This window comes from Klebsiella sp. C239 (assembly GCF_048822715.1).
Lineage (GTDB): Bacteria > Pseudomonadota > Gammaproteobacteria > Enterobacterales > Enterobacteriaceae > Klebsiella > Klebsiella quasipneumoniae.
This window is the reverse complement of the sequence record NZ_JBMEZK010000002.1, coordinates 223,761-281,213: the sequence shown is the minus strand read 5'-3', so window position 1 is coordinate 281,213 and position 57,453 is coordinate 223,761. Positions and strand designations below refer to the sequence as shown.

The following is a 57,453-nucleotide window of genomic DNA, read 5'->3' as shown; positions in this document are numbered from 1 at the left end:
GCCTGCCAGCGCTGCCCGGCCCGCGTGGTGCTGGTGACCAACGAGGTAGGGATGGGGATTGTGCCGGAAAACCGTCTTGCCCGTCATTTCCGCGATATCGCCGGGCGCGTCAACCAGCGCCTGGCGGCGGCGGCGGACGAGGTGTGGCTGGTGGTGTCGGGCATTGGCGTAAAAATCAAATAGGCCAGGCGCGCCGTACCGGGCGTTATTCTTCCTGCTGGCTCTGCCATGAGCCAGCCAACAAGACGAGAACCTCTATGCAAAGCTTAACCTCTCTACTGGGCGCGATCCCGGCGCCTGATGAAAACGCGATGGCGCGCGCCCGGCTTCATATTGATGGTCTGCTGAAACCGCCCGGCAGCCTTGGACGCCTTGAAGATCTTGCCGTGCAGCTGGCGGGCATGCCCGGTCTTGACGGCGTGCCGCAGGTGAAAAAAAAGGCGCTGCTGGTGATGTGCGCCGACCACGGCGTGTGGGACGAAGGGGTCGCCATTTCGCCAAAAGCGGTGACCGCGATTCAGGCGGCGAATATGACGCTGGGCAAAACCGGCGTTTGCGTACTGGCGGCGCAGGCGGGCGCGAAGGTGCACGTGATTGATGTTGGAATCGATGCCGAGCTGATACCGGGCGTCATCAACATGCGCGTGGCGCGCGGCTGCGGCAATATCGCCGTTGGTCCGGCAATGCGCCGCAGCCAGGCGGAAGAGCTGCTGCTGGAGGTGATGCGCTATACCCGGGGGCTGGCGGAGGATGGCGTCACGCTGTTTGGCGTCGGGGAGCTCGGAATGGCCAATACCACCCCGGCGGCGGCAATCGTCAGCGTCCTGACCGGCAGCGATGCCCAGGAGGTGGTGGGCATTGGCGCTAATCTGCCGTTGGCGAAGGTCGGCAATAAAGTTGAGGTGGTACGACGAGCCATCGCCGTTAACCGCCCTGATCCGCGTGATGGTCTGGACGTGCTGGCGAAAGTGGGCGGTTTTGATTTATTGGGGATGACGGGGGTGATGCTGGGCGCGGCCTCCTGCGGTCTGCCGGTGGTGCTCGATGGCTTCCTCTCCTACGCCGCGGCGCTGGCGGCGTGCCGAATGGCGCCGCAGGTGAAACCCTATCTTATCCCGTCGCACTATTCGGCGGAGAAGGGGGCGCGTATCGCGCTGGCGCACCTGGAGCTGGAGCCGTATCTCAACATGGGGATGCGCCTGGGCGAAGGCAGCGGCGCGGCGCTGGCGATGCCGATCGTGGAAGCGGCCTGCGCGATGTATCACGAAATGGGGATGCTGGCGGCGAGCAATATTGTGTTGCCGAAGGGCTGAGAAGGTGGGGGAGCGGCGCTGCGCCGTTCCCGGAATTCTGTAGCAGATTCGCGGAGCGCAGAAACAAAAAAACACCCTGGAGGGTGTTTGTAATGTTGGTTGCGGGGGCCGGATTTGAACCGACGACCTTCGGGTTATGAGCCCGACGAGCTACCAGGCTGCTCCACCCCGCGTCACCGTACTGCTTCACATTGTCAAATTTGATTGGTTGCGGGGGCCGGATTTGAACCGACGACCTTCGGGTTATGAGCCCGACGAGCTACCAGGCTGCTCCACCCCGCGTCACCGTACTGCTTTACTTCATCAAATTTTAATTGGTTGCGGGGGCCGGATTTGAACCGACGACCTTCGGGTTATGAGCCCGACGAGCTACCAGGCTGCTCCACCCCGCGTCCGTGGAAGCGCACTATACTCCGCTAGCGAGATGATGCAACCTTTTTTCGACCAAATCGACATTTTTGTAAGAATTGGCTTATAAAACGCCACGTTGTGGTGTTTTTTTACACAAATCTGTGCCATCGATGAGATCGCGCATTTCAATAGCCCCGGCGCTTTGTTATCTTCAACACGCACTAAGGCTTCGCAGCAAAAGATGAGACACCATGAAAGGACGTTGGGCAAAATATGTAGCGACGGGGGCGATGCTGGCTATGCTCGCCGCCTGTTCCTCAAAACCGACCGACCGCGGTCAGCAATATAGCGATGGCAAGTTCACCCAGCCGTTTTCACTGGTAAACCAGCCGGATGCCGTCGGGGCGCCGATCAATGCCGGCGACTTCTCCGAGCAGGTTAATCAAATTCGTAACGCTTCGCCGCGCCTCTATAACAGCCAAAGCAACGTCTATAACGCGCTGCAGGAGTGGCTGCGCGCCGGCGGCGACACCCGTACGCTGCGCCAGTTTGGCATCGACGCCTGGCAGATGCAGGGCACCGACAACTATGGCAACGTCCAGTTTACCGGCTACTACACGCCGGTGGTGCAGGCGCGCCACACCCGCCAGGGCGAATTCCAGTACCCCATTTACCGGATGCCGCCGAAGCGCGGCAAGCTGCCGTCCCGCGCCAGCATTTATGCCGGCGCGCTGAGCGATAACTATGTGCTGGCGTACAGCAACTCCCTGATGGATAACTTCATCATGGACGTGCAGGGCAGCGGTTATATCGACTTTGGCGATGGTTCGCCGCTCAACTTCTTTAGCTATGCCGGGAAAAACGGCTGGCCCTATCGCAGCATCGGCAAAGTGCTGATCGACCGCGGGGAAGTGAAGAAAGAAGATATGTCGATGCAGGCGATCCGCGAGTGGGGTGAAAAGCACAGCGAAGCGGAAGTGCGTGAGCTGCTGGAGCAGAACCCGTCGTTCGTGTTCTTTAAACCGCAGTCTTTCGCGCCGGTGAAAGGGGCCAGCGCCGTGCCGTTGATCGGCCGCGCCTCGGTGGCCTCCGACCGGTCGATTATTCCGCCGGGAACCACCTTGCTGGCCGAGGTGCCTCTGCTGGATAATAACGGCAAGTTTAACGGCCAGTACGAACTGCGACTGATGGTCGCCCTCGATGTCGGCGGGGCCATCAAAGGCCAGCATTTCGACATCTATCAGGGCATTGGGCCTGACGCAGGCCACCGTGCCGGCTGGTATAACCACTACGGCCGCGTATGGGTGCTGAAAAACGCCCCGGGCGCGGGCAACGTCTTTAGCGGGTAGTACTCACATTTTCCCCGGTCGCGCTGCGCTTACCGGGGCTACGGTAGCCCGGGTAAGGCGATTGCGCCGCGACCCGGGAATGTCCACTAATTCTGAGGTTATATGTCTGTTGTAATCAGCGATGCCTGGCGCCAGCGTTTTGGCGGTACGGCACGTTTATATGGTGAAAAAGCGCTGCAATGTTTTGCCGACGCCCACGTCTGCGTGGTCGGCATCGGCGGGGTCGGCTCGTGGGCGGCGGAAGCGCTGGCGCGAACCGGCATCGGGGCGATCACCCTTATCGATATGGACGATGTCTGCGTCACCAATACCAACCGGCAGATCCACGCCCTCAGCGGCAACGTCGGGCTGGCGAAAGCCGAAGTGATGGCGGAGCGTATTCGCCTGATCAACCCGGAGTGTCGGGTGACGGTAGTGGATGATTTCGTGACCCCGGAAAACGTGGCGGAATACCTGGGCGCCGGCTTCAGCTACGTCATCGACGCCATCGATAGCGTCCGGCCGAAAGCGGCGTTAATCGCTTACTGTCGTCGCCATAAGGTGCCGCTGGTCACCACCGGCGGCGCGGGCGGACAAATCGATCCGACGCAAATCCAGGTCGCCGATCTGGCGAAAACCATCCAGGATCCGCTGGCGGCCAAACTGCGCGAGCGGCTGAAAAGCCAGTTTGGGGTGGTGAAAAACAGCAAAGGCAAGCTCGGCGTGGACTGCGTCTTCTCTACCGAAGCGCTGGTCTACCCGCAGGCGGACGGCAGCGTCTGCGCGATGAAGAGCACGGCGGAAGGGCCGAAGCGGATGGACTGCGCATCCGGGTTTGGCGCGGCGACGATGGTGACCGCGACCTTTGGCTTTGTCGCGGTATCCCATGCGCTGAAGAAAATGCTGGCGAAGGCGCAGCGGCAGACGGCGTAAATTCCCGGGTCGCGGCGCAGGCGCCTTACCCGGGCTACAAGACAATTCCCCGGAGGCACCTGTCCGGGCGACAAAACCGCACGAACCCGTAGCCCGGGCAAGGCGCGTCAAGCGCCGCCCCCGGGATGAGCTTAAACCTCAACCTCGCGGGCGGCGGCGAGCACCGCTTCGCTCAGGGCGCTGAGCCCCTGGCTGCGCGAGGCGCTCAGCTGGCCGCGCAGCCCCAGCGCATCAAATAGCGCCAGCGGATCCTGCGCCAGCAGATCAGCGGCGCTTTTGCCTTCAATGGCGGTCAACAGCACCGCCAGCATGCCGCGCACAATCCGTCCTTCGCTGTCGCCAAAGAAGTGCAGCCTGCCTTCGGTATCCTCCTCATAGCCCAGCCAGACGCGGTTTTCACACCCGGCAATCTCCCGGGCCTGCGCTTTGAGCTCATCGGTCAGCGTCGGCAGCTTTTTGCCCAATAAAATCAGCTGCCGATATTTATCCTCCCACTGGTTCAGCGGGGCAAAGGTCTGGCGCAGCGTGGCGTCGGTAATGGTCGTGCCGAAGGGATGCAGAGTTGTCATTAATCCACCAGAATTTCCAGAGCGCGATCCACCGCGTGGACCAGCGCCGCAACATCGTCTTGGGTATTGTAGGGGGCGAAAGAGGCCCGCAGCGTGCCGCTGACCCCTAAGGCCGCCAGCAGCGGCTGGGCGCAGTGTTGCCCGGCGCGCAGGGCAATGCCGGACTCCGCCAGCAGCGTCACCAGATCGCTGTGATGAATACCGTCGAACTCAAAGGCGAGCAGGCTTGACTGCTGGCAGCGGAAAGAGCGGAAGCCCGGCCGTTTCGCCAGCGCCTCTTCCGCCAGGCTCGCCAGACTGCGGCTCCAGTTTTCCGCCTGGCCGATATCGCTCTGCGCCAGCCACTCCAGCGCGGCGCTCAGGCCGATCACCCCGGCGACATTGGGCGTACCGGCCTCAAGGCCATAGGGTGCCGGCTGCGGCGTAAAGCCGTCAAAGCTGACCTCGGCGATCATCTTCCCGCCGCCGAGCCAGGGCGACATCGCCGCCAGCAGTTCGCTTTTACCGTACAGGGCGCCGATCCCGGTCGGGCCATACAGCTTATGGCCGGAAAAGGCGTAAAAATCGATATCCAGCGCCTGCACGTCCGCGGGGAAATGCACTGCCCCCTGGGCGCCATCGACCATCACCACCATTCCGGCGGCGTGAGCAAGGCGGATGGCCTGCGCCAGGTCCGGGCAGCCGCCGGTGACGTTGGACATCTGCCCGATGGCCAGCACCCGGCTGCGCGGGGTGATGAGCGCGCCGAGGCTGGCGATATCCGGCAGCCGGTCGGCGCCAAGCGGCAGCTTGACCACTCTGGCGCCGGTCTGCCCGGCCACCATCAGCCAGGGCACGAGGTTGGCATGATGCTCGGCTTCGCTGACGATAATTTCATCGCCAGGCTGCAGGCGCGGCCGGACGTAGCTCTGCGCCACCATATTGATGGCCTCCGTGGTCCCCCGCGTCCAGACGATATCTTTGCCGGAGGGGGCGTTCAGCCACGCCGCCACGCGCTCGCGGGCCGCCTCATAGCGCTCGGTCAGCCGCTGGGCGGCGGCGAATTGACTGCGGTGGACGTTGCCGGCGCTCAGGCGATAAAACTGGTCGCTGGCGTCGATCACCGCCAGCGGTTTGAGCGCCGTCGCCGCGCTGTCGAGATAGACGCCGGCGTCGGCCAGAGCCGGAAACTGCGCGCGAAAGTGCGCAGGGTTGAATGCGTTCATGGAATTCCTCGTATCAATACCGCGATCGTCGCGCAATTTGCCGGGCGTGACAAGGCCTCTGCGTCCTGTGGAATTGTCCGAATGTGACTCCACATGGGGCAAAGAGGGTTATGCTGAAAAGTGTTGGGTTTGTGTTTTAACCTATTACTTAACGAGTCACGAATAGTATAAATAGCCGTAAGGAGAGAAAAATGAAAATGACTAAGGCCGCTGCGATTATCTCTGCCTGTATGCTGACTCTGGGCCTGAGCGCCTGTTCCTCTAACTATGTGATGCATACCAATGATGGGCGGACCATCGTCACCGACGGGAAACCGCAAACCGATAATGATACTGGCATGATCTCGTATAAGGACGCGTGGGGCAACAAACAGCAGATCAATCGCTCTGACGTGAAACAGCTGGGTGAGCTGGACGAGTAAGGCAGTAAAAAGGCAAAAAAAAGCACCGCGCGTTGCGGTGCTACATTAAATCACTATGGACAGACAGGGTAAATGTACAGGAAGTGAAAAGGGGTAGCCTTGCTACCAGGGTCTGCAAAGACAGACCAATTGCAAACACAACAACACAACATCACAACCGTAAGCCAAAAGCTTGATGGAACACGCATTCCAAAAAAAGCTTCTCGTTCCGGCTCAGGAAGTGCCGCCACTATAGGTATTTGCTGGTAGAACCTCAACGGACAATTTATAATGGCTCAGATAAAAAAAACTAATAGGTTAACCGTTGTTTCCTATTTGTTAAATTGAGTTAACATCTAAGCCAGAATAACCATGTCGAAGCGATTACCTCCTCTGAATGCATTACGTGTTTTTGATGCAGCCGCACGCCATCTCAGCTTCACTCGGGCAGCCGATGAGCTTTTTGTGACGCAGGCCGCAGTCAGCCACCAAATCAAGTCTCTCGAGGATTTTCTGGGCCTTAAGCTGTTCCGTCGGCGCAATCGTTCGCTGCTGTTAACGGAAGAAGGGCAAAGCTATTTTCAGGATATTAAAGAGATTTTTTCGCAACTGACGGAAGCGACGCGTAAACTGCAGGCGCGCAGCGCCAAAGGGGCCTTAACGGTCAGTTTATTGCCAAGTTTCGCCATCCAGTGGCTGGTGCCGAGACTCACAAGCTTTAACTCAGCTTATCCGGGAATCGACGTCAGGATCCAGGCGGTGGACCGTCAGGAGGATAAGCTGGCGGACGATGTCGACGTGGCGATTTTTTACGGTCGCGGCAACTGGCCGGGCCTGCGAGTGGAAAAACTGTACGCCGAGTATCTGCTGCCGGTCTGTTCCCCGCTGCTGCTCACCGGCGACAAGGCATTGAAAACGCCTGCCGATCTGGCGCAACATACGCTGCTTCACGATGCGTCCCGCCGCGACTGGCAAACTTATACCCGCCAGCTGGGTCTAAGCCATATTAATGTGCAGCAGGGACCGATTTTCAGCCACAGCGCGATGGTGCTGCAGGCGGCCATTCATGGGCAGGGCGTGGCGCTGGCCAATAACGTCATGGCGCAGTCCGAAATTGAGGCAGGTCGCCTGGTGTGTCCGTTTAATGATGTTCTGGTCAGTAAGAATGCGTTTTACCTTGTTTGCCATGACAGTCAGGCAGAACTGGGTAAAATAGCCGCTTTCCGGCAGTGGATTCTGGCGAAAGCGGCAAGTGAACAAGAAAAATTCCGCTTTCGTTATGAACAATAATTACTTGTAGGGTACCAACATGACCAGCCGTTTTATGCTGATATTCGCCGCGATTAGCGGCTTTATCTTTGTGGCTCTGGGTGCCTTCGGCGCGCATGTCTTAAGTCAATCGCTCGGCGCGGCGGAGATGGCCTGGATCCATACCGGCCTGGAGTATCAGGCCTTCCATACCCTGGCGATTTTTGGTCTGGCGGTGGCGATGCAGCGTCGGATCAGTATCTGGTTCTACTGGAGCAGCGTGTTTCTGGCGTTAGGGACCGTGCTGTTCAGCGGCAGCCTCTACTGCCTGGCGCTCTCTCATTTACGCCTGTGGGCGTTCGTGACCCCGGTGGGCGGCGTGAGCTTCCTCGCCGGCTGGGTGTTAATGTTAATTGGTGCAATTCGTCTGAAACGTAAGGGCGTTGTTCATGAATAAGGTTGTCCTCTATTGTCGCCCTGGGTTTGAGAAAGAGTGCGCAGCAGAAATTACCGATAAGGCAGCCCGCCTTGAGGTGTTTGGTTTTGCCCGGGTCAAAGAAGACTCTGGCTATGTGATTTTTGAAGGCTATCAGCAGGATGATGGCGAGAAGCTGGTGCGCGATCTGCCGTTCAGCTCGCTGATCTTCGCCCGCCAGATGTTTGTGGTCGGCGAACTGCTGCGCGACCTGCCGCCGGAGGATCGCATCACGCCGATCGTCGGCATGCTGCAGGGCGTGGTGGAGAAGGGCGGCGATCTGCGCGTCGAGGTGGCGGACACTAACGAAAGCAAAGAGCTGATGAAGTTCTGCCGCAAGTTTACCGTGCCGCTGCGCGCGGCGCTGCGCGAAGCGGGCGTCCTGACCCGCTATGAAACGCCGAAGCGTCCGGTGGTGCATGTGTTCTTTATCGCCCCGGGCTGCTGCTATACCGGCTACTCGTACAGCAACAACAACTCGCCGTTCTATATGGGCATTCCGCGGCTGAAGTTTCCGTCCGACGCCCCGAGCCGCTCCACCCTCAAGCTGGAAGAGGCGTTCCACGTCTTTATTCCGGCGGACGAGTGGGACGAGCGCCTGGCGAACGGCATGTATGCCGTCGACCTTGGCGCCTGCCCGGGCGGCTGGACCTATCAGCTGGTGAAGCGCAACATGTGGGTCTCTTCGGTCGATAACGGTCCGATGGCCCAGAGCCTGATGGATACCGGCCAGGTGACCTGGCTGCGCGAAGACGGTTTCCGCTATCGTCCGAACCGCAACAACATCTCGTGGATGGTCTGCGATATGGTGGAGAAGCCGGCGAAAGTGGCGGCGCTGATGGCGCAGTGGCTGGTCAACGGCTGGTGCCGGGAGACCATCTTCAACCTCAAGCTGCCGATGAAAAAGCGCTATGAAGAGGTGTCGCAGAATCTGGCCTACATTCAGGCCCAGCTGGACGAGCACGGGATTAACGCCCAGATCCAGGCGCGTCAGCTGTATCACGATCGTGAAGAGGTGACCGTTCACGTGCGTCGCCTGTGGGCCGCCGTCGGCGGACGTCGCGACGAGCGTTAATCTCTCACCCTCAGGCCGGAGACGCGTGCTTGTCCTCCGGCCTTCGCCGCATGCTTAAGGCTGCGGCGCATCCGACACAATATGCGTCACGTCATCCAGATGACCAATTCTCGCCTCGCCGGAACGGTTGAACTTACTTTTATCGATCAGCAGCAGCGACTGCGCCGCCCGCTTAAGCAGGATCGATTTGAAGTCGGCATTGAACGCATTGGAGTCCCACAGCGCGCCCTGCGGGTCGATGCCTTCGCAGGAAAAAATAAACAGATCGATCTCCAGCGATTTCAGCTGGGAAATCAGCGCCGGGTTAACGTAGCAGCCATATTTCCGCTGCAGGGTGCCGCCGGAGCAGGTGAGGGCGATCTGGTCGCGTTTGGCCAGCTCCTGGCAGATGGGCTGGCTGTTGGTAAAAACGTGCAGCGGGCGGTCCGGCAGCTGGCGGGCGAGGTACCAGCAGGTGGAGCTGGCATCGAGGGCGATGACCATGCCTTCGTCAATCCAGGCCAGCGCTTCGCGGGCGATGTCGGCTTTATGCGCGTAATGGCTTTTCAGGCGCATGTGGAAAGGGTCGCCGCTGTCCTGGCTGCGCTGGTGGATCACTTTGGCCCGGCCGTGGTTGCGCAGCACTTTGCCCTGCGCCTGCAGCTCGCTGAGATCGCGGCGAATGGTTTCCCTGCTGACGTTGAGCTGTTTTGACAACGTTTCGGTGGTCAGGCTGCTGTGGTTGATCAGGAGATCGACGATCGCCTGCTGGCGGGCCGCTTTCATTTATTCTCACCCCATCATTGATTGAGCGTCTGCATCAGGCAGACGCTCCGGCATGAGATTACGGCGTGACTCCTTTTTTTAAAAGGATATTTCCGTACTTAGCGCACTCTCCTGTGATAACGATCGCAAAGGCTTTTTGCGCCCGCTCGTAGAAGGCGAAGCGGTCAATCCGCACGATGTCCGGGCAGGGGGCCTGCGCCGAGAGCGCCTGCCGATAGCGCTGTTCCACCGTCGGGTCGAGGGCATCGCCTTCGACGGCAGCCATCATCACCAGCGGCGGCGCGTAGCTGTCTAACTCGAACAGCGGGATAATCGCCTGCAGCAGGTCGCTGACCCGCAGGCCGTCGGCGCGGATCACCTGCGGACCCATGCTGTGCGCCGGGAAGTGGGCATCGGAAAAAATAATTTCATCCCCATGGCCCATTTCGGCCAGCACTTTCAGCAGTTCCGGCGATATCAGCGGGGAAATGGTTTTGAGCATCTCAGGCTTCCTCTGTGAATTCAGGTTCAGTTTGCGGCCAAAAATAGCGGTAGCGGTACGCGACCTGCGCTCTGGCCTGCTCCGGCGAAGAGAACTCGCCCACGCCATACCAGCCAAACATCGCCGCGCCGGCCACCGTGGTTTCGGCATCGTCGAGCACTTTGATCGGTATTCCCAGCCGGTCGGCCTTGATCTGGTTCCACAGCGCGTTGCGGCTGCCGCCGCCGACCAGCAGCAGCTCTTTCGCCCGGAAGCGGCCGATGTTTTCCAGGGTTTGCAGATGCTGCGCCAGCTGGTCGCTTAACCCCTCCAGCGCGGCACGGTAAAAATGGCCGCGGGTGGTGTTGAGCGTGACGCCTTGCCAGCCGGCGTGCTGGCTGGCGAGCAGGTCGCACTGCATCCTGACGCCCTCGGCGCCGGGCGGGATCGCCTGGGCTTCGTCAATCAGAGTTTGCCACGGCGTGTCGGCGCTCCACAGCAGCTTACGCACCCATTCGAGCACGCCGGAGGCCAGCCACTGCATCCCCGGGTTATAGCGCCCCGGCTGGCTGTCCAGTTCGCAGGTGGAGCCGCTGTAGTCGCCGAGCAGCGAGGTGTCGACCTGCGCGCTGCGCACCATCAGGATCTCCCAGGTCCCGGAGGAGAGCACCGGCTCATCCTGCCCGGCGCCGGCGCCAAACAGGGCGAACTGGGTGTCGTGCCCGGCCGAGATAACCGGGATCCCGACGGGAAGGCCCAACAGCGCAGCGGCCTCCGGCAGCAGGGCGCCGATCGGCTGGCCCGCTTCTACCAGCCGTGGGAACAGGCGGCGCGGCAGGCCGGTCGCCTGCAGGATCGGCGCGCTGAAATCGCGCTGCCGGAGATCGAGCATCTGGCTGGTGCCCGCCATGGTGAGGTCGGTGGTGAACTCCCCTGTCAGCCGATGGTTGATCAGCGACGAAATGAACAGCCAGGCATGGGCCTGCGCCAGCAGCTGCGGGTGGTTCTCTTTCAGCCAGATCAGCTTATACAGGGTGTTGAACGCAAAGGCGCCGACGCCGGCGATTTGCTGCAGCTGGCGCGCGGGCATATACCGGCTGATGGTGTCCATCACCGCCGCGGTGCGCGGGCATTTCCAGCTGATGATCGGATACAGCAGCGCACCCTGCTCATCCACCAGCGCGCCATCGACGCCAAAGGTCGTGACGGCGATGCCGCGCACCGTGCAGGAGGCCAGCGGGTCGTGGATCTGCCGACAGCAATCGGCAAAGCGCTGCATAATGGCCTCCAGCGACCACTGGTGCCAGTCGCTGCGCTCGGCGGCGATGTCGCTGGCGTTTGCCGTGGCGGCGCGGGCGACAATGTTCCCCTGTCGGTCAACGGCCATCGCCCGCACGTTCGTGGCGCCGCAGTCGAGGACCAGGATAACGTCTTGCTTCATAGTGACTCCCGAAACAACATTGCCGAATGGCGCGGCGCTTATCCGGCCTACAAACAGCGCGCGTCTGTAGGCCCGGTAAGCCTGCGCCACCGGCTAAACCCACCAGTTAACGCTTATACAGCGGCCCGTAGTTCTGGCAGGCGCGATAGTCCTGGCCTTCGATGTCCATGCCGTGCGCGGCCCAGGCGGAGGGGCGGTAGATTTTCGCCGCTTCCACGTTGTGCATGCAGACCGGAATGCGCAGCATGGCGGCGAGGGTAATGAAATCCGCGCCGACATGGCCGATGGTCAGCACGCCGTGGTTGGCGCCCCAGTTGGCCATGACCGAGTACACATCGCTGAACGGGCCCTTGCCGGTCAGGCGCGGGGCAAACCAGGTGGTGGGCCAGGTGGAGTTGGTGCGGGCGTCGAGCTGGTCGTGCATCGCTTTGGGCAGCGCCACGCTCCAGCCTTCGGCAATTTGCAGCACCGGTCCCAGACCTTTGATGATGTTCACCCGGGTCATGGTGAACGGCACGCCGCCTTCGGTCAGGAAGCGGGAAGAGAAGCCGCCGCCGCGGAAGTATTCATGGATCGCCGGGCACCATTCGGTGGCCGCGAGGCAGGCATCCGCCTCGTTCTGTTCAATCTCCCAGTGAGGTTTCATCGTCGGGTTGCCCTGCGCGTCGCGCTGCTGGCAGGAGCCGTCCAGCGCCGCGGAGCCGGAGTTAATCAGGTGAATAATGCCGTGCTCCGCCCGGCCGGTGAGCGGCTGCCCGGTGACGCGCTCAACGGCGTCCGGCGACCAGTAGGTGCGCACGTCGGCAAACACCTGGGCGGTGCCGGTGAGCTGGTGGCCCATCAGCATGGCCACGCCGTTGAGGCTGTCGTTTTCGGTGGCGACGACGAACGGCTCGCGCACGCCGTTCCAGTCAAAAGAGCTGTTGAGCAGCGCTTCGGCGGTATCGCCATTGGGGTATTGATCGGTCCAGTGGCGCTGGCCCTGGAAGCCGGCGGCGATGGCGTTGTAGCCCAGCGACTCCTCCACCAGCCCTTTTTCCGCGAGCTTCGCGTTGCCCTGCATCATATCGCGGATGCACATCGCCATCAGCAGGCTCTCTTTCAGCACCGCGCGGCTCTGCGATTCATTGCGCTTATACTGCTCGGCGTTCTGATCTTCGCCGTAGCGGAAATGTTTATCCGCCCACGCCAGCGCCATCTCCAGCTCGGTTTCATCATAGATTTTCTGATCGATTCGCCGGCGCAGCTCCGTCATGTCGACTGCCTGAACCTTCATCCCGAGCCAGGATTCAAAGAAGTTGTGGTCGACGATGGAGCCGGCGATGCCCATTGAGACGCCGCCCAGCGACAGATAGCTTTTCCCCTTCATACTGGCGACGGCCAGGCCGGCGCGAGCAAAGCGCAACAGTTTTTCTTCGACGTCCGCCGGGATGGAGGTGTCATCGGCATCCTGCACGTCATGCCCGTAGATGGAGAACGCCGGGATCCCTTTCTGGCTGTGGGCCGCCAGCGCGGCGGCCAGATAGACCGCCCCCGGACGTTCGGTGCCGTTAAAGCCCCAGATGGCCTTCGGGCGCAGCGGATCCATGTCGATGGTTTCACTGCCGTAGCACCAGCAGGGGGTGACGGTGATGGTGACGCCAACGTTCTGGCTGCTGAATTTCTCTTCACAGGCGGCCGACTCGGCCATGCCGGCGATGCAGGTATCGGCGATCACGCACTCCACCCGGGCGCCGCAGGCATGGCGCAGCTTCTCGCTGATAAGCGCGGCGGTGGCTTTCGCCATGTTCATGGTTTGCGCTTCCAGCGATTCGCGGACCCCCATGCGACGACCATCGATTACCGGGCGGATACCGATCTTCGGTAAGCTGATTTTTTTCATTACAGATCCCTCAGGTTATGCGGATAACAGGTTTAGTTCGTCGCCGCTTGCGAGCGGAAACGGGCAAAAATAAAGATGATGGCGAAGCACAGCGCCGGGACCAGCTCAGCGGTCGGGATATTGCCGGCGGCATCGCTGACAAAGCCCATCACCGGGGTGACGATCCCGCCGCCGATGATGGTCATGACGATAAAGGACGAGCCATATTTGGTGTCCTGGCCCAGCTGCTTAATCCCCAACGAGAAGATGGTCGGGTACTGAATGGACATAAAGGCGCTGCACAGGGTAAGGGCCAGCAGGCCGACGTGGCCGCCGCTGAAGGCGGAGAGCAAACAGAGCAGCATGGCGATAAGCGCATAGAAAGCCAGTACGTTATGCGGCGCGAAGCGGCGGATAAGCCAGGTGCCGGTGAAACGGCCAATGAAGAAACAGACCATGGTGCCGGTCAGGTAGTTGGCGGCGAAACCGGCCGTCATGCCCGGGATCTCTTCGACAGCGTAGCGAATCAGATAGCTCCAGCAGGCGGTCTGCGCGCCGACATAGCAGAACTGGGCCAGAACCGCCCAGCGCCAGTGGCGGATGCGCATCAGGCGCGACAGCGAGGCGAGAAAAGTGCTCTGCGCGCTGTCGCTGTGGTCATCGCTTTGCAGCGACGGGAAGCGGGTGCAGACGATCAGCAGGGCGACCAGCAGCACGATGGCCACGATAATCATATAGGGGGTTTGTACCGACAGAACCAGGCTGTGCTTCCAGGCGCCGAGCTGTTCTGGGGTCATGCTATCCAGCACCTCCTGCGGCTGATGCGGGACGTTGGACAAAATAAGGCTCTGGCCAAATACCACGGCGATAATGGCGCCAAATGAGTTAAAGGTCTGGGCCAGATTAAGACGGAAGTGACCGCCGCTTTCCGGACCGAGAACGGTGACAAACGGGTTGGCCGCGGTTTCCAGACAGCCAAGCCCGGCGGCGATAATAAATAATCCAATCAGAAATAGGGTGTAATTCATCACTTCGGCGGCAGGCCAGAACAGCGCGGCGCCGCAGGCATATAAAAACAGGCCAGTAAGAATGCCTGCTTTATAGCTGAATTTTTTCATCAGCATCCCGGCGGGGATGGGAATAACAAAATAGCCAAAATAAAAAGCTGACTGGATTAATCCGGCCTGAAAGTTAGTCAGCGTAAAGGCCTGTTGAAATTGCGGTAATAAAATATCATTAAGATTATTGGCCACGGCCCACAGAAAAAAGAGGGAGCATAGCAGAGCAAAAGGAATAATATAGCTCTTACTCTGCCCGCTCTCCATGGCGCGGTAACTTTGCGTTGGTATCGTTGTGTTTCCCATAGCGTCCTCATCAGTTCAGAAGCAGTTACAACAGCATTCAGGGCGCAGTCTGGTGCTGCAGCAGACCGCAAAATTAAGTGAGCTCAGGTGACGCGCCGGTGAGTGAAATGAAAGTCACGGCGGAACTCATGGCTTCATTTTCAAATAAAAACCGCCTGTTAATATGATGAGGGTCACACTTAACGCTCTGCGGACCATTTTATGTGATAATTGTCACTTTAATTTTTCAAAATCGCTGACCGTTTGAGAAAATAAATTCACAAAACCACAACGCCAATGACCGATTGAATATATATCGTGGAAAACGGGCAAATGTTACAGGAAAATAAAATGCCCGCTTGATGGAATATTTTTAAGAACGGGCATTTTAAATGGTCGATTAACCAGTCTGATCTCTTTTTTTAGGGCGGAATAATTGACGTGGTTCACAAAATATGGCGATGAAAATTCCCCTGTGATTATTCAGGCTGAAGATGGAGATCATTATTCAACCTATCCCACGGTAGCCGACAATAATTGCGTTGCCCTGCCGTTGACGGATGATGAGTCGCCAAAAGAGGAAAGCAATGGAAAGAAACAGACTGGCCCGGCAGATTATCGATACCTGCCTGGAAATGACCCGCCTGGGGTTAAATCAGGGGACCGCCGGCAATGTCAGCGTGCGCTATCAGGGGGGGATGCTGATCACGCCCACCGGCATCCCGTATGAAAAACTGACGGAAGAGAAGATCGTCTTTATTGATGCCGATGGCCAGCATGAGCAGGGAAAACTGCCCTCCAGCGAATGGCGTTTCCATCAGGCGGCCTACCAGACGCGGCCCGATGCCCAGGCGGTGGTCCACAATCACGCTGTGCATTGTACGGCGGTGTCGATCCTCAACCGGCCCATTCCGGCCATCCACTATATGATCGCCGCGGCGGGCGGGAATTCGATCCCCTGCGCGCCCTATGCCACTTTCGGCACCCGCGAACTGTCTGAGCATGTCGCGGTGGCGCTGAAGCACCGCAAAGCCACGCTGCTGCAGCATCATGGCCTGATCGCCTGCGAGGCCAGCCTGGAGAAAACGCTCTGGCTGGCGCATGAAGTGGAAGTCCTGGCCCAGCTCTATCTCAGCACGCTGGCGATTACCGACCCGGTACCGGTGCTGGATGACGAGGCGATCGCCATCGTGCTGGAGAAGTTCAAAACCTACGGATTACGCATTGAAGAGTGATGCCGCAACGCTAACAGGAGAGACGCGATGGCAAACCGAATGATCCTCAACGAAACGGCGTGGTTTGGCCGGGGGGCGATAAACGCATTAACCGATGAAGTGCTGCGGCGCGGTTATCGCAAAGCATTGATCGTGACCGACAGCACCCTCGCGCAGTGCGGTGTAGCGGCAAAAGTCACTGACAAACTGGACGCCGCCGGGCTGGCATGGGACATGTTCAGCGACGTGATCCCCAATCCCACCATCGCCGTGGTCCAGCAGGGGCTGCAGGCCTTTCAGCGCAGCGGGGCGGATTACCTGATCGCCATCGGCGGCGGTTCGCCGCAGGATACCTGTAAGGCGATCGGTATTATTCAGCGTAACCCGGCGTTCGCCGATGTCCGCAGCCTGGAGGGGCTGTCGCCCACCCGTCAGCCCAGCGTGCCGATCTTCGCGGTGCCGACCACCGCGGGTACCGCGGCGGAGGTGACGATTAACTATGTCATCACCGATGAAGAACAGCGGCGTAAGTTTGTCTGCGTCGACCCGCACGATATTCCGCAGGTGGCCTTTATCGATGCCGATATGATGGACGCCATGCCGCCGGCGCTGAAGGCGGCGACCGGCGTCGACGCCCTGACGCACGCTATCGAAGGGTACCTCACCCGCGGCGCCTGGGCTTTGACCGATGCGCTGCACCTCAAAGCCATCGAGATCATCGCCGGCGCGCTGCGCGGCTCGGTTGCCGGAGACGCCGGAGCGGGGGAAGCCATGGCGCTCGGCCAGTATGTGGCGGGGATGGGATTTTCCAACGTCGGGCTTGGCCTGGTGCACGGCATGGCGCATCCGCTCGGCGCTTTCTACAACACGCCGCACGGTGTGGCGAATGCCATCCTGCTGCCGCACGTGATGCGCTTTAATGCTGAGGCGACCGGGGAAAAATATCGCGATATCGCCAGGGCGATGGGCGTCAGGGTGGAAGCGTTAAGCCTGACCGCCGCGCGCCTGGCGGCGGTGGAGGCGGTCTGCCAGCTCAACCGTGATGTCGGTATTCCCGGCCATCTGCGCGAGGTGGGCGTCAGGAAAGAGGATATTCCGGCGCTGGCCCAGGCGGCGCTGGCGGATGTGTGTACCGGCGGCAACCCGCGCGAGGCGAGCCTGGCCGATATCGTCGGGTTATATCAGGCTGCCTGGTGAGGGGCCGCCCCGGCCGAAGCAGGCGGTGCCGCCGCGCCGGCGCCGCGCTCGGGTAGGGTCAGCGCGTCAGCCGCAGCTGCTGCAGATTGCCGTCCAGCTGTAGGTCGGTCTGCAGGCGGGCGACTTCCCGGCAGGTGAAGGCCATGTCCTGATGCGTTGCCAGCTTTTTGCGCCACTTTTCCGGGACCTCGGCCAGGCGGGCATACAGCCCCTCCAGGTCCTGGAACTCGTTCAGCAGCTGGGCGGCGCTTTTAGGGCCAATGCCCGCTACGCCCGGCACCTTCGAGCTGCTGATCCCCGCCAGCCCCCAGTAATCCGCCAGCTGCTCCGGGGTGACGCCGAACTCGCTGGCGATGAAGGGGGCGTCCAGCCAGCGCTTCTGAAAGTAGTCGCGGATGCGGATGGTGGGCGACAGCAGCTGGCAGTAGCCTTTGTCAGTGGAGACAATGGTGGCCTGATGGCCCGCCTGGGCCACCTTCACCGCCAGGGTGGCGGCGAGGTCGTCCGCTTCGCTGCCCGGCGAGGCCCAGCAGCGGATCCCCCGCTGCTCGAAGGCGGCCCGCAGCGCCGGCATCTCGGCGACCAGGGTCTCCGGCATCGGCGCGCGGCCGGCTTTGTACTCCGGCAGGCGCTGGTGGCGCCAGCCGTGGGCGCGATCCTCATCATCAAACACCGCCACCGCGTGGGTGGGCTGACTATGGACGATCAGCTGCTCCAGCGCATGCAGGCAGGTATCGACGCAGGGCGAGCCCTGTACCGCGTGGATGCGGCGGATCAGATTTAACGCGTCGACGATTAACAGATGAACAGCCACAGATACCCCCTTATTCTCAGCGCCTTTAGGGTAACATCGCCATCGGATCGAGGCTATCTGCGCCTGAACAATCAGGAAGATAACGCGCAAATTTCGCTAACTGACCGCCATCAGCGGGCTGATGACGCCGGGCGCGGGTTCGCCGTACCACACCGCCTCCCGCACCGGGACCGGTTTGGCGATAAGTCCGAGGGCATAAAAGCGATCGGCGATGGTCTGCTGGGCGCGGATCACCGACAGATCCATCGGCCGCGGGCGATGGCTGCGGCGGGAGAGGGCGATGCGTAGCGACCGGGCGTCAATCCCCAGCTCAGCTGAGAGTAAGCGGGCCGCTTCGCCACGATGCGAGTCGATAAACTGCCCGGTGTGGGTCAGCTCCGTCAGCAGACGGCGCATGATATCGCCATGCTGAGCGAGGTAGTCCCGTCGCGAAAGATAAAACTGATGGTTGTTGACCCGTCCTTCGCCGCTGGCGACCACCCGCAGCTCGCCGGTGTGTTCGGCGTCGCTGAGCAGCGGGTCCCACATCATCCAGGCGTCAACCGCCAGGTAGTCGCTGGCGGTCAGCGGGTATTTCGGCGGGGTATAGACTACCCGCACGTCGTTCAGCCCCAGCCCGGCGTCCTCGAGGATCTGCAGCAGCAGCCAGTGGACATTCGACCCTTTATTGAGCGCGATGCGTTTTCCGCGCAGATCGCTGAGCTGGCGGATGTCGCTCTCCTGCGGGACGACCATCGCCACGCTGCGCGGCGCCGGCGGCTCCCACGCCACGTACATCAGTTCGCTGTTGTTGGCCTGGGCAAACACCGGCGGCGCTTCCCCGGTGGTGCCAAAGTCGATCTCGTTGCAGGCGAGGGCGTGAAGGAGCTGCGGTCCGGCGGGAAACTCGCTCCATAGCACGTTGACGCCGAGGCTGGCGAAGGCAGTCTCCAGACTCTGGCGGGCTTTCAGGATCCCGAGGCTGCCGAAGCGCTGGTAGCCAATACGCAGTTCGCGATCGGTCCCGGCCGCGCTGGCGAACGCCCGCGGCGGCGCAGGGGGACGGCGACGGCTTTTGATGAGCCCGAGGTTAGCGAGCTGGGTGCGCAAGGTATGCCGACTGATCCCCAACAGCGCGGCCGCCTGGCTCTGGTTATCGTCGCAATGCGCCATGGCGTGGCGGATCAGGGCGCTGGTCACCCGCTGCCACAGCGGCTCGCCGGGAAGCGCCAGCTGGTGGCGAATAAAATCGTCCAGTTCATGATCGCTCGCCGGCGACGGGGCGTCGTTGAGCGTCGCCAGGCGCAGCTGGGCGGGGCTAATCTCCTCCTCTTTACTGAGCAGCACCGCGTTGTGTAGGGTGTTTTCCAGCTCGCGAATATTGCCCGGCCACGCATAGTCCATCAGCCGGGCCAGCGACTCAGGCGCCAGACGCAGGGTTGGCCGGCCGAGCCGGCGGGCATAGAGCGATAAAAAGTGGTGCGCCAGCAGCGGGATATCCTGCCGACGCTGGCGCAGCGGCGGCAGCGGCACCACCGCGATATTCAGCCGATAGTAGAGATCCTCGCGAAAGCGGCGCTCGCGGATCGCCTGGGCCAGGTCGACGTGGGTGGCGGCAATCACCCGGACATTCACTTTAATCGCTTTGCGTGAGCCGACGCGGGTAATTTCGCGCTCCTGCAGCACCCGCAACAGCTTGACCTGCAGCGGCAGGCTTAATTCGCCGATCTCGTCCAGCAGCAGCGTCCCCCCTTCCGCAGCTTCAAACCAGCCGGGCTGTCCCTGCTGCGCGCCGGTGAAGGCGCCTTTCTCATGGCCGAACAGTTCGGCTTCGGCAAGACTCTCGGTCAGCGCGCCGCAGTTAACGGCCAGAAACGGCTGCTGGCGGCGGGGGCTGTGGTGATGGAGATAGCGCGCTACCACCTCTTTGCCGGTGCCGGTTTCGCCCACGATCAGCACGGTAGCCTCCGTCGGCGCGAGCTTGTCCAGCAGGCTCTGGAAAGCCTTCGACGCCGGGTCGATCAGCGCGGGCGCGGTGGAAGGGGATTCTGGGTTCAGCATGGCGGGCCTCCGGTCGTTGACCTGCTGAACTTATCCTGCGGCGGCGGCAGAAACCAGAGGGGGAAGGTCGGCAGCTGTTGCAAATGCGCCAGCGGATGCGCGGCGGCTGCGGGATTTGCAACAGCGCGGCGCGGCGAAGTCTTTTTCAGTCCATTGATTTTAAAGAATTAATTTTTTATTCACCCTTGGCATGATTATCGCTAACACTCATATAACCAAATTAAAACATCTCTTCGATAAATATCGGATATGGTTATATAGGAAATAGATAATGACGCAGCAAGCTCCCGACAAGATCAATGTCTTCTGGTTCTTACCTACCCATGGCGATGGCCGCTATCTGGGCACTACCGAGGGCGGACGTCCGGTTGATTTACCTTATCTGCAGCAGGTGGCGCTGGCGGCCGACAGCCTGGGCTATTACGGCGTGCTGATCCCCACCGGTAAAAGCTGTGAGGATTCGTGGCTGGTGGCCTCGGCGCTGGCGCCGTTGACCCGCCGTCTGCGCTACCTGGTGGCGGTCAGACCGGGTCTGCAGCCGCCCACTTTGGCGGCGCGGATGGCGGCCACCCTCGACCGTTTATCGGAAGGGCGGCTGCTGATCAACGTCGTCACCGGCGGCGACCCGGTGGAAAACAAAGGCGATGGCATTTTTCTCAGCCACAGCGAACGCTACCAGGTGACTCGCGAATTTCTCGATGTTTACTCCCGCCTGCTGCGCGGCGAGAAAGTGGACTATCACGGGGAGCATATTCATGTCGAGGGGGCGGAGGTGCTGTTTCCGCCGGTTCAGGAGAATGGCCCGCCGCTGTACTTCGGCGGCTCTTCTGAGGCAGCTATCGATGTGGCGGCCGAACAGATCGACAGTTATCTGACGTGGGGCGAACCGCCGGAACTGGTGGCGGAGAAGCTGGCGGTGGTGCGCGAGCGCGCCGCGGCCCGCGGACGCACCCTCGAGTACGGCATTCGTCTGCACGTCATCGTGCGCGAAACGGAAGAGGAGGCATGGGCCGCCGCCGACCGGCTGATCGCCCATCTTGACGACGACACCATCGCCCAGGCGCAAAAGATCTTCGCCCGCATGGACTCGGCCGGCCAGGCGCGGATGAGCGCCCTGCATCAGGGATCGCGCGACAATCTGCGTATTGCCCCTAATCTGTGGGCCGGCGTCGGGCTGGTGCGCGGCGGCGCCGGAACCGCGCTGGTGGGTAATCCGCAGCAGGTGGCGGAACGTATCCGCGAATATCAGGCGCTCGGCATCAGCAACTTTATCTTTTCCGGCTATCCGCATCTGGAAGAGGCGCACCGCTTTGCTGAGCTGGTGATGCCTCTGCTGCCGCTGGAAAACGCGGCCTCGTCGAAGGCGCGTAGCGTGAACACCGGTCCCTTTGGCGAAACCATCGGCGGCGATAAGCGCCCGGTGCGCCAGGTCAGCGCCAGCTGATGGCCCGGAGCGCGACCATGAGACAGCATACCGGAGGAGGGCAGCGATGAGTGCAGAACCGCATATCGTGATTATCGGCGGCGGCTTCAGCGGCGCGGCGGTGGCGATTGAGCTGCTGCGCCTGGCGCCGGACGGGGTGCGCGTGACGCTGCTGGAGCCGCGCCAGACTCCCGGCGCCGGGGTGGCCTACTCCACCGCGGAGCCGACGCACCGGATTAACGTCCCGGCCGCCCGTATGCAGCTGACCGGTGATGAAGAGGGCGCCTTCGATCGCTGGTACCGACGTCAGCCTGCCTTTGCCGTCGATGCGCAGGCGCTGCGTCCGGACGGTTCCGTCTATCCTCAGCGCGGCCAGTTTGGTCGCTATGTGGCACAACGTTTTTCCGACGCCGCGGCAGCCAGCGGCGGACGGCTTCGCCACCTGCGCGATCGGGCGCTCGCTTTTCATCAGGGGACGGTGACCACCGACGGCGGCCTGCAGCTTAAGGCCGACCTGCTGGTGCTGGCGATCAGTCATCCACCGCCTTCGCTGCCGGCGGAGGCCGAAGCCTGGCGGCACCATCCGGCGCTGATTGCCAACCCGTGGCAGCCCGGCGCGCTCGACGCCATCGCCCCGCACGCCCGGGTGGCGGTGATGGGCACCGGATTAACCATGGCCGATACGGTCGCGACGCTGGACCGGTTGGGCCACCGCGGCAGTATCGTCGCCTTTTCGCGCCACGGCCTGCTGTCGCGTGGCAACCTCAGCGGCGCGGGAGCAGCCTGGCCTGGCGACTATCAGCAGGGCAGCCTGCGTCAGCGCCTGCGCCAGATCCGCCTCGACGTGGCGTATGCGGCGCAGCAGGGCCTGAGCTGGCAGGTGGTGCTGGATGCGGTCCGCCAACAGGGGCAGCGGATCTGGCAGGCGCTCAGCGACTCCGATCGCCAGCGTTTTCTGCGCCATCTGCGCCATTACTGGGATGTCCACCGCTACCGCGTGGCGCCGCAGGTCGCCGAGGTGCTGGAGGCGCGCCAGCGCACGGGCTGTCTGCAGGTTCAGGCGGCCAGGCTACTGTCGATGAGCGGCGAAGGCGAGACGCTGCGGCTGACGCTGGCGCGGCGCGGCGGCGGCGTGCAGACGCTGAGGGTCGATCACCTGATCCTGACCACCGGACCCGCGCACCGCGCCCTGACCGACAGCCAGCCATTTTTACAGGACCTTGCCCGCCGCGGCCTTATTCGCGCCGATGCCCTCGGCATGGGCCTGGAGGTGGACAGCCGTTCCCGGGCAGTGGCTGAGCCGTACGTTGAGGCGCCGCCGGTGCTGGTGGCCGGTCCCGCCGCCCGCGGGCGTTTTGGCGAACTGATGGGCCTGCCGCAGGTAGCCGACCATGCCGCTGACGTGGCGGCGCAAGCGTTACTCACGCTCGGGATCCCGCAGGACTCCCGATGTCCTGCGTACTGAATTCCTCTCTTTCTTTTCCCTGATTCATTTTGCCGCGTGCGCCCCGGCGACGGGCCGCGCTATGGAGATTGCTATGTCATCACAACGTGAAATTCGTCTTAACGCTTTCGATATGAACTGCGTCGGCCATCAGTCGCCGGGCCTGTGGGCGCATCCCCGGGATCGCTCCTGGCAGTATAAAGATCTGGAGTACTGGGTGGATCTGGCGCGACTGCTGGAGCGCGGCAAGTTCGACGGACTGTTTATCGCTGACGTGCTTGGCGTCTACGACGTGCTGAACGGCAGCGGCGACGCGGCGATCCGCCAGGCGACGCAGGTCCCGGTCAACGATCCGCTGGCCCTGATCACCCCGATGGCGCTGGTGACGGAGCATCTGGGCTTCGGCCTGACCGCTTCGCTGTCGTTTGAGCATCCTTATCCCTTCGCCCGTCGTCTGTCGACGCTCGACCATCTGACCAAAGGGCGGGTGGGCTGGAACATCGTCACCTCCTATCTGGAGAGCGGGGCGCGCAATATCGGCCAGCAAACCCAGACCGACCACGACACCCGCTATGACTATGCCGATGAGTATTTGCAGGTGATCTACAAACTGCTGGAGGGAAGCTGGGAGGACGGGGCGGTGCTGCGCGACAGAGAGCGCAAGATCTTCAGCGATCCGCGGAAAATCCATCCCATTAACCATCAGGGGCAGTTCTTTTCCGTGCCGGGGATCCACCTCTGCGAGCCATCCCCGCAGCGCACGCCGGTGCTCTATCAGGCGGGAGCGTCCAGCCGCGGCAAACAGTTCGCCGCCGGCCATGCTGAATGCGTCTTCGTGGCTGCGCCGTCGAAGGTGCTGCTGAAGAAGACGGTGGCGGATATTCGCCGCCGGGCGGCTGAGGCGGGGCGCGATCCGCACAGCATTCTGATCTTTAACCTGCAGACGGTGATTGTCGGCGACACCGACCGCGAGGCGCAGGCGAAGTGGCAGGAATATAAGCAGTACGTCAGCTATGAAGGCGCGCTGGCGCTGCTCTCCGGCTGGACGGGGATCGATTTCGGCCAGTATCAGCCGGATCAGGTGCTGAAGTACCTGCACACCAACGCTATTCAGTCGGCGGTGGAGGCCTTTTCCACTGCGGACCCGAACCGGCAGTGGACGGTGCAGGCCCTGGCCGATTGGGCCGGTATCGGCGGCTTCGGCCCGCTGGTGGTCGGCAGCGCGCAAACCGTGGCCGACGAACTGCAGTCCTGGGTCGAAGAGACGGACGTCGATGGCTTTAATCTCGCCTATGCCGTCACCCACGAAACCTTCCGCGACGTCGTTGAGCTGCTGGTGCCTGAGCTGCAAAAGCGCGGCGTCTTTAAGCAAGAGTACCGCGAGGGGACCCTGCGTGAAAAACTATTCGGCGCCGGTCCGCGTCTGGCCGCGCCTCACCCCGGTGTCAGCTACCGTCGCGATGCGCGCACGGCGGCCTCGGTAGAGGAGAAGGTGACATGATCGCTATCGATGACCTGCATAAAAGCTACCGCACGGCGGATGGCCGGCTCAGCGCGGTGCTGAAAGGGCTGTCGCTGCAGGTACCTGAACGCTCCATCACCGCGGTGGTGGGGCCGAGCGGCGCCGGTAAATCAACTCTCGCGCGCTGCATCAGCCTGCTGGAGCGCCCGGACAGCGGCAGCATTCGTATCAACGGCCAGGATCTGTCGGCGCTGTCCGGCGAGGCGCTGCGCCGGGAGCGGCGGGCGATTGGCACCGTATTCCAGTCCTCCGCACTGCTGAGCCGCCGGACCGCCTGGCAGAATGTCGCCCTGCCGCTGGCGTGGCTTGGCGTGGTGGAGCGCGATATCAAGGCGCGGGTTGGCGAGCTGCTGGAGAGCGTCGGCCTGAGCCACAAAGCGGATGCCTGGCCGTCCCAGCTCTCGGGCGGCCAGCGCCAGCGGATCGGCATTGCCCGCGCGCTGGCGCTGCGCCCGTCGGTTCTGCTGGCGGATGAAGCCACCTCCGGGCTCGATCCTCAGGCCACGGCCTCGGTGCTGGCCCTGCTCAAGCGACTGCGCGACGAGTATCAGCTGGCGATCGTCCTGATCACCCATGAAATGGACGCCGTGCGCACGGCGGCGGATGCGGTGGCGGAGATCCGCGACGGGACGATCGTCCAGTACGGGCGGATCGAAGATCTGCTGGCGCGTCCCGATTCTCTGCTTGGCCAGCAGCTGTTGCCGCTGACGCCGGCGGCAGCGGCCCACAGCGATCTGCTGCTGCGTCTGAGCTACCGCTGGGATGTACCGGTGGCTACCGACTGGATCAGCCGCCTGAGCCAGCAGTGGGCGCTGCAGATCGATCTCCTTGGCGGCCACGTCGAGGTGATTAACGGTAGGCTGGCCGGTCGCCTGCAGGCCGGAGTGCGCTTTCAGGGCGAACGCCTGTCGCCCGCGCGACTGCAGGACCTGTTGGCGCAGCTCGGCATGACGGCGGAGATCCTCGACAGCGCGCCGTTGCTCAGGGAGGCGGTATGAAACCGACAGTCATCAGCCAGGACACCCCCTGGGGCGAAATTCCTTCGCTGCTGCTCCCCGCCTATGGCGAAACCTGGCTGATGGTGGCCATTGTCATGCTGTTTGTCGTCACTCTGGGAGGACTGGTGGGGGTAGTGTTGTTTAACGCCTCGCCGCGGGGGTTATTTCCGCACGCGTTGCTGTACCGGCTACTGAACTGGGTGGTCAACATGGGACGTTCGCTGCCGTTTCTGGTGCTGATGGCCGCCATTATCCCGTTCACTTACTGGCTGACCGGAACCACGATTGGCATCCCCGCCGCGGTGGTGCCGATGATTGCCGCCGGCGTCCCGTTCTTTGGCCGTCTGGTGGAGAACGCGCTGCGCGAGCTGCCGGCGGAGGTCACCGCGGTGGGCGTCGTTTGCGGTGGGTCGCGCTGGCAAATCATTGCCAGCGCGCAGCTCAGTGAAGCCTTGCCCGCGCTGGTGGCGGCGGTGACGCTAAACCTGGTCTCGATGATTGAGTATTCGGCTATCGCCGGGACCATCGGCGCCGGGGGCATCGGCTACCTGGCCGTGGTGTACGGCTATCAGCGCTTCGACAACCACATCATGATCGCGACGATCGTTGCCCTGATCGCCACGATCCAGTTGATTCAATTTTTGGGTGACCGCCTGGTCAACCGTTTACGCCACACGCAGGGGAACCTTGTATGACAACAGAGCAATTTGAGTTACGTAAAGCACGGCGCTGGCCCTGGCTGGCGGCGCTGGCGGTGATTATCCTGCTCGCCATCGCTTTCTGGTGGTGGCGGGGGCATACCCAAAGCCAGCAGGTGGTCTTCGGCAGCACGTTAAAAATTCACTACGAGCCGGCGATGGCCGGCGAGCAGCGGATCATTGAGTATATTAATCAGCATATTGCGCCCGATTACGGCCTGAAGCTGGAGGCCGTGGGGGTGCAGGATCCGGTACAAGCTGACCGCGCGGTAGCGGAAGGACAGTATGCCGGGACGATCTATCAGCATCAGTGGTGGCTCAAGCAGGTGGTGGACGCCAACGGCTTTGCGTTGTCGACTACGGTGCCGGTGTTCCAGTGGGCGTTCGGCATCTATTCCGACCGCTTCTCGTCGGTACAGGCGTTGCCCAACGGCGCGACCATCGTCGTGCCTGACGACGGCGCCAATCAGGGGCAGGCTCTGTGGCTGCTGCAGCGCATTGGGTTGATCTCGCTCGACCCGGCGGTGGAGCCGCGCACGGCGAAGCTGAAAAATATTGTCGGCAACCCGCATCAGTTTGTCTTTAAAGAGCTGGATCTGCTGACCATGCCGCGGGCGTTAAATTCGGTGGATGCCGCCATCGGCTATGTCTCGCAATTTGACGCCGGGAAAGTACCGCGTGAGAAAGGCATATTATTCCCGCCGGCGCCGCGCACCTTTGCTTCGCAATTAGTGATTGGTACACCGTATTTATCACAGGAAAATATCGTCAAATTAAAACAGGCTTTTTCTGACCCGCGGATCCAGACGTGGTTAAAAACCACCGATGACCCGCTGGTAAAAGATGTATTAGTTCCGGTATCGGCGGAATAATCGTCCTGCACGACGTCTATTTTCGTTGTTATTTATTTCCCTTGAGGATGCGCGAAAGCGCGTCCTTTTTGTGCTGGTGTTTTAAATTAACTTATTGATTATGTTGATTTTAATAGCATGATTTGTTGTTTTGATTGTCGCCGCTCGAGGTTTATAACCGCTGATGACCTGCACAAAATAATAAGGTGAAAAAATGAGTACATTACCAGTGGATAATCCCGGTATCGCTTCGGTACCGGTCAGTAGCGTCGGGGATGTGGCGCGGCTAATTAATTCCGGCAGGGAACAGGCGAAATATGCGCGGATGATTGTGTTCCTCGCGCTGGGCGGCGTTTTTCTCGACGCCTATGACTTAACCACGCTCTCTTACGGTATTGATGACGTCGTGCGTGAATTTCGGCTCTCGCCGCTGCTGACCGGCCTGGTGACCTCCTCCATTATGGTCGGGACCATCGTCGGCAATATCATCGGCGGTTGGCTGACCGATAAATATGGTCGCTATTCGGTGTTTATGGCCGATATGTTCTTTTTTGTTATTTCGGCTATCGCCGCCGGGCTGGCGCCGAACGTCTGGGTGTTGATTGGCGCCCGCTTCCTGATGGGCATCGGCGTCGGCATCGACCTGCCGGTGGCGATGTCCTATCTTGCCGAGTTTTCCCGTTTTGCCGGCAAAGGCAATAAAGCGGCTCGCCTCGCGGCGTGGTGCCCGATGTGGTACGCCGCCTCGACCGTCTGCTTTCTCATTATCTTCGGCCTCTATTTTCTGCTGCCGCAGGAGCATCTGGACTGGCTTTGGCGCGCCTCCCTGCTGTTCGGCGCCGTGCCGGCACTCCTGATTATTGCCGTCCGCAGCCGGTTTATGAACGAATCCCCGCTGTGGGCCGCGAACCAGGGCGATCTGACCTCTGCGGTGCGTATTTTACGCGACTCCTGGGGGATCCATGCCCATGAGGTCCCGGCGGCGAAGCCGGCGCCGGCGCCGAAAGTGAGCTTCCGCGTGCTGTTCGAAAAACCCTACCGCGAGCGGACTATCGTCGCCGGGGTGATGAATATCTGTATCTCCTTCGAGTACACGGCGATTGCCTTTTTCCTGCCGTCAATTCTTGCCCAGTTCCTCGGGGCTGGCGTCTTCGAAACTATTTCGGCATCGCTGGGGCTGAACGCCCTGTTTGCTTTTACCGGTGGGCTGCTCGGTATGCATCTGGCGTGGAAATATCCTTCGCGTCATGTGGCGATAGCCGGCTTCGCCCTGCAGTTTGTGGCGCTGATTGTGCTGGCGCTGGTGGGGCAACCGCACGCGACGGCAGGTATCGTGCTGGCTATCGCGATGCTGGGGCTGTGGCTGTTCGCCGAAGGGTTTGGCCCGGGGGCGCAGCTGATGATCTACCCGGCGCTCTCCTATCCTACTGCCATTCGCGCCACCGGGGTCGGTTTCAGCCGGGCACTCTCCGGGATCGGCAGCGCGCTGGCGTTGTTTATTCTGCCGCTGCTGCAGGCCTCGCTCGGCACGCAGATGTTCTGGGTGGTCTCGCTTGCCGCCATTATTCCCATTTTCTTCCTGCTGGCGGTCCGTCATGAACCGACGCGAGAAGATATCGACGCACTCCATGAATAAGGAACTGACAATGACCCTGCTCTCCACTGGCACCGATTATGACGCGCTGGCGGCCGCCTTCCGCCCGATATTCACCCGTATCGCCCAGGGCGCTGCGGAGCGCGAACAGCAGCGCATTCTGCCCGATGAGCCGATCCGCTGGCTGAAAGAAGCGGGCTTCGGCACGCTGCGTATCCCGCGCGAGAAGGGCGGCTGGGGCGCTTCGCTGCCGCAGCTCAGCGCGCTGCTGATTGAGCTGGCGCAAGCGGACTCTAACCTGCCGCAGGCCCTGCGCGCGCACTTTGCCTTTGTGGAAGATCAGCTTAATCAGCCGGATTCCGCCGGGCGCGACCGCTGGTTTCGTCGCTTCCTCGACGGCGAGCTGGTGGGCAGCGGCTGGACGGAGATCGGCGCGGTTAAGCTGGGGGAGGTGAACACCCGGGTGACGCCGGCAGAGGACGGCTGGCGACTCGACGGCGAGAAGTTCTACAGCACTGGCGCGCTGTACGCCGACTGGATCGATGTGTTTGCCCGGCGCAGTGATACCGGTGGCGATGTGATCGCCCTGGTCAGCACCCAACAGCCCGGCGTGGCGCGGGAAGACGACTGGGATGGCTTTGGCCAGCGGCTGACCGGCAGCGGGACCACCCGCTTCACCGGCGCCCGGGTGGAAGCCGACCACGTCTACGATTTTGCCCAGCGCTTTCGCTATCAAACCGCGTTCTACCAGCATGTGCTGCTGGCGACCCTCGCGGGCATTGGCCTGGCGGTTGAGCGGGATGCCGCACAGGGCGTCAAACACCGCTCCCGGATGTACAGCCACGGCAACGCCGCCGTACCGCGCGATGACGCCCAGGTTCTGCAGGTGGTTGGGCAGATCAGCAGCTGGGCATGGGCGACCCGGGCCGCGGTCCTCCAGGCCGCGGAATCGCTGCAGCAGGCCTATGTGGCGCACGTCAGCGACGACGAAGCGTTGATTGCCCGGCGTAACCAGCTGGCGGAAGTGGAAGCGGCGCAGGCGCAGGTGATCGCCAGCGACTGGATCCCGCGGGCAGCGACGGAGCTGTTCAATGCCCTTGGGGCGTCGGATACGCGAAGCCGACTGGCGCTGGACCGTCACTGGCGTAATGCGCGGACGGTCGCCTCGCATAATCCGGTGATTTACAAGGCGCGCAATATCGGAAACTGGCTGGTGAACGGTGAAGCGCCGACCTTTATCTGGCAGATTGGCAATGGTGAGAAAACGGTGGGGTAAGCCCGTCGGCGACGGGGGGCTATGCCTCCCGCCGCCGGGAAAACTAAGGTTTATCCAGCGACCAGGTGGCGCTGCGCACGTCGACTTTCACCGGCAGCAGGCCGATGCGCGTAAAGGTATCCGCCAGCGCCTGCTGTTCGTTATACACCGCCGGCGTCATGCGTTCGGCGCCGTAGGGCAGGCGGGCCAGGGTCTTCAGCCAGATGGCTTTATCCAGCCCGGTTGAGGTCGACAGGAGGCCGGCGGCCTCGTCCTGATGGCTGTTCGCCCACGCGCTGAGTTTACCCAGCTCATCCACCACCTGTTTTGCCGTCTCCGGGTAGGTATCCGCAAACTTGCGGCTGGCGAGATAGAAGGTGTAGTGCGGCACCAGCCCCTCGGCGTTGCGTATTTGTCGGGCTTTCGCGTTGGTTTCCACTTCCGCGAGGAACGGATCCCAGATCACCCACGCATCAATCGCCCCGCGCTGGAAAGCGGCGCGGGCGTCCGCTGGCGGAAGATAGACCGGGGTGATGTCTTTATAGCTGAGGCCCGCTTTTTCCAGCGCGGCGACCAGCAGGTAGTTGACGTCAGACCCCTTGTTCAGCCCCACGCGCTTACCTTTCAGGTCGGCCACGCTGTGGATTGCCGACTGTTCAGGCACCACAATGGCTTCCGTTTTCGGGTTAGCGGGGGAATGGGCAAGGTAGACCAGATCGGCTTGCGCCGCCTGGGCAAAGGCCGGAGGCGCATCGCCGGTCGCGGCCAGATCGATACTGCCGACGTTGAGCCCCTCCAGCATTTGCGGCCCGGCGGGGAATTCGACCCAGCGTACGGCAATACCCTGTTTTTTCAGGCTTTCATCCAGGGTGCCGCGATATTTCAGCAGCGCGAAGATGTTCGCCTTTTGATAGCCGATGTTGACGGTCTCCGGCGCTTTGGCCAGCGCGGAGGCGGAAAGGGCGGCGAGGACCAGCAGCCACGCGGGGCGGAATCGGTTGGACATTGTCTGTTCTCCTTAGCGTTTTGCGTAAGGTAACAAACAGCGCTTATAACCATTAAATAACTAAATTTTAATTGATATAACAAAAATGGGGGGGAGAGCCCGCCGCGGCGACGTGCGGCGGGCCAGCAGGTTAATCGCAGGCGACAATCTTCATCGCCAGCCCCCCGCGAGAGGTTTCCCGGTACTTGGCGTTCATGTCTTTGCCGGTTTCGTACATGGTCTCAATGACTTTATCGAGGCAGACGCGCGGCTCGCTGGTCCGGCGCAGCGCCATTCGCGCGGCGTTGACCGCTTTCACGGCGGCGATAGCGTTGCGTTCGATGCACGGCACCTGCACCTGGCCGGCGACAGGGTCGCAGGTCAGACCGAGGTTATGCTCCATGGCGATCTCTGCCGCGATGCACACCTGGCCCGGGCTGCCGCCCAGCAGTTCAGCCAGACCGGCCGCCGCCATCGAGCAGGCGACGCCCACTTCACCCTGGCAGCCCACTTCGGCGCCGGAGATCGAGGCGTTCATCTTATAGAGCGAACCAATCGCGCTGGCCACCAGCATATAGCGCGCCAGGGAGTTGCTGTTCACCTTGCGGATAAACTTGTCGTAATAGGCCAGCACTGCCGGCACGATACCGCAGGCGCCGTTGGTCGGCGCCGTCACCACCCGGCCGCCGGCGGCGTTCTCTTCGTTCACCGCGAGGGCGAACATATTGATCCAGTCGACCACCGCCATCGGGTCGCTGTTGGTGGTGTCCTGGCTCACCAGCATGCGGCGCAGCGCGGCAGCCCGGCGCGGAACGCGCAGTTTGCCCGGCAGGACGCCTTCGGTGGTGATGCCGCGCTCAATACCGGCGCTCATCACTTCCCACACCGCGGCGAAGTGTCGCTCCAGCGCCTCTTTACTGTGCAGCGCCAGTTCGTTCTGCATCATCAGGCCGGAGAGCGACAGCCCGGTTTCGCGGCAGTGACGCTGCAGGTCGGCGGCGTTTTTATAAGGATAAGGGACGGCCACCGGCGCGTCGGTGGTCTGGCCGAAGTGCGCTTCATCGACGATAAAGCCGCCGCCGATGGAGTAGTACGTCTGGCTGTAGAGCGCCTGGTCGCCGGCCAGGGCGGTGATGCGCATGCCGTTCTCATGCAGCGACAGGTTGTCGGCATGGAAATTCATGCACTGATCGACCGGGAAGTCCACTTCGTGCTGGCCGTTGGCCAGCATCAGGCGACCATGGGTGTTAACGTCCTGAATAAAGCCAGGGATAGCGTCGATGTCGACGGTGTCCGGCAGGTTGCCGGCGAGCCCCATGATAATCGCGATATCGGTATGGTGGCCTTTACCGGTCAGGGAGAGGGAGCCGTAGACGTCGACGACCACTTTGGTCACCTCGGCCAGCAGGCCGCGCGCGATCAGGTCGTCAGTGAATTGTTTGCCCGCTTTCATCGGTCCAACGGTATGGGAGCTGGAAGGGCCAATGCCGATTTTAAAGATATCGAATACGCTGATCATATGTATTCCCGTGCTGTCGGAAAGCGCGCCGCCGTTCAGCGGCGCGGGGGGAGGTGTTGACTGAATTAGCTGAACAGCGAGTAGAAGATCGCGGAGATGGCAATCAGACCCATAATCACCACGAAGACGTTGCTGACGTGGCCGCTGTATTTACGCATCGCCGGCACTTTCTGAATCGCGTACATCGGCATCAGGAACAGGATCATCGCGATAATCGGGCCGCCAAGGGTCTCGATCATGCCGAGGATGCTCGGGTTCAGCGTCGCGACAATCCAGGTGGTCACCAGCATGAACAGCGCGGTCAGCTTGTTCAGTTTGTTGATTTCGATAGATTTGCCTTTACCGCGCAGGGACTTAATCACCATGCCGTTAAAGCCTTCGCGGGCGCCCAGGTAGTGGCCGAGGAAGGATTTGGTGATGGCGATCATCGCGATGATCGGCGCCATCCAGGCAATGATTGGCGCGTTAAAGTGGTTCGCCAGGTAAGACAGAATCGAGATGTTCTGCTCTTTCGCCGCCGCCAGGTCTGCCGGAGAGAGGCTCAGGACGCAGCTGAAGACGAAGAACATCACGGTCAGCACCATCATGATATGGGCGCGAGCCAGGATGCTGGAGCATTTTTTCTCGGCGCCTTCGCCGTACTCTTCACGCTTGGCAACCGCGAAGGAGGAGATGATCGGCGAGTGGTTGAAAGAGAAGACCATGACCGGGATCGCCAGCCACAGGGTCATCAGCAGGCCGTTGCCGGTGACGGAGGCGCCGCTCAGGGAGAGGGTCTCCAGCGCCGCGCCGTTCCACTGCGGGATCAGGTACAGCGCCAGAATCATCAGGGCGATTACGAACGGAAACACCAGAATGCTCATCGCTTTCACGATCATCTGCTCGCCGAAACGCACGATGGTCATCATACCGACGATCAGGATCAGCGACAGAATCGCACGCGGCGGCGGCGTCATGTGCAGCTGGTGCGCCATGAAGCTTTCGACGGTATTGGTGATCGCCACGCTGTAGACCAACAGGATTGGGTAGATAGCGAAGAAGTAGAGCAGGGTAATCAGCTTACCTGCGCCTACGCCGAAGTGTTCTTCAACCACTTCAGTGATGTCTTCGCCCGGGTTTTTGCCGGAGAGCACGAAGCGGGTCATACCGCGGTGGGCGAAGAAGGTCATCGGGAAGGCCAGAATCGCCATGATAATCAGGGGGATCATGCCGCCGACGCCGGCGTTGATCGGCAGGAACAAGACGCCCGCGCCGATCGCTGTACCGTACAGGCCCAGCATCCACATGGTGTCGGTTTTACGCCATCCGCTGCGGGTTTCGCCCGAAACGATGGTGCTGGTTTGAGTGGTTTCCATCTGTATCTCCTGGAGGAATCAACAAAATCTAATGAACAAATACAATTGCGTAACACGAAATTCGTTTAATTACGGTTTTTTTAGAAATTTTCTCCGTAATAATTGGGCCGGAAAGATACATTTATATGGTTTATGCATCAGTGATCGCGATCTCAAATGCAATAATCCACTTTCAATGTGCGTATTTTTAGTCCAACAGCCTGTTTCTGGTGATCAGCCAGCGATTTGTGGCGCGCAGGCTACCATTTGCAGCATATGAGATAAAAGCTGGGGGGCGTAATAACGAGGGATTTACTGTAAAAAAGAGAAGTGGTCGACGTTTTTGCGCTTAAAACCATTTTTTGCAGTGATAATTGTCGCAGTTTTTACCAACGCAAACGATTGGCTATGTAAAAATAATTTAGCTGTTTGATGAGTAACAGAAAGTTTTTTAGCGCGTTTTGGAAGTCAGAGAAAGCGTGCCCGCCGGGGCAACAGGCGCTGCCCCGGCGGGACGGAAATCAGGCGATGATTTCGTAGCAGGGAATATAGGCGGTGCCGCCCGGGAGCTTCATGCGGTGCTGGGCGACGAAGCCCTGCAGCAGATCGTCCATGCGGCGCATCATCTCCGGGTCGCCGTGCAGCTTATAAGGACCGTACTGCTCGATGGCCTGGATGCCCACCTCTTTGACGTTACCCGCGACAATGCCGGAGAAGGCGCGGCGCAGGTCGGCGGCCAGCACTTCCACCGGCTGGTCCGGGGAGAGTTTGAGGTTGGCCATGTTTTCATGGGTCGGATCAAACGGCATCTGCAGGTCCGGCGAGATACGAATCGACCAGTTGAAGCTGTAGGCGTCGTCGGTCTCGCGACGGCTCTCTTTCACCAGCGGCATCGCTTTTTTCATCTGCCGCGCCACTTCCGCCGGGTCGTCGATGATGATCCGGTAGTGGCGACGGGCGGATTCGCCCAGGGTATGGGTGATAAATTCGTCCAGCACGCGGAAGTAGTCAGCACTCTCTTTCGGGCCGGTGAGGATCAGCGGCAGCACCTGCGCTTTGTTATCCGGATGCATCAGAATACCCAGCAGGTAAAGCAGCTCTTCGGCGGTGCCGACGCCGCCCGGGAAGATGATGATCCCGTGGGCGATGCGCACGAAGGCCTCCAGACGCTTTTCGATGTCCGGCATGATGATCAGTTCATTGACCAGCGGGTTTGGCGGTTCCGCGGCGATAATGGACGGTTCGGTCATGCCGATAAAGCGGCTGTCTTTGTAGCGCTGCTGCGCGTGGCCGACGGCGGCGCCTTTCATCGGCGCTTCCATCGCGCCAGGCCCGCAGCCGGTGCAGATGTTGAGTTCCCGCAGTCCCAGCTGCGTACCGACGCGGCGGGCGTAGAGGTATTCGTTTTCGTTGATCGAGTGGCCGCCCCAACAGACGATCATGTTCGGCGCTTCGCCGACGTGCAGCGCGCGGGCGTTGCGCAGGATCGAGAACACCAGGTTGGTGATATGGACCGAACTTTCGAGATCGAGGTTCGGGAAGCGAACGGTATTGTGGATCTGGCCGTACACGAACAGGATATCGCGCAGCACGGCAAACAGGTTGGCCTGCAGGGAACGAATAATGCGCCCGTCAACGAAGGCCTCTTCCGGCGGGTTGATCAGTTCCAGCTTCACGCCGCGTTCGCGACGCAGCACGTTAATATCGAAATTTTCAAAACGGGACAGGAGCTCCTTGCTGTTATCGGTCAGGCTCCCCGAGTTGAGCACAGCAAGTGAGCAGTTGCGAAAGAGTTGATACAGATCGCTGCTGGCGGTGCGCTTAAGCATATCCACTTCCAGCTGCGACAGCATATCCATTGAACCAAGCGGGCTAACATGTGTAATCAAGTGAACTCCTTACAGGACGCTTATGGTCTTCCTGTGATTACAATAGCCCTGCGAGCGGCGTTTCCACAACCTTGCGCGCGTCTAAACGCACGCAAATTGTGAAAATGTTTATTATTGTCGGGCGAGGCGGCCGGTGGCAGGGGAAAAGTCGCCGTTGCTGCGCCAGGGGTTGATATCCAGACCGCCGCGTCGCGTATAGCGGGCGTAAACGGAAAGCGATTCCGGCTGGCAGAAACGGAGAATATCGTTAAAGATGCGCTCGACGCACTGTTCATGGAATTCGTTATGGTGGCGGAACGAGACCAGATAGCGCAGGAGCTGCTCGCGGTCGATTTTCGCCCCACGATACTGGATCTGCACCGAGCCCCAGTCCGGCTGGTGGGTGATCAGGCAGTTGGACTTCAGCAGGTGGCTGACCAGCGTCTCTTCCACGATTTTGCCGCTGGCGGCGCCCTGCAGGTAGTCGGCGCTGAACTGATAGTTATCGATCTCGATATCCTGATCGTCGATGCAGGCGCCGTGGAGGTGAGCAATCGGCTGGCCTTCCAGTTCATCCAGCCGATACAGCGAGACCTTGACCTCGCCCTGGGCGCAGGCGCTAAGATCGCGGGTCAGCGTCTCTTCAACCTCCTGCCAGCTGGCGAAACGCGTCTGGTTAAAACTGTTGAGATAAAGCTTAAAGCTTTTTGACTCCACCAGATTAACGCTGGTGTCGGGCAGTTCGACGTGGCCGACGGCCACCTGCGGCAGGCCTTTGCCGTTCAGCCAGGAGAGTTCGTACAGCGTCCAGATATCGGCGCCGTGAAACGGCAGGTTGTCGGCATGCAGGCCAAGCGGGTCGCGGTTAAGGCTGCGCGGAACGCCCTGCAGCAGCGAGGCGTCATAGGTATCGCGGTAATCGGTTGATTTACCGAGCGTCAGGCCGGCCAGCGCCTGATGATTATCGTAAGAAGACATGTTTCACCATAGTAAAGCGGGTACACTATGACCCCAGTGTATCCTGTCTAACGTGAAGAGAGAAACCGGTGGACCATCAGACCGCAGAAGCGCTGCATGCTTTTACCCAACGTTATTGCGCCGCCTGGCAGCAGCAGCGCCACAGCCTGCCGCGCAGTGAAGAGCTTTATGGCGTCCCGTCGCCTTGCGTCGTCGACACCCAGGGCGAGGCCGTGTTCTGGCAGCCGCAGCCGTTTTCGCTGGCACAAAATATCAGCGCGGTTGAACGCGCCCTGGATATTGTGGTACAACAGCCGCTTCATTCTTATTATACCACTCAGTTTGCCGGCGATATGACCGGCCGGTTTGCCGGCGAAACGCTAACGCTGCTGCAGACCTGGAGTGAAGAGGATTTCCAGCGGGTGCAGGAAAACCTCATCGGGCATCTGGTGGTGCAGAAGCGGCTGAAGCTGGCGCCGACGCTGTTTATCGCCACCCTCGAGAGTGAACTGGATGTCATTTCCGTCTGTAATCTCAGCGGTGAAGTCGTCAAAGAGACCCTCGGCACCGCCAAACGCATCACCCTTTCCCCCTCGCTTGCGGGTTTCCTCAACCAGCTTGAGCCGGTTCTGTAATCCAGTCTGCCTGGTCATTTGTGAGAGATCTCTTACAAAACCTGTAAGAGATCATCATCATTTAAGGCAAATTTAATCCAATCTTTTTTTGTTAACTTATTGGTATTAAATTGGATTTTTATTTTTTCGTCCTTTTGAGTGGGGACTAATCTTAAGAGATTGTCTCAAGAAGGGTTGTAAGAAGAGGCAGAATCAGTGATCCTATGTCTGTCGACAGGAAGTCGCGAAATGAAGCGAACATCAGGATGATGGCGCTTCTGCAGGACCCGCCAGGATGGCGTTGCAAGGACAGGCTTCAGGATGAAGCAAGGATAACGCAGGATCGCGTAATGGACACCTCCAGGATGGAGAATGAGAGCCGCTCAGGATGAACGGTGGATCTGGAAGATCGGGACAAACTTAAGGATAAGTCATTTCGCATCGGGGTGGTGTGAAAGCAGGATGCACGAGTTTATGGATGAACATGGTCAGGAGACCTCAGGAAAAGTTTTCAAGGACGAGCAGGGAGCACCAATGTAGCGGGAATGCTGCAAAACGAACCGGGAGCACTGTTTATACAGTGCTCCCTTTTTTTATTTCTCCTGCGGATTTGCTATCCTGCGCCCGGTTTTTAACTCATCGAGGTTTCCCCCATGACTCTTGACGATAGCGTGCGCGATCGCCTGCGCGCCATTGAAGCCCTGCTGCGCGAAACAGAGCACTGGCAGGAGACGGCGCCGGACAGCAGCGCCTTCGCCAGCGATAAGCCGTTTTGCCTGGATACCCTGGAGCCGCTGGAGTGGCTGCAGTGGGTCCTGATCCCGCGTATGCATCAGCTGCTGGAGAGCGGCCAGCCGCTGCCGCAAAATTTCGCCGTTACGCCGTATTACGAAATGGCGCTGGATCAAGCCCACCCGGTTCGCGAATCCATGCTGGCGGAGCTGCTGCTGCTGGACGCGCTGTTTGCCGGTGAGCAGGCCTGATGCTGGAGATAATCTACCAGGACGACTGGCTGGTGGCGGTCAACAAACCGTCGGGCTGGCTGGTGCATCGCAGCTGGCTCGATCGCGATGAGAAAGTGGTGGTGATGCAGACCGTGCGCGACCAGATCGGCCAGCACGTTTTTACCGCCCATCGCCTTGATCGGCCCACCTCCGGCGTCCTGCTCATGGGGCTGTCAAGCGAGGCGGGGCGCCTGCTGGCGCAGCAGTTCGAGCAGCATCAGATCCAGAAGCGCTACCATGCGATCGTCCGCGGCTGGCTGATGGAAGAGGCGCTGCTCGATTATCCGCTGGTGGAAGAGCTGGATAAAATCGCCGATAAGTTCGCCCGCGAAGACAAAGGGCCGCAGCCGGCGGTGACCCATTACCGTGGTCTGGCGACGGTGGAGATGCCGGTGGCGACCGGGCGTTATCCCACCACCCGCTACGGGCTGGTGGAACTGGAGCCGAAAACCGGCCGCAAGCACCAGCTGCGCCGCCATCTGGCCCACCTGCGTCATCCGATCCTCGGCGACAGCAAGCACGGCGATCTGCGGCAAAACCGCAGCGCCACGGAGCATTTCGGCTGTCACCGCCTGATGCTGCACGCCAGCGAACTGTCGTTAACCCATCCCTTTACCGGTGAGCCGCTGACCCTGCGCGCCGGTTTTGACGACGTCTGGATGCGTGCGCTGTCGCAGTTTGGCTGGCGCGGGCTTCTCCCGCTAAATGAAAGGGTTGAGTTTGCCGACGACTGCGGTCAGGATGAAGAGAATAAGGTCAATCCAGGGAGATAATAGCATGGCGGAAGTCGGAATTTTTGTCGGCACCATGTACGGCAACTCGCTGCTGGTCGCGGAAGAAGCGGAAGCGATCCTCAGCGGACTGGGACACAAGGCTACCGTGTATGAGGATCCGCAGGTCAACGACTGGGAATCCTACACGGGTAAGTATGTGCTGGTGGTCACCTCCACCACCGGGCAGGGCGATCTGCCGGACAGCATCGTCCCGCTGTATGAGGGCATTAAAGATATGTATCAGCCTCACCTGCGCTACGGCATTATCGCGCTGGGCGACAGCACCTACGCCAACTTTTGCGGCGGAGGCCGGAAGTTCGATCAACTGCTGCAGGAGCAGGGCGCGAAGCGCATCGGCGAGATGCTGAAGATTGACGCCAGCGAAGATCCGGAGCCGGAGAGCGTCTCTAATCCATGGGTTGAGCAGTGGGCTACCCTGCTGGAATAAAAGCGCTGCCCTCTCCCTACGCAGAGGGCGCCCTTTCAAGATGTCGCGGCCAGATACGCGGACAGCAAAAGTGTATCCCTTTCCGGGCGGCACGCCTTCAGGCAAATGCACAATATCCTTAGCAATATCATGGGTTAAGCCAGCCGGTTTCACCGGGTCAAGAGAGGTATTTCACACTCCGGCTCTTATTGCTGCGCTTTTGACCACCCGCGGCGCTGGTTTTTCATTTCCGTGAACTTCCCCCCATTCTTTCAGGCATACGCCATAAACCACCTGCAATAGCGGCGTAAAAGCTGTGTAGATGCACGGTGAGCCGCGGTGTGCCTCTTCATATACTGCTCCAGCCAGTGATAAATGCAGTGCCAGATATAACGACAACTATCAAAACACGACCACGTCATTCTGATTACCCTACAGGTTGTGCTGTTCAGAATGAACGTAGCTAAACGCTATGATTCAGGAGTACAACAATGAGTTCATTAAGTCAGGCGGCGACGGCGGCTGAAAAGCGCACCAACGCCCGCTACTGGATAGTGGTGATGCTGTTTATCGTCACCTCTTTTAACTATGGCGACCGGGCGACGCTGTCGATCGCCGGTTCGGAAATGGCCAAAGATATCGGCCTGGATCCGGTGGGAATGGGGTATGTCTTCTCCGCGTTCTCATGGGCTTATGTCATCGGCCAGATCCCGGGCGGCTGGCTGCTCGACCGCTTCGGTTCGAAGCGCGTCTATTTCTGGTCGATCTTCATCTGGTCGATGTTTACCCTGCTGCAGGGCTTCGTCGACATCTTCAGCGGCTTTGGCATTATCGTCGCGCTGTTTACCCTGCGCTTCCTCGTTGGCCTTGCCGAATCGCCGTCATTCCCGGGTAACAGCCGTATCGTGGCCGCCTGGTTCCCGGCGCAGGAGCGCGGCACGGCCGTGGCGATCTTTAACTCCGCCCAGTACTTTGCCACCGTTATCTTCGCGCCGATCATGGGCTGGCTGACGCATGAGGTGGGCTGGTCGCACGTCTTCTTCTTTATGGGCGGCCTGGGGATTGTGATTAGCTTTGTCTGGCTGAAAGTGATCCACGATCCGAACAACCATCCGGGGGTAAACAAGAAGGAACTGGAATATATCGCCGAAGGCGGCGCCCTGATCAACATGGATCAAAAGAGCAGCGCGCAGAAGGTGCCGTTCAGCGTCAAAATGGGGCAGATCAAGCAGCTGATCGGATCGCGGATGATGATCGGCATCTATATCGGTCAGTACTGCATTAACGCCCTGACCTACTTCTTTATCACCTGGTTCCCGGTTTACCTGGTGCAGGCGCGCGGCATGTCGATCCTTAAAGCGGGGTTTGTCGCCTCCATTCCGGCGGTGTGCGGCTTCGTCGGCGGGGTGCTGGGCGGGGTGATCTCTGACTGGTTAATGCGCCGCACCGGCTCGCTGAACATTGCCCGCAAAACGCCGATTGTGCTGGGGATGCTGCTCTCCATGACCATGCTGATGTGTAACTATGTCAACGTGGAGTGGATGGTGATTGGCTTTATGGCGATGGCCTTCTTCGGCAAAGGGATCGGCGCGCTTGGCTGGGCGGTGATGGCGGATACCGCGCCGAAAGAGATTAGCGGTCTTTCCGGCGGTCTGTTCAACATGTTTGGCAATATCTCCGGTATCGTCACCCCGATCGCTATCGGCTATATCGTCGGCACCACCGGCTCGTTCAACGGGGCGCTGGTTTACGTAGGTATCCATGCCCTGGTGGCGGTGCTGAGCTATCTGGTGCTGGTGGGCGACATCAAACGCATCGAACTGAAACCTGTGGTGGGGCGTTAATCATGACTACTCAATCCAGCCCGATTATTACAGAGATGAAGGTCATTCCGGTGGCCGGACACGACAGCATGCTGCTGAACATCGGCGGGGCGCATAACGCCTGGTTTACCCGCAATATCGTGGTATTGACCGATAACGCCGGCAACACCGGCGTGGGAGAAGCCCCTGGCGGAGAGGTCATCTACCAGACGCTGCTGGCGGCGATCCCGCAGGTGGTAGGTCAGGAGGTCGCCAGACTGAATCGCGTGGTGCAGCAGGTGCACAAAGGCAATCAGGCGGCGGATTTCGACACCTTTGGCAAAGGGGCATGGACCTTCGAACTGAAAGTCAACGCGGTAGCGGCGCTGGAGGCCGCGCTGCTCGACCTGCTCGGCAAGGTGCTCAATGTGCCGGTCTGCGAGCTGCTGGGCCCGGGTAAGCAGCGTGATGCCGTCACCGTGCTGGGCTACCTGTTCTATATCGGCGATCGGCAGAAAACCGACCTGGGTTATCTGGACCATACGCCGGGCGATCACGAATGGTATCGCCTGCGCCACCAGCAGGCGCTGAGCAGCGAAGCGGTGGTGCGCCTGGCGGAAGCCGCTCAGGATCGCTACGGTTTCAAAGACTTTAAGCTGAAGGGCGGCGTGCTGCCCGGCGAGCAGGAAATTGACACCGCCCGGGCGCTGAAAAAGCGCTTTCCGGACGCGCGCATCACCGTCGATCCTAACGGCGCCTGGCTGCTGGATGAGGCGATCGCCCTGTGCAAAGGGCTGCAGGATGTTCTGACCTACGCCGAAGATCCGTGCGGCGCCGAGCAGGGCTTTTCCGGCCGGGAGGTGATGGCCGAGTTCCGCCGCGCCACCGGGCTGCCGGTCGCCACTAATATGATCGCCACCAACTGGCGCGAGATGGGTCATGCGGTGATGCTCAACGCCGTCGATATTCCGCTGGCGGACCCGCACTTCTGGACGCTCTCCGGCGCGGTACGAGTGGCGCAGCTGTGCGACGACTGGGGGCTTACCTGGGGCTGCCATTCCAACAACCATTTTGATATTTCCCTGGCGATGTTTACCCACGTCGGCGCCGCCGCGCCGGGTCATCCCACCGCCATCGACACCCACTGGATCTGGCAGGAAGGCGACGCGCGCCTGACCAAAAATCCGCTGCAGATTATTAACGGCAAGATTGCCGTGCCAGACGCGCCGGGACTCGGCGTGGAACTTGACTGGGAGCAGGTGCGCAGAGCCCATGAGGCCTATAAAGCGCTGCCGGGCGGCGCGCGCAACGACGCGGGCCCGATGCAGTACCTGATCCCCGGCTGGACATTCGACCGCAAACGTCCTGTTTTCGGCCGCCACTAATTACAAAAGGATGATGCTATGACGACTTTCTCTTCCACGCCCGTTGTCACCACCATGCAGGTGATCCCGGTTGCCGGCCATGACAGTATGCTGATGAATCTGAGCGGGGCCCACGCTCCGTACTTCACCCGCAATATCGTGATTATCAAAGATAACGCCGGCCATACCGGCGTCGGTGAAATTCCGGGGGGCGAAAAAATTCGCCAGACTCTGGAGGATGCCATTCCGCTGGTGGTGGGCAAAACGCTGGGCGAGTATAAAAACGTGCTCGGCGCGGTGCGCAATCAGTTCGCCGACCGTGACGCCGGCGGCCGCGGCCTGCAGACCTTTGACCTGCGCACCACCATCCACGTGGTGACCGGGATCGAAGCGGCGCTGCTGGACCTGCTGGGCCAGCACCTTGGGGTCAACGTCGCCTCGCTGCTCGGCGATGGGCAACAGCGCAGTGAAGTTGAAATGCTGGGCTACCTGTTCTTTATCGGTAACCGCCACGCCACGCCGCTGGCCTATCAGAGCCAGCCGGATGAACAGTGCGAGTGGTATCGCCTGCGCCATGAAGAGGCAATGACGCCGGATGCGGTGGTCCGCCTCGCGGAAGCGGCCTATGAAAAATATGGTTTCAACGACTTTAAGCTGAAGGGCGGCGTACTGGCCGGTTTTGAAGAAGCCGAAGCGATCAGCGCCCTGGCGAAGCGCTTCCCGGATGCCCGCGTGACCCTCGATCCGAACGGCGCCTGGCTGCTTGAAGAAGCCATTCAGATTGGCAAGCAGCTGAAGGGCGTGCTGGCCTATGCTGAGGATCCGTGCGGCGCTGAGCAGGGCTTCTCCGGCCGCGAAGTGATGGCGGAGTTCCGTCGCGCGACGGGCCTGCCGACCGCCACCAATATGATCGCCACCGACTGGCGGCAGATGGGCCATACGCTCTCCCTGCAGTCGGTGGATATCCCACTGGCGGACCCGCACTTCTGGACCATGCAGGGGTCGGTTCGCGTGGCGCAGATGTGTCATGAGTTCGGCCTGACCTGGGGTTCGCACTCCAATAACCACTTCGATGTGTCGCTGGCGATGTTCACCCACGTCGCGGCTGCGGCGCCGGGCAAGATCACCGCTATCGATACCCACTGGATCTGGCAGGAGGGCAACCAGCGTCTGACCAAACAACCGTTTGAAATTAAAGGCGGAATGGTGCAGGTGCCGAGCACGCCGGGTCTGGGGGTTGAGCTGGATATGGACCGCGTAATGCAGGCAAATGAGCTATATAAGAAACATGGCCTTGGCGCCCGCGACGATGCGATGGCGATGCAGTACCTGATCCCGGGCTGGACCTTTGACAACAAGCGTCCATGCATGGTGCGCTAAAAGGCCGCTGGCCTCTGCGGGGGCCGGCATTGCGCGATAGCGACAGGGGTTAGCTCAAAGTAAGGACTGCAGATGAAAATAGTGATCGCACCGGATTCCTGGAAGGAGAGCCTGACCGCGCTGGAAGTAGCCAGTGCAATAGAGCAAGGCTTTCGCGAGATTTATCCTGACGCGGAATATGTCAGGCTGCCGGTTGCCGACGGTGGGGAAGGGACGGTGGAAGCCATGGTGGCGGCGACCGGCGGGCATCAGGTGCCGCTGACGGTGACCGGGCCGCTGGGGGAGCCGGTAGAGGCATTTTATGGGCTGTCCGGCGATCGCCAGTGCGCCTTTATCGAAATGGCGGCGGCCAGCGGGCTGGAAAGCGTTCCCCCGGCGCAGCGTAACCCGCTGCTGACCACCTCCTGGGGCACCGGGGAGCTGATTCGCCATGCGCTGGACGCTGGCGTGCGGCAGATCATTATTGGCATTGGCGGCAGCGCGACCAATGACGGCGGCGCCGGCATGGCGCAGGCGCTGGGGGCGAAATTGCTGACCGTCGACGGTCAGCAAATCGCGCCAGGGGGCGGCGCGCTGGAGACGCTGGCGCGCATCGATCTTAGCGAGCTTGATCCACGGCTGGCAGATTGTCGGATTGACGTGGCCTGCGATGTCACCAACCCGTTGACCGGCCCGCAGGGCGCCAGCGCGGTATTCGGCCCGCAAAAAGGGGCGACGGCGCAGATGATCGACCGGCTTGACAGCGGCCTGCGGCACTATGCCCGGATCATCGCCCGTGATTTAGATTGCGACGTGCTGAGCCTGGAAGGCGGCGGCGCGGCGGGCGGGATGGGCGCGGCGCTGTATGCGTTTTGTGGCGCGCAACTGCGCCCGGGCATTGAGATTGTCACCGATGCGCTGCAGCTGGCGGAGCGGGTGGCGGATGCTGATTTAGTGATCACCGGCGAAGGACGTATCGACAGTCAGACTATCCACGGCAAGGTGCCGGTGGGAGTGGCCCGGGTGGCGAAGCGATTTAACGTACCGGTGATCGGGATTGCCGGCAGCCTTACCGCCGATGTCGGCGTCGTGCATCAGCACGGGCTGGATGCGGTATTCAGCGTGTTGTACACCATCTGCACGCTGGATGAAGCGCTGGCCAATGCCGCCGCCAACCTGCGGATGACGGCGCGAAACGTCGCCGCGGTTTTGCAGATGGGCGGTAAGCTGTAATGGAGGTATCCCGGCTGGCGCGGCCTCCCGGGAATGTCTAAGCGATGTTGAGGTCGCCAGTACCGGCAGTTTTCGCAGCGCAAGCGGGTAAATTAACGGCAGGCCGCACGGACCGTAGGCCGGGCAAGGCGTCGCCGCCGCCCGGCATAAAAGCGGCTCCGTGTCCGCTCTCCTTGCCCGGCGGCGCGATGCCTGGCGAGCCGGGTGCAGGAACCGTAGGCCGGGCAAGGCGTCGCCGCCGCCCGGCACAAAAGCGGCTCCGTGCCCGCTCTCCTTGCCCGGCGGCGCGATGCCTGGCGAGCCGGGTGCAGGTCGGGAAGCCCTCTGGTTTTAGCCCCCCATCCGGCAGGCTTCGCGCGCCACGTTATCCATCTCATCCAACAGCTCAAGCAGCTCCGGCTCCAGATCCTCGGCGGCGGTGCCTGCGCGCAGCTGGCTCTCCAGAGTGTGGCAGAGCTTTTTCAGCCGCGGCACGCCGCTGTAGCTGCAGCTGCCGTGCAGTTTGTGGATCAGATCCACCAGCCCTTCCGGCTGCTCGCCGACCAGTTGCTCTTCCACTTTGTTACGCACCTCCGGCATAAAAGCGATCAGCATCTGCAGCATCTCCCTCGCCAGGTCCGGCTTCATCGCCGCCTGACGCAGCGCCAGCTGCCAGTCGAGCGTCTGGTTATGGTCGATGACCGGCTCTGCGGGCGGTATCGCCGCCGGGGCGATGCTGTGTACTCCAGGCTGATAGCGCAGCAGCAGGGCGTGCAGTTTCTCTTCTTCGATCGGCTTCGCCAGATAGTCGTTCATGCCGGCGCTCAGTAGCTTCTCGCGCTGGCCCTCCAGGGCGTGCGCGGTGACGGCGATAACCGGCGTTTGCTGGTGATGCGGCAAATGATGGATAAGCTCACAAGCGCGGATGCCGTCCATATCCGGCATCTGAATATCCATCAGGATCAGATCCATCTGCAGTTGCTTGGCCTTGTCCACCGCCTGCTGGCCGCTGTCGCAGAGGATCACCTGCTGCACAAGGTCATCCAGCAGGGCGCCAATGAGCTTCAGGTTTGCCGGATTGTCGTCGACGGCCATCACGGTCATCGGCAGCTTATGGCTGTCGGCCTGGGTCAACGGCGCGGAGGCCGTCGCATGATGGGTGGCCACCAGCGCCGGCAGCAGACGGGTGGTGGTGAGCGGTTTCAACAGACAGGCGGCGATGCCATCGCGCTTCAGGGCTTCGGCGCTGACCTGGGCATGACATGGCAGAGCCAGCAGTACGTTATCTGACATCGCGCAGGCTTTGGCTAATTTTTCCCGGTGCGGCGACAAATCGCGCATTGAGACCGGAATACCGACCAGCAGAATGTCGTACTGGGCTTCCGCCAGCGCAGAAAAGGTGGGGCTGTAAATCACCTCCAGCGGCGTGGCGGCCAGCATCTCCAGCGTGCACTGCGCCGCCGTCGCGTTGGCTTCCACATAGGCCAGACGCTTGCCCGCCAGCCCGTCGGTATTCAGCGTATCCGGAATGGCGTTCGGGTTGAGATCGAGGCTGATATGGAACCAGAAGGTAGAGCCGCGGTTTGGCTGACTGTGGAACGAGATATCGCCGCCCATCTCCTTAACCAGACGCTGGGTGATCACCAGCCCGAGCCCGGTGCCGCCGTGGCGGCGTGAAATACTGGCATCGGCCTGACGGAAGGCCTGGAACAGCCGGGACTGGTCGCGCTCGGGGATGCCGATGCCGGTATCGTGGATCTGAATTTCGATCTGCACCCTCGAATTACTGATGGCCCGCTGCTCCACCAGCACATCGATATTACCGTGCTCGGTAAATTTGATGGCGTTGCCTACGAGGTTGGTCACAATCTGCTGCAGACGCAGCGGGTCGCCGATGACGTTATCCGGCACGTTGTTCTTAATGTTCAGCGTCAGCTCCAGCCCTTTATCGTGCGCGGAATGCGCCAGCAGGGTGACCACCTCATCAAGCGAGGTGCGCAGCAGGAACGGAATGCTCTCCAGGATCAGCTTCCCGGCTTCCAGCTTGGAAAAGTCGAGCACGTCGTTGATGATCGCCAACAGATTATTGGCCGAGCGTTCGATGGTGGTCAGGTGGTCGCGCTGCGTGGCGTTGAGATCGGTTTTCAACGTCAGACGGGTAAAGCCGATCACCCCATTGAGCGGGGTGCGCAGTTCGTGGGACATATTGGCCAGGAATTCAGACTTAATGCGCGCCGCCTCCTGGGCGCGCTTTTTCGCCAGGTCCAGCTCGACGTTCTGAATCTCCATCTGCTCAAGGGTTTCCCGCAGATCGGAGGTCGCCTGGTCGACGTTGTGCTGCATCTCCTCATGGTACGCCGCCAGCGACATGGCCATCGAGTTGATGCCGTTTTTCAGCATATCCAGTTCGCCGAGCATAAAGCCCTCGACGCGGCTGTCCAGCTGTCCGCGGCGGATGCGGTCGACGGTGTTGACCATATTGCGGATAGGGCCGGTGACGTCGCGCATCAGGCGCCAGCCGAAGATCAGCGCGATGCCGATGCAGAACAGCATCATCACGCTGGAGATGAAAATCTCTTTGTACTGCTGGAGGCGCACCGATTTGAGATCCAGCTCCAGCGCGACGTAGCCCAGCATATTGCCCGGCATTTTGGCATCGGATTCAGGGGATTCATCCGGCGAATAACTTTCCGAGACGATCGGCGTGCGCAGGATCATCATGTCGCCGTCGCGGATGACGCTGAGACGACGGGGAAACGCTTCGCCTTTCGGGATCTGCAGGTCGCTGGGGTTGAGCTGGTAATTGGAGGTGACAAACAAGCGGTTATGCGAATCGTACACCGAGATGGCCCGCACGATCTCCGAGTGGCGACGATGCAGAACGCTGATCAACTGGCCGATAGATTCGCGGTTTTGCAGATTCATGCCATATTCGCTGGAGACCGCCAGCGGCTCAATAATGCTGGTGCCGGCGTCCTCCAACTGACGTTGCAGGTCGTTATAACGGTGAGCGACAAAGAAAACACTGAGCAACAGCCCTATCAGGACGGTTGGCGCCAGAATCAGAATCATCATGCGAGCACGCAGGCTGTAGTTGGTCATGCGGTTCCATTATGGGAGAATATAGACATCATCGTTCGGTGCGCGTCGGTGCGCCTCGCGGCGCTGCCGCTCTGAACGAGCTCGTTTTATTTGATTGAGACAACTCTCTACGATGGCGCAATTCTACTCTGCAAAACGGCGTGTGACGACGCGCCAGATCATAACCGTTACAGTCAACGACCTCGATCCCTTTGGCCAGGGCGTGGCCCGCCACCAGGGGAAAGCGCTGTTCGTCGGCGGCGTGCTGCCGCAGGAGCAGGCTGAGGTGGTGCTGGTGGAAGACAAAAAGCAGTACGCTCGCGCCCAGGTGAAACGCCGTCTGACCGACAGCCCGCAGCGCCAGGCGCCGCGCTGCCCCCATTTTGGCGTTTGCGGCGGCTGCCAACAGCAGCATGCCAGCATCACGCTTCAGCAGCAAAGTAAACGCGCCGCGCTGGCGCGCCTGATGAAGCGCGAGGTGGATGAGATCATCGCCGGCGAGCCGTGGGGCTATCGCCGGCGCGCGCGCTTAAGCTTGAATTATCAGCCAAAGACCCAACAATTGCAGATGGGTTTTCGTCAGGCCAGTGATAAAGCGATCGTCGATGTGGTGCGGTGCCCTGTTTTGGTGCCCCAACTTGAGGCGCTGCTGCCCGCCGTGCGCGAGTGCTTAAGCGCGCTGAGCGCATTACGCCATCTTGGCCACGTCGAGCTGGTGCTGGCGGACAACGGCCCACTGATGGTGCTGCGCCATACCGCTGCGCTGCCGGCGGCTGACAGGGAAAAACTGGAACGTTTTTCGCAAACTCACGGTCTTTCCCTGTACCTCGCGCCGCAAAGCGAGATACTGGAACATATTCACGGCGAAGCGCCATGGTATACCTCAGACGGACTACGCTTAGTGTTCAGTCCGCGGGATTTTATCCAGGTCAACGACGGCGTGAATCAGCAGATGGTGCGTACCGCGCTGGCGTGGCTGGATCTGCAGCCGGAGGACCGGGTGCTGGATCTGTTCTGCGGGATGGGCAATTTTACCCTGCCGCTGGCGACTCGCGCCGCCCACGTGGTTGGGGTGGAAGGGGTGCCGGCGCTGGTGGCGAAGGGGCGGGAAAACGCCGCCCTCAATGGTTTATCAAATGTCACCTTCTTCCATGAAAATCTGGAAGAGGATGTCACCCGCCAGGCCTGGGCGAAGCATGGCTTTGATAAAGTGCTGCTGGACCCGGCCCGCGCCGGCGCGCCGGGCGTGATGCCGCATATTATAAAACTGGCGCCGCGGCGGGTGGTGTATGTTTCCTGCAACCCGGCGACGCTGGCGCGAGACAGCGAAACCCTGTTGCAGGCTGGATATCAGATTCAACGCCTGGCGATGCTGGATATGTTCCCGCATACCGGTCATCTGGAATCAATGGTGTTGTTTGAGCGCAGGCTTACATAAGGTCATTCACAACGTCGCAGAAGAGCCGCCCCGGCCATCAATGCTGACGCGACCTGCAGGATGACATGTAGAAAGTTGAGGCTTGCCGACTTCGGCAGGCCGGTCCCTTAAGGAGAGGACAATGGTTGCGGTAAGAAGTGCACATCTTAATAAAGCTGGTGAATTTGACCCGAAGAAATGGATCGCGAGTCTGGGGATTTCCAGCCAGCAGTCGTGTGAGCGCTTAGCCGAAACCTGGGATTATTGTCGCGAAAAAACGCAAGGACACCCGCTGGCGGACCTGCTGCTGTGGCGGGGCGTCGAAATGGTGGAGATCCTCTCCACCCTGAGTATGGATATCGATACCCTGCGCGCGGCGCTGCTGTTCCCGCTGGCCGATGGCGAAGTCGTCAGCGAAGAGGTCATGCAGGAGAGCGTGGGTAAATCGGTCGTGACCCTGATTCATGGGGTACGGGACATGGCCGCCATCCGTCAGCTGAAAGCCACTCATACCGACTCGGTATCTTCCGAGCAGGTGGATAACATTCGCCGCATGCTGCTGGCGATGGTTGACGATTTCCGCTGCGTGGTTATCAAGCTTGCCGAACGTATCGCGCATCTGCGCGAGGTCAAGGACGCGCCGGAAGATGAGCGGGTGCTGGCGGCGAAAGAGTGCACCAATATCTATGCTCCCCTGGCTAACCGCTTAGGTATCGGCCAGCTGAAGTGGGAGCTGGAAGATTACTGCTTCCGCTACCTGCATCCGGCAGAGTACAAGCGCATTGCCAAACTGCTCCACGAACGCCGTATCGACCGCGAGCATTATATCGACGAGTTCGTCGGCCACCTGCGGGCAGAAATGAAAGCCGAAGGGGTCAAGGCCGAGGTCTATGGTCGGCCGAAGCATATCTACAGCATCTGGCGCAAAATGCAGAAAAAACACCTCGCCTTTGACGAGCTGTTTGACGTACGTGCGGTGCGCATCGTGGCCGAGCGGTTGCAGGATTGTTATGCCGCGCTGGGGATCGTTCATACCCACTACCGTCACCTGCCGGATGAGTTCGATGACTATGTGGCCAACCCGAAACCCAACGGCTACCAGTCTATCCATACCGTGGTGCTGGGGCCGAGCGGCAAGACCGTGGAGATTCAAATCCGCACCCGGCAGATGCATGAAGACGCCGAGCTGGGCGTGGCCGCGCACTGGAAGTACAAAGAGGGCGCGGGAGCGGGGACCAGCGGCGGCCGCGGCTATGAGGACCGTATCGCCTGGCTGCGCAAGCTGATTGCCTGGCAGGAAGAGATGGCCGACTCCGGCGAAATGCTCGACGAAGTGCGCAGCCAGGTCTTTGACGACCGGGTGTATGTCTTTACGCCGAAAGGCGACGTGGTGGACCTGCCGGCGGGGTCGACGCCGCTCGATTTTGCCTACCATATCCACAGCGACGTCGGTCATCGCTGTATCGGCGCCAAAATTGGCGGCCGCATCGTGCCGTTCACCTATCAGCTGCAGATGGGCGATCAGATCGAAATCATTACCCAGAAGCAGCCGAACCCGAGCCGCGACTGGCTCAACCCTAACCTCGGCTATGTCACCACCAGCCGCGGACGCTCCAAAATTCACGCCTGGTTCCGTAAGCAGGACCGCGACAAGAACATTCTTGCCGGCCGACAGATCCTTGACGACGAGCTGGAGCATCTGGGCATCAGCCTGAAGGATGCGGAAAAGCACCTGCTGCCGCGCTACAACTTCAACGAGCTCGATGAACTGCTGGCGGCCATCGGCGGCGGCGATATCCGTCTCAACCAGATGGTTAACTTCCTGCAGGCGCAGTTCAATAAACCGAGTGCCGCCGAGCAGGATGCGGCAGCGCTGAAGCAGTTGCAGCAGAAAACCTATGCTCCGCAGAACCGCACCAAGGACAATGGCCGGGTGGTGGTGGAAGGGGTTGGCAATCTGATGCACCATATTGCCCGCTGCTGCCAGCCGATCCCGGGCGATGAGATCGTCGGCTTTATCACCCAGGGGCGCGGGATTTCCGTGCATCGCGCCGACTGCGATCAGCTCGCTGAACTGCAGTCGCATGCCCCGGAGCGCATCGTCGATGCGGTATGGGGCGAAAGCTACTCGGCCGGATATTCGCTGGTGGTCAGGGTGGAGGCGAACGATCGCAGCGGGTTACTGCGCGATATCACCACCATCCTCGCCAATGAGAAGGTGAACGTGCTGGGCGTTGCCAGCCGCAGCGATACCCGTCAGCAGCTGGCCACCATCGATATGACCATCGAGATTTACAACCTGCAGGTGCTGGGCCGGGTGCTCGGTAAGCTGAACCAGGTGCCTGATGTCATTGACGCGCGCCGTCTGCACGGCGGTTAATTCGTCTCCAGGCCGGATAAGGCGAAGCCGCCATCCGGCAATTTCGCCACGTCGGATAAGGTCGAAACGCTTTATCCGGCCGACTATTTTTTACATTTCCAGGATTGTCACATGACCCAAATCGACCGCTTGCTCGGCATCATGCGCCGCCTGCGCGACCCGGAAAACGGCTGCCCGTGGGATAAAGAGCAGACCTTTGCCACCATCGCCCCCTATACCCTCGAAGAAACCTATGAAGTGCTGGACGCCATTTCGCGAGAGGATTTTGACGACCTGCGCGGTGAGCTGGGCGATCTGCTGTTCCAGGTGGTGTTCTATGCGCAGATGGCGCAGGAAGAGGGACGTTTTGACTTTGACGATATCTGCGCCGCCATCAGCGACAAGCTGGAGCGCCGCCATCCTCATATCTTCGCTGATGCCACTGCGGGAAACAGCAGCGAAGTCCTGGCCCGCTGGGAGCAGATCAAAAGCGCGGAGCGGGCGGAAAAAGCCCAGCACTCGGCGCTGGACGACATTCCGCATAGCCTGCCGGCGCTGATGCGCGCGCATAAAATCCAGCGTCGCTGCTCGGCGGTCGGTTTTGACTGGACCTCGCTGGGCCCGGTGCTCGACAAGGTGCATGAAGAAATTGATGAAGTGATGCATGAAGCGCAGCAGGCGGTGGTGGATGAAGCGAAACTGGAAGAGGAAGTGGGCGATCTGCTGTTCGCCACGGTGAATTTATCCCGCCATTTAGGGGTCAAAGCCGAGGTGGCGCTGCAGAAGGCGAACCTCAAATTCGAGCGCCGCTTCCGCGAAGTCGAGCGCATTGTCGCTGCCCGCGGCCTGGAAATGACCGGCGTCGACCTCGATACCATGGAAGAAGTATGGCAACAGGTAAAACGCCAGGAAACTGATCTCTAACGAGTTTTCGTGATCAAGCGCGATTTGTGTGATTTTATAAATAACAAGCGCTTGATTTACGTCAAAAACATTTCGCCAAAAGCGTCTATTTTCTCTTTCCGTTATGTCGTTGAAACACCATGTAGCCTGCCTCTTCGAGTTGTTCGGGTCGCAACACAGGTGCAACTTGAAGAACGAAGGGGAGGGGAAGAATGAAAGTTTGTGGCGTCACGCATGTTCGGGTATACTACTTTCCCGTCCTGGTTATTCCATCGTTTTACCCTAACTTCTCAGGTTCAGCATGACAACGAACTATATTTTTGTGACCGGCGGGGTCGTATCCTCTCTGGGTAAAGGCATTGCCGCAGCCTCCCTGGCAGCCATTCTTGAAGCCCGTGGTCTCAACGTGACCATCATGAAACTGGATCCGTATATCAACGTCGATCCGGGCACCATGAGCCCAATCCAGCATGGGGAAGTGTTCGTTACTGAAGACGGCGCAGAAACCGATCTGGACCTGGGCCACTACGAGCGTTTCATCCGTACCAAGATGACTCGCCGCAACAACTTCACCACCGGCCGTATCTACTCTGACGTGCTGCGCAAAGAGCGCCGTGGCGACTACCTGGGCGCGACCGTTCAGGTTATCCCGCACATCACCAACGCTATCAAAGAGCGTGTGCTGGCGGGCGGCGAAGGCCATGACGTGGTGCTGGTGGAGATTGGCGGTACCGTCGGCGATATCGAATCCCTGCCGTTCCTCGAAGCCATTCGTCAGATGGCGGTAGAGATTGGCCGCGAGCATACCCTGTTTATGCACCTGACTCTGGTGCCGTACATGGCCGCCGCGGGCGAAGTCAAAACCAAACCGACTCAGCACTCCGTGAAAGAGCTGCTCTCCATCGGTATTCAGCCTGACATCCTGATCTGCCGCTCCGATCGCGCTGTTCCGGCCAACGAACGGGCGAAAATTGCTTTGTTCTGTAACGTTCCGGAAAAGGCTGTTATTTCTCTGAAAGACGTCGATTCCATTTATAAAATTCCAGGCCTGTTGAAATCTCAGGGGCTGGACGATTATATTTGTAAACGATTCAGCTTAACTTGTCCGGAAGCAAACCTGGCCGAATGGGAACAGGTAATCTATGAAGAAGCCAATCCGGCAGGCGAAGTCACCATCGGTATGGTCGGTAAGTACATTGAACTGCCGGACGCCTACAAGTCGGTGATTGAAGCGCTGAAACACGGTGGTCTGAAAAACCGCGTTACCGTCAACATCAAGCTGATCGATTCGCAGGATGTGGAAACGCGCGGCGTCGAAATCCTCAAGGATTTAGATGCTATCCTTATCCCGGGCGGCTTCGGCTACCGCGGTGTGGAAGGTAAGATCGCCACCGCGCGCTATGCGCGTGAGAACAATATTCCTTATCTGGGCATTTGCCTGGGTATGCAGGTTGCGCTGATTGAGTTCGCGCGCAACGTAGCGGGTATGGAAAACGCCAACTCGACGGAATTTGTGCCAGACTGTAAATACCCGGTTGTGGCCCTGATTACCGAATGGCGTGACGAAGATGGCAACGTCGAAGTCCGCTCCGAGAAGAGCGATCTGGGCGGCACCATGCGCCTGGGCGCGCAGCAGTGCCAGCTGGATGATGATTCTCTGGTACGCCAGCTGTACGGCGAGCCGACCATCACCGAGCGCCATCGTCACCGCTACGAAGTCAACAACATGTTGTTGAAACCGATTGAAGCTGCCGGTCTGCGCGTTGCGGGCCGTTCCGGGGATGATCAGTTGGTCGAGATCATCGAAGTGCCGAACCATCCGTGGTTTGTGGCCTGCCAGTTCCACCCGGAGTTTACTTCGACGCCGCGTGATGGACACCCGCTGTTTGCCGGCTTTGTGAAAGCCGCCAGCGAGTACCAGAAACGCCAGGCGAAGTAAAAAGAGTTAGAACGGCAATGCACCCATCCGGGTGCATTGTTTGTCTGGAGTTTTAGTTTAACTTGTACTGAGGAAAACCTAATGTCCAAAATCGTTAAAGTCATCGGTCGTGAAATCATCGACTCCCGTGGTAACCCGACTGTTGAAGCCGAAGTACACCTGGAAGGTGGTTTCGTCGGTATGGCAGCTGCTCCGTCAGGTGCTTCTACTGGTTCCCGCGAAGCGCTGGAACTGCGCGATGGCGACAAATCCCGTTTCCTGGGTAAAGGCGTAACCAAAGCTGTTGCTGCGGTAAACGGCCCGATCGCTCAGGCAATCCTGGGCAAAGATGCCAAAGATCAGGCTGGCATCGACAAGATCATGATCGACCTGGACGGTACTGAAAACAAATCTAACTTCGGTGCGAACGCAATCCTGGCCGTTTCTCTGGCGAACGCCAAAGCAGCAGCTGCCTCCAAAGGCCTGCCGCTGTACGCGCACATCGCTGAACTGAACGGCACTCCGGGCAAATACTCCATGCCGGTTCCGATGATGAACATCATCAACGGCGGTGAGCACGCTGACAACAACGTCGACATCCAGGAATTCATGATTCAGCCGGTTGGCGCGCCGACCCTGAAAGAAGCAGTACGCATGGGTTCTGAAGTGTTCCATCACCTGGCGAAAGTGCTGAAGTCCAAAGGCATGAACACTGCCGTTGGTGACGAAGGCGGCTACGCGCCGAACCTGGGTTCCAACGCCGAAGCGCTGGCTGTTATCGCTGAAGCGGTTAAAGCTGCAGGCTACGAGCTGGGCAAAGACATCACCCTGGCGATGGACTGCGCAGCGTCTGAATTCTACAAAGACGGTAAATACGTTCTGGCCGGCGAAGGCAACAAAGCGTTCACCTCTGAAGAGTTCACTCACTTCCTGGAAGAGCTGACCAAACAGTACCCGATCGTCTCCATCGAAGATGGCCTGGACGAATCTGACTGGGAAGGTTTCGCTTACCAGACCAAAGTACTGGGCGACAAAATCCAGCTGGTTGGTGACGACCTGTTCGTAACCAACACCAAGATCCTGAAAGAAGGCATCGAAAAAGGCATCGCTAACTCCATCCTGATCAAATTCAACCAGATCGGTTCTCTGACCGAAACTCTGGCGGCTATCAAGATGGCGAAAGACGCTGGCTACACCGCTGTCATCTCTCACCGTTCTGGCGAAACTGAAGACGCGACCATTGCCGACCTGGCTGTGGGTACCGCTGCAGGCCAGATCAAAACCGGTTCTATGAGCCGTTCTGACCGCGTTGCTAAATACAACCAGCTGATTCGTATCGAAGAAGCGCTGGGTGAGCAAGCGCCGTTCAACGGTCGTAAAGAGATCAAAGGCCAGGCTTAATCCTGTCTTTGTGAAATAAGCATGCCAGCCTTCGGGCTGGCATTTTTTTTATGCCTGCGGCCATTATTTAAAGTCGACGGCCATTTGCTGAGGGATCGACAGCCCGCGAGTGGTTTCCACGCAGCGGTCGATGTAATCGGTAAAGCGCGGCGGTTTTGGCATCCCCATGCTCAGCAGCTTGTCGTTGCTAAAGCGCACGTTCAGCGTGGCGAACGCGCCATATAAGCGCATCGCTTTCAGCATCAGTCGCTCATTGCACGGCCCAAAAATTCCTTTCAGTTCGCGACGCATTTTGACCAGCGTTTCATAGCTCACCTGGGCGTACTTGTCTCCCACCGGCGCCTGCTCCAGCGCCAGGGCCATCGCCCGGTCGATTTCGGCAAACTTCACGCTGTTCTCCTCGCCGGCAGAGATATGCACCACCTCGCCGCGGGCCAGCGGCTGGTTAAGCAGCATCAGCAGGGCATCGGCGCAGTAGTCCACCGGAATAACATCGATCCGATCCTCCATCGCGCACATAAATTTCTGCAGCATCAGCCCCATGCTGAACACCCAGAAAATACTGCTGGAAGGCCGGCAGCCATGATGGGTATGGCCCACCACAATAGAAGGGCGGGCAATGACCAGCGGTAGCGTAGGGCAGTGCTGCTGCATCAGTTGCTCGATGGCCGATTTCGAGTGGGTATATTCCACCAGATGCTCGGCGCGCTGCCGAAACTCCGCGCTCTCGGCGACCAGCGAATCCGGCTCCGGTGAGCAGGACATTGCGGTGCCGACGTGAAGAAAACGCTGCAGACCCGCCACCTGCGCCATCCGTTGCGCCAGACGCAGCGTACCCGCAACGTTAACCTTCCAGATGAGCGGGTTGCTGCCAAATGAGGCGACAGCGGCGCAGTTGAGGACATGGGTAACTTGCTCAAGCCGCGGGTCGTTAAGAAAATGCTCCGGAGAGGCGAGATCGCCCAGCAGGATCTGCTGCGGGCGCAGCATCGCCAGTTTCTCCTCGGCGATGTTGAACTTACGCATGTTCTCCTTGACCCGCTCCAGGCCTGCGTCGGGACTGTCGGCACGCACCAGCAGCAGCAGATCTAACTGGCTATCCTGATGGAGTATTTTCTCTAACGCCGCGCCGCCCAGAAAACCGGTGACGCCGGTAATGAATAATGTGGTCATAAACGCTATCTCATTATGGTTGGTCTGCGGGATTCTAGGAGGGACAAAGTAAACGACGATTAAATAAAAAATGGCGGGCAACAGGACTTTATTAAGAGGGGCTTAAGCTTATTTTCGGCGGTGGATTGGATTCGACTCTCAGACCAGATAAATAATTCACTCTTT

48 protein-coding genes and 3 tRNA genes (1 of these 51 cut by a window edge) are annotated in these 57,453 nt (G+C 60.2%); 32 read left to right on the top strand and 19 right to left on the bottom strand.

Translation table 11 applies throughout. The annotated features are described in order from the left end of the window. On the top strand, positions 1-183 hold the 3' end of the coding sequence (cobU, locus tag ACOI6Z_RS06480) for a bifunctional adenosylcobinamide kinase/adenosylcobinamide-phosphate guanylyltransferase (protein ID WP_065812356.1). The gene continues 363 nt to the left of window position 1, outside the view; the window shows 183 of its 546 coding nt (coding positions 364-546); its start codon lies off the left edge, out of view; it ends in the stop codon at positions 181-183. A 74-nt stretch (positions 184-257) separates the two neighbouring features. Continuing rightward, positions 258-1,313, top strand: a complete 1,056-nt coding sequence (cobT, locus tag ACOI6Z_RS06475) for a nicotinate-nucleotide--dimethylbenzimidazole phosphoribosyltransferase (protein ID WP_065812355.1) — start codon at positions 258-260, stop codon at positions 1,311-1,313. Positions 1,314-1,409: 96 nt separating this feature from the next. Here the strand turns inward: cobT and ACOI6Z_RS06470 are convergent. The 3 genes from ACOI6Z_RS06470 to ACOI6Z_RS06460 all read right to left on the bottom strand — a co-directional run bounded on the left by ACOI6Z_RS06470 (position 1,410) and on the right by ACOI6Z_RS06460 (position 1,705). Beyond that, positions 1,410-1,486 (bottom strand) — tRNA-Met (locus ACOI6Z_RS06470). A gap of 32 nt (positions 1,487-1,518) precedes the next feature. Further along, positions 1,519-1,595, bottom strand: a tRNA-Met gene (locus tag ACOI6Z_RS06465). A gap of 33 nt (positions 1,596-1,628) precedes the next feature. Continuing rightward, positions 1,629-1,705 (bottom strand) — tRNA-Met (locus tag ACOI6Z_RS06460). A 210-nt stretch (positions 1,706-1,915) separates the two neighbouring features. On the opposite strand from ACOI6Z_RS06460, the gene mltA reads away from it, so the two are divergent. Further along, on the top strand, positions 1,916-3,013 hold the full coding sequence (mltA, locus tag ACOI6Z_RS06455; protein WP_008806279.1) for a murein transglycosylase A: 1,098 nt from the start codon (positions 1,916-1,918) through the stop codon (positions 3,011-3,013). A gap of 102 nt (positions 3,014-3,115) precedes the next feature. Then, positions 3,116-3,925 (top strand): tRNA cyclic N6-threonylcarbamoyladenosine(37) synthase TcdA, encoded by an 810-nt coding sequence (tcdA, locus tag ACOI6Z_RS06450; protein ID WP_064157660.1) that lies wholly within the window; start codon positions 3,116-3,118, stop codon positions 3,923-3,925. Positions 3,926-4,056: 131 nt separating this feature from the next. Here tcdA and csdE read toward each other — a convergent pair whose 3' ends face one another. Continuing rightward, positions 4,057-4,494, bottom strand: a complete 438-nt coding sequence (gene csdE / locus ACOI6Z_RS06445; protein WP_060591985.1) for a cysteine desulfurase sulfur acceptor subunit CsdE — start codon at positions 4,492-4,494, stop codon at positions 4,057-4,059. Further along, positions 4,494-5,699: a cysteine desulfurase CsdA gene (csdA, locus tag ACOI6Z_RS06440; RefSeq protein ID WP_023290862.1), complete on the bottom strand. Its 1,206-nt coding sequence runs from the start codon at positions 5,697-5,699 to the stop codon at positions 4,494-4,496. The genes csdE and csdA overlap by 1 nt, the downstream gene beginning before the upstream one ends. Before the next feature lie 197 nt (positions 5,700-5,896). On the opposite strand from csdA, the gene ACOI6Z_RS06435 reads away from it, so the two are divergent. The 4 genes from ACOI6Z_RS06435 (at position 5,897) to rlmM (ending at position 8,898) form a co-directional block, all read left to right on the top strand. Continuing rightward, positions 5,897-6,121, top strand: coding sequence for a YgdI/YgdR family lipoprotein (locus ACOI6Z_RS06435; protein WP_002915549.1), 225 nt, complete (start codon positions 5,897-5,899; stop codon positions 6,119-6,121). A 351-nt stretch (positions 6,122-6,472) separates the two neighbouring features. Then, positions 6,473-7,390 (top strand): glycine cleavage system transcriptional regulator GcvA, encoded by a 918-nt coding sequence (gene gcvA, locus ACOI6Z_RS06430; RefSeq protein WP_002915545.1) that lies wholly within the window; start codon positions 6,473-6,475, stop codon positions 7,388-7,390. Positions 7,391-7,409: 19 nt separating this feature from the next. After that, positions 7,410-7,805 (top strand): DUF423 domain-containing protein, encoded by a 396-nt coding sequence (locus ACOI6Z_RS06425; RefSeq protein ID WP_002915543.1) that lies wholly within the window; start codon positions 7,410-7,412, stop codon positions 7,803-7,805. Then, complete coding sequence (gene rlmM, locus ACOI6Z_RS06420; protein ID WP_023290861.1) at positions 7,798-8,898, top strand: 23S rRNA (cytidine(2498)-2'-O)-methyltransferase RlmM; 1,101 nt, start codon at positions 7,798-7,800, stop codon at positions 8,896-8,898. Before ACOI6Z_RS06425 ends, rlmM begins: the two co-directional genes overlap by 8 nt. Before the next feature lie 54 nt (positions 8,899-8,952). On the opposite strand, the gene fucR is transcribed toward rlmM, so the two are convergent. The 5 genes from fucR to fucP all read right to left on the bottom strand — a co-directional run bounded on the left by fucR (position 8,953) and on the right by fucP (position 14,789). Next, positions 8,953-9,663 carry an L-fucose operon activator gene (gene fucR, locus ACOI6Z_RS06415; RefSeq protein WP_023290860.1) on the bottom strand — a complete coding sequence of 237 codons (711 nt, stop codon included), beginning with the start codon at positions 9,661-9,663 and terminating at the stop codon, positions 8,953-8,955. A gap of 58 nt (positions 9,664-9,721) precedes the next feature. Continuing rightward, entirely contained in the window at positions 9,722-10,144 is a 423-nt protein-coding gene (gene fucU / locus ACOI6Z_RS06410; RefSeq protein ID WP_023290859.1) for an L-fucose mutarotase, read from the bottom strand. Between the two features lies 1 nt (position 10,145). After that, positions 10,146-11,564, bottom strand: a complete 1,419-nt coding sequence (gene fucK / locus ACOI6Z_RS06405) for an L-fuculokinase (RefSeq protein WP_044524560.1) — start codon at positions 11,562-11,564, stop codon at positions 10,146-10,148. Positions 11,565-11,670: 106 nt separating this feature from the next. Next, positions 11,671-13,446 (bottom strand): L-fucose isomerase, encoded by a 1,776-nt coding sequence (gene fucI / locus ACOI6Z_RS06400; protein ID WP_065812354.1) that lies wholly within the window; start codon positions 13,444-13,446, stop codon positions 11,671-11,673. Positions 13,447-13,478: 32 nt separating this feature from the next. Then, the gene (gene fucP, locus ACOI6Z_RS06395; RefSeq protein WP_044524559.1) at positions 13,479-14,789 is read right to left on the bottom strand and encodes an L-fucose:H+ symporter permease; all 1,311 of its coding nucleotides are present in this window, start codon (positions 14,787-14,789) and stop codon (positions 13,479-13,481) included. A 566-nt stretch (positions 14,790-15,355) separates the two neighbouring features. Between fucP and fucA the strand changes: the two genes are divergently transcribed. Together fucA and fucO are read left to right on the top strand one after the other, a co-directional pair. Beyond that, on the top strand, positions 15,356-16,003 hold the full coding sequence (gene fucA, locus ACOI6Z_RS06390) for an L-fuculose-phosphate aldolase (RefSeq protein WP_420687076.1): 648 nt from the start codon (positions 15,356-15,358) through the stop codon (positions 16,001-16,003). 27 nt (positions 16,004-16,030) lie between these two features. Next, positions 16,031-17,179, top strand: a complete 1,149-nt coding sequence (fucO, locus tag ACOI6Z_RS06385; RefSeq protein ID WP_032453922.1) for a lactaldehyde reductase — start codon at positions 16,031-16,033, stop codon at positions 17,177-17,179. Between the two features lie 58 nt (positions 17,180-17,237). Here the strand turns inward: fucO and xni are convergent, their stop codons facing one another. After that, positions 17,238-17,993 (bottom strand): flap endonuclease Xni, encoded by a 756-nt coding sequence (gene xni, locus ACOI6Z_RS06380; protein WP_044524555.1) that lies wholly within the window; start codon positions 17,991-17,993, stop codon positions 17,238-17,240. 96 nt (positions 17,994-18,089) lie between these two features. Beyond that, the gene (locus tag ACOI6Z_RS06375) at positions 18,090-20,033 is read right to left on the bottom strand and encodes a sigma-54-dependent Fis family transcriptional regulator (RefSeq protein WP_065812353.1); all 1,944 of its coding nucleotides are present in this window, start codon (positions 20,031-20,033) and stop codon (positions 18,090-18,092) included. Positions 20,034-20,110: 77 nt separating this feature from the next. Between ACOI6Z_RS06375 and ACOI6Z_RS06370 the strand changes: the two genes are divergently transcribed. From ACOI6Z_RS06370 to ACOI6Z_RS06330, 9 genes are all read left to right on the top strand, one after another. After that, entirely contained in the window at positions 20,111-20,227 is a 117-nt protein-coding gene (locus ACOI6Z_RS06370; RefSeq protein ID WP_032428970.1) for a hypothetical protein, read from the top strand. Positions 20,228-20,304: 77 nt separating this feature from the next. After that, complete coding sequence (gene ssuD / locus ACOI6Z_RS06365; RefSeq protein WP_023290851.1) at positions 20,305-21,477, top strand: FMNH2-dependent alkanesulfonate monooxygenase; 1,173 nt, start codon at positions 20,305-20,307, stop codon at positions 21,475-21,477. A gap of 46 nt (positions 21,478-21,523) precedes the next feature. Beyond that, positions 21,524-22,921, top strand: a complete 1,398-nt coding sequence (locus ACOI6Z_RS06360; protein WP_064155024.1) for an FAD/NAD(P)-binding protein — start codon at positions 21,524-21,526, stop codon at positions 22,919-22,921. Between the two features lie 73 nt (positions 22,922-22,994). Beyond that, positions 22,995-24,401, top strand: a complete 1,407-nt coding sequence (locus ACOI6Z_RS06355) for an LLM class flavin-dependent oxidoreductase (protein WP_023290849.1) — start codon at positions 22,995-22,997, stop codon at positions 24,399-24,401. Continuing rightward, positions 24,398-25,420 (top strand): methionine ABC transporter ATP-binding protein, encoded by a 1,023-nt coding sequence (locus tag ACOI6Z_RS06350; protein ID WP_064155026.1) that lies wholly within the window; start codon positions 24,398-24,400, stop codon positions 25,418-25,420. The genes ACOI6Z_RS06355 and ACOI6Z_RS06350 overlap by 4 nt, the downstream gene beginning before the upstream one ends. Next, the gene (locus ACOI6Z_RS06345) at positions 25,417-26,115 is read left to right on the top strand and encodes a methionine ABC transporter permease (RefSeq protein WP_008806263.1); all 699 of its coding nucleotides are present in this window, start codon (positions 25,417-25,419) and stop codon (positions 26,113-26,115) included. Before ACOI6Z_RS06350 ends, ACOI6Z_RS06345 begins: the two co-directional genes overlap by 4 nt. Next, on the top strand, positions 26,112-26,990 hold the full coding sequence (locus ACOI6Z_RS06340) for a MetQ/NlpA family ABC transporter substrate-binding protein (RefSeq protein ID WP_023290846.1): 879 nt from the start codon (positions 26,112-26,114) through the stop codon (positions 26,988-26,990). Before ACOI6Z_RS06345 ends, ACOI6Z_RS06340 begins: the two co-directional genes overlap by 4 nt. Positions 26,991-27,183: 193 nt before the next feature. Further along, positions 27,184-28,605 (top strand): MFS transporter, encoded by a 1,422-nt coding sequence (locus tag ACOI6Z_RS06335; RefSeq protein WP_044524547.1) that lies wholly within the window; start codon positions 27,184-27,186, stop codon positions 28,603-28,605. A gap of 10 nt (positions 28,606-28,615) precedes the next feature. Continuing rightward, positions 28,616-29,839, top strand: coding sequence for an acyl-CoA dehydrogenase family protein (locus ACOI6Z_RS06330; RefSeq protein WP_044524546.1), 1,224 nt, complete (start codon positions 28,616-28,618; stop codon positions 29,837-29,839). Positions 29,840-29,882: 43 nt separating this feature from the next. Here the strand turns inward: ACOI6Z_RS06330 and ACOI6Z_RS06325 are convergent, their stop codons facing one another. The 5 genes from ACOI6Z_RS06325 to queF all read right to left on the bottom strand — a co-directional run bounded on the left by ACOI6Z_RS06325 (position 29,883) and on the right by queF (position 36,502). After that, positions 29,883-30,824 carry an aliphatic sulfonate ABC transporter substrate-binding protein gene (locus tag ACOI6Z_RS06325; protein ID WP_044524545.1) on the bottom strand — a complete coding sequence of 314 codons (942 nt, stop codon included), beginning with the start codon at positions 30,822-30,824 and terminating at the stop codon, positions 29,883-29,885. 130 nt (positions 30,825-30,954) lie between these two features. Continuing rightward, complete coding sequence (locus tag ACOI6Z_RS06320) at positions 30,955-32,322, bottom strand: L-serine ammonia-lyase (RefSeq protein ID WP_065812352.1); 1,368 nt, start codon at positions 32,320-32,322, stop codon at positions 30,955-30,957. Between the two features lie 65 nt (positions 32,323-32,387). Continuing rightward, a complete protein-coding gene (locus ACOI6Z_RS06315) occupies positions 32,388-33,677 on the bottom strand; it encodes an HAAAP family serine/threonine permease (protein ID WP_023290841.1) in 1,290 nt (429 codons plus the stop codon). Positions 33,678-34,177: 500 nt separating this feature from the next. After that, positions 34,178-35,545 carry a nucleotide 5'-monophosphate nucleosidase PpnN gene (gene ppnN / locus ACOI6Z_RS06310; protein ID WP_023290840.1) on the bottom strand — a complete coding sequence of 456 codons (1,368 nt, stop codon included), beginning with the start codon at positions 35,543-35,545 and terminating at the stop codon, positions 34,178-34,180. Between the two features lie 111 nt (positions 35,546-35,656). Beyond that, positions 35,657-36,502 (bottom strand): NADPH-dependent 7-cyano-7-deazaguanine reductase QueF, encoded by an 846-nt coding sequence (gene queF / locus ACOI6Z_RS06305; protein ID WP_023290839.1) that lies wholly within the window; start codon positions 36,500-36,502, stop codon positions 35,657-35,659. A gap of 68 nt (positions 36,503-36,570) precedes the next feature. On the opposite strand from queF, the gene syd reads away from it, so the two are divergent. The 8 genes from syd to ACOI6Z_RS06265 all read left to right on the top strand — a co-directional run bounded on the left by syd (position 36,571) and on the right by ACOI6Z_RS06265 (position 45,057). Further along, positions 36,571-37,116 carry a SecY-interacting protein gene (gene syd / locus ACOI6Z_RS06300; RefSeq protein ID WP_023290838.1) on the top strand — a complete coding sequence of 182 codons (546 nt, stop codon included), beginning with the start codon at positions 36,571-36,573 and terminating at the stop codon, positions 37,114-37,116. A gap of 632 nt (positions 37,117-37,748) precedes the next feature. After that, positions 37,749-38,078 carry a YqcC family protein gene (locus tag ACOI6Z_RS06295; RefSeq protein ID WP_023290837.1) on the top strand — a complete coding sequence of 110 codons (330 nt, stop codon included), beginning with the start codon at positions 37,749-37,751 and terminating at the stop codon, positions 38,076-38,078. Then, on the top strand, positions 38,078-38,872 hold the full coding sequence (gene truC, locus ACOI6Z_RS06290; protein WP_064157666.1) for a tRNA pseudouridine(65) synthase TruC: 795 nt from the start codon (positions 38,078-38,080) through the stop codon (positions 38,870-38,872). Before ACOI6Z_RS06295 ends, truC begins: the two co-directional genes overlap by 1 nt. Before the next feature lie 4 nt (positions 38,873-38,876). Further along, the gene (locus ACOI6Z_RS06285; protein ID WP_065812351.1) at positions 38,877-39,320 is read left to right on the top strand and encodes a flavodoxin; all 444 of its coding nucleotides are present in this window, start codon (positions 38,877-38,879) and stop codon (positions 39,318-39,320) included. Positions 39,321-39,790: 470 nt separating this feature from the next. After that, positions 39,791-41,143, top strand: a complete 1,353-nt coding sequence (locus ACOI6Z_RS06280; protein ID WP_044524535.1) for an MFS transporter — start codon at positions 39,791-39,793, stop codon at positions 41,141-41,143. Between the two features lie 2 nt (positions 41,144-41,145). Beyond that, positions 41,146-42,486, top strand: a complete 1,341-nt coding sequence (locus tag ACOI6Z_RS06275) for an enolase C-terminal domain-like protein (RefSeq protein ID WP_023290834.1) — start codon at positions 41,146-41,148, stop codon at positions 42,484-42,486. Positions 42,487-42,504: 18 nt separating this feature from the next. Continuing rightward, positions 42,505-43,845: a glucarate dehydratase gene (gene gudD / locus ACOI6Z_RS06270; RefSeq protein ID WP_060591965.1), complete on the top strand. Its 1,341-nt coding sequence runs from the start codon at positions 42,505-42,507 to the stop codon at positions 43,843-43,845. A gap of 72 nt (positions 43,846-43,917) precedes the next feature. Then, positions 43,918-45,057: a glycerate kinase gene (locus ACOI6Z_RS06265; protein ID WP_064157667.1), complete on the top strand. Its 1,140-nt coding sequence runs from the start codon at positions 43,918-43,920 to the stop codon at positions 45,055-45,057. 330 nt (positions 45,058-45,387) lie between these two features. Here the strand turns inward: ACOI6Z_RS06265 and barA are convergent, their stop codons facing one another. After that, positions 45,388-48,138, bottom strand: coding sequence for a two-component sensor histidine kinase BarA (gene barA, locus ACOI6Z_RS06260; protein WP_023290831.1), 2,751 nt, complete (start codon positions 48,136-48,138; stop codon positions 45,388-45,390). Positions 48,139-48,250: 112 nt separating this feature from the next. On the opposite strand from barA, the gene rlmD reads away from it, so the two are divergent. The 5 genes from rlmD to eno all read left to right on the top strand — a co-directional run bounded on the left by rlmD (position 48,251) and on the right by eno (position 56,115). Beyond that, entirely contained in the window at positions 48,251-49,555 is a 1,305-nt protein-coding gene (gene rlmD, locus ACOI6Z_RS06255) for a 23S rRNA (uracil(1939)-C(5))-methyltransferase RlmD (protein WP_065812350.1), read from the top strand. A gap of 121 nt (positions 49,556-49,676) precedes the next feature. After that, a complete protein-coding gene (relA, locus tag ACOI6Z_RS06250) occupies positions 49,677-51,914 on the top strand; it encodes a GTP diphosphokinase (protein WP_023290829.1) in 2,238 nt (745 codons plus the stop codon). A 111-nt stretch (positions 51,915-52,025) separates the two neighbouring features. Next, positions 52,026-52,817, top strand: coding sequence for a nucleoside triphosphate pyrophosphohydrolase (gene mazG / locus ACOI6Z_RS06245; protein WP_049014510.1), 792 nt, complete (start codon positions 52,026-52,028; stop codon positions 52,815-52,817). 280 nt (positions 52,818-53,097) lie between these two features. Then, the gene (pyrG, locus tag ACOI6Z_RS06240) at positions 53,098-54,735 is read left to right on the top strand and encodes a glutamine hydrolyzing CTP synthase (RefSeq protein ID WP_023290827.1); all 1,638 of its coding nucleotides are present in this window, start codon (positions 53,098-53,100) and stop codon (positions 54,733-54,735) included. A gap of 81 nt (positions 54,736-54,816) precedes the next feature. Then, on the top strand, positions 54,817-56,115 hold the full coding sequence (gene eno, locus ACOI6Z_RS06235; protein ID WP_002915213.1) for a phosphopyruvate hydratase: 1,299 nt from the start codon (positions 54,817-54,819) through the stop codon (positions 56,113-56,115). A 63-nt stretch (positions 56,116-56,178) separates the two neighbouring features. On the opposite strand, the gene ACOI6Z_RS06230 is transcribed toward eno, so the two are convergent. Continuing rightward, positions 56,179-57,288 carry an SDR family oxidoreductase gene (locus tag ACOI6Z_RS06230; RefSeq protein ID WP_023290826.1) on the bottom strand — a complete coding sequence of 370 codons (1,110 nt, stop codon included), beginning with the start codon at positions 57,286-57,288 and terminating at the stop codon, positions 56,179-56,181. Positions 57,289-57,453: the final 165 nt, after the last annotated feature.

What these genes read in the sequence shown, in the direction of transcription:
- ACOI6Z_RS06350 (WP_064155026.1), top strand. Translation starts at nt 24,398, where the DNA reads ATGATCGCTATCGATGACCTGCATAAAAGCTACCGCACGGCGGATGGC.
- ACOI6Z_RS06325 (WP_044524545.1), bottom strand. Translation starts at nt 30,824, where the DNA reads ATGTCCAACCGATTCCGCCCCGCGTGGCTGCTGGTCCTCGCCGCCCTT.
- queF (WP_023290839.1), bottom strand. Translation starts at nt 36,502, where the DNA reads ATGTCTTCTTACGATAATCATCAGGCGCTGGCCGGCCTGACGCTCGGT.
- fucO (WP_032453922.1), top strand. Translation starts at nt 16,031, where the DNA reads ATGGCAAACCGAATGATCCTCAACGAAACGGCGTGGTTTGGCCGGGGG.
- ACOI6Z_RS06330 (WP_044524546.1), top strand. Translation starts at nt 28,616, where the DNA reads ATGACCCTGCTCTCCACTGGCACCGATTATGACGCGCTGGCGGCCGCC.
- rlmD (WP_065812350.1), top strand. Translation starts at nt 48,251, where the DNA reads ATGGCGCAATTCTACTCTGCAAAACGGCGTGTGACGACGCGCCAGATC.
- ssuD (WP_023290851.1), top strand. Translation starts at nt 20,305, where the DNA reads ATGACGCAGCAAGCTCCCGACAAGATCAATGTCTTCTGGTTCTTACCT.
- ACOI6Z_RS06275 (WP_023290834.1), top strand. Translation starts at nt 41,146, where the DNA reads ATGACTACTCAATCCAGCCCGATTATTACAGAGATGAAGGTCATTCCG.
- pyrG (WP_023290827.1), top strand. Translation starts at nt 53,098, where the DNA reads ATGACAACGAACTATATTTTTGTGACCGGCGGGGTCGTATCCTCTCTG.
- ACOI6Z_RS06435 (WP_002915549.1), top strand. Translation starts at nt 5,897, where the DNA reads ATGACTAAGGCCGCTGCGATTATCTCTGCCTGTATGCTGACTCTGGGC.
- fucK (WP_044524560.1), bottom strand. Translation starts at nt 11,564, where the DNA reads ATGAAGCAAGACGTTATCCTGGTCCTCGACTGCGGCGCCACGAACGTG.
- ACOI6Z_RS06320 (WP_065812352.1), bottom strand. Translation starts at nt 32,322, where the DNA reads ATGATCAGCGTATTCGATATCTTTAAAATCGGCATTGGCCCTTCCAGC.
- mltA (WP_008806279.1), top strand. Translation starts at nt 1,916, where the DNA reads ATGAAAGGACGTTGGGCAAAATATGTAGCGACGGGGGCGATGCTGGCT.
- csdA (WP_023290862.1), bottom strand. Translation starts at nt 5,699, where the DNA reads ATGAACGCATTCAACCCTGCGCACTTTCGCGCGCAGTTTCCGGCTCTG.
- ACOI6Z_RS06340 (WP_023290846.1), top strand. Translation starts at nt 26,112, where the DNA reads ATGACAACAGAGCAATTTGAGTTACGTAAAGCACGGCGCTGGCCCTGG.
- ACOI6Z_RS06295 (WP_023290837.1), top strand. Translation starts at nt 37,749, where the DNA reads ATGACTCTTGACGATAGCGTGCGCGATCGCCTGCGCGCCATTGAAGCC.
- gcvA (WP_002915545.1), top strand. Translation starts at nt 6,473, where the DNA reads ATGTCGAAGCGATTACCTCCTCTGAATGCATTACGTGTTTTTGATGCA.
- ACOI6Z_RS06335 (WP_044524547.1), top strand. Translation starts at nt 27,184, where the DNA reads ATGAGTACATTACCAGTGGATAATCCCGGTATCGCTTCGGTACCGGTC.
- csdE (WP_060591985.1), bottom strand. Translation starts at nt 4,494, where the DNA reads ATGACAACTCTGCATCCCTTCGGCACGACCATTACCGACGCCACGCTG.
- ACOI6Z_RS06280 (WP_044524535.1), top strand. Translation starts at nt 39,791, where the DNA reads ATGAGTTCATTAAGTCAGGCGGCGACGGCGGCTGAAAAGCGCACCAAC.
- relA (WP_023290829.1), top strand. Translation starts at nt 49,677, where the DNA reads ATGGTTGCGGTAAGAAGTGCACATCTTAATAAAGCTGGTGAATTTGAC.
- eno (WP_002915213.1), top strand. Translation starts at nt 54,817, where the DNA reads ATGTCCAAAATCGTTAAAGTCATCGGTCGTGAAATCATCGACTCCCGT.
- fucU (WP_023290859.1), bottom strand. Translation starts at nt 10,144, where the DNA reads ATGCTCAAAACCATTTCCCCGCTGATATCGCCGGAACTGCTGAAAGTG.
- ACOI6Z_RS06375 (WP_065812353.1), bottom strand. Translation starts at nt 20,033, where the DNA reads ATGCTGAACCCAGAATCCCCTTCCACCGCGCCCGCGCTGATCGACCCG.
- rlmM (WP_023290861.1), top strand. Translation starts at nt 7,798, where the DNA reads ATGAATAAGGTTGTCCTCTATTGTCGCCCTGGGTTTGAGAAAGAGTGC.
- truC (WP_064157666.1), top strand. Translation starts at nt 38,078, where the DNA reads ATGCTGGAGATAATCTACCAGGACGACTGGCTGGTGGCGGTCAACAAA.
- mazG (WP_049014510.1), top strand. Translation starts at nt 52,026, where the DNA reads ATGACCCAAATCGACCGCTTGCTCGGCATCATGCGCCGCCTGCGCGAC.
- ACOI6Z_RS06360 (WP_064155024.1), top strand. Translation starts at nt 21,524, where the DNA reads ATGAGTGCAGAACCGCATATCGTGATTATCGGCGGCGGCTTCAGCGGC.
- cobT (WP_065812355.1), top strand. Translation starts at nt 258, where the DNA reads ATGCAAAGCTTAACCTCTCTACTGGGCGCGATCCCGGCGCCTGATGAA.
- fucA (WP_420687076.1), top strand. Translation starts at nt 15,356, where the DNA reads ATGGAAAGAAACAGACTGGCCCGGCAGATTATCGATACCTGCCTGGAA.
- fucP (WP_044524559.1), bottom strand. Translation starts at nt 14,789, where the DNA reads ATGGGAAACACAACGATACCAACGCAAAGTTACCGCGCCATGGAGAGC.
- ACOI6Z_RS06425 (WP_002915543.1), top strand. Translation starts at nt 7,410, where the DNA reads ATGACCAGCCGTTTTATGCTGATATTCGCCGCGATTAGCGGCTTTATC.
- tcdA (WP_064157660.1), top strand. Translation starts at nt 3,116, where the DNA reads ATGTCTGTTGTAATCAGCGATGCCTGGCGCCAGCGTTTTGGCGGTACG.
- fucI (WP_065812354.1), bottom strand. Translation starts at nt 13,446, where the DNA reads ATGAAAAAAATCAGCTTACCGAAGATCGGTATCCGCCCGGTAATCGAT.
- ACOI6Z_RS06265 (WP_064157667.1), top strand. Translation starts at nt 43,918, where the DNA reads ATGAAAATAGTGATCGCACCGGATTCCTGGAAGGAGAGCCTGACCGCG.
- ACOI6Z_RS06285 (WP_065812351.1), top strand. Translation starts at nt 38,877, where the DNA reads ATGGCGGAAGTCGGAATTTTTGTCGGCACCATGTACGGCAACTCGCTG.
- barA (WP_023290831.1), bottom strand. Translation starts at nt 48,138, where the DNA reads ATGACCAACTACAGCCTGCGTGCTCGCATGATGATTCTGATTCTGGCG.
- ACOI6Z_RS06355 (WP_023290849.1), top strand. Translation starts at nt 22,995, where the DNA reads ATGTCATCACAACGTGAAATTCGTCTTAACGCTTTCGATATGAACTGC.
- gudD (WP_060591965.1), top strand. Translation starts at nt 42,505, where the DNA reads ATGACGACTTTCTCTTCCACGCCCGTTGTCACCACCATGCAGGTGATC.
- fucR (WP_023290860.1), bottom strand. Translation starts at nt 9,663, where the DNA reads ATGAAAGCGGCCCGCCAGCAGGCGATCGTCGATCTCCTGATCAACCAC.
- ACOI6Z_RS06315 (WP_023290841.1), bottom strand. Translation starts at nt 33,677, where the DNA reads ATGGAAACCACTCAAACCAGCACCATCGTTTCGGGCGAAACCCGCAGC.
- ACOI6Z_RS06345 (WP_008806263.1), top strand. Translation starts at nt 25,417, where the DNA reads ATGAAACCGACAGTCATCAGCCAGGACACCCCCTGGGGCGAAATTCCT.
- ACOI6Z_RS06230 (WP_023290826.1), bottom strand. Translation starts at nt 57,288, where the DNA reads ATGACCACATTATTCATTACCGGCGTCACCGGTTTTCTGGGCGGCGCG.